Consider the following 56718-nt stretch of genomic DNA (forward strand, 5'->3'; position numbering starts at 1 on the left):
GTGGTGACCGGCGTCACCGGGGTATTGACCGGCAACAATGGCAATAACGCCACCGGCAGCGGCAAGAATGCACAGGCCCCGGCGGCCGGCGCCAAGGCCTCCAAGTCGGCCAAGGCCGCCGCCAAGGACAAGGGCGCGAAACAAGCGCCGACCGTGCTGACCCAGGCCGGCGCGCCGCAGCTGACCGCTGAACAGATCGTCGCCAACAGCGATGCCAACATCGAACGGATCAAGAAGGAGCTCAACCTGACGCCGGAGCAGGAGAAGAATTGGGCCGGCTTCAACAGTGCGATGCACTATCTCGGCCACAACGGCGCCGACCGACTCAACCTGCGCATCGCGCGGGCGCAGCGCGATCCGCCTGATGACATCATCGAGCAGATGCGCAACGAGGCCCAGTTCCTCAATGACCGGGCGGTCGATCAGCGCGGCGTCGCCGACGCTGCAGAGCCGCTGTTCGCCAGCCTCGACGACAAGCAGAAACAAATCTTCATCAACGAAATGGTCCGCCTGAGCCACGAACGCGGGCTCGACTAGAGCATGATCCGGAAAAGTGCGAAGCGGTTTTCCGAAAAGATCATGCTCAAACAAGGAGCCAAAGAGCGAAGGTCCAAAACTTAGGTCCCGTCGCCGGCCGAGTGGGGACGAATAGCCGGGCCACCATGCCCTGGGGTAGGTTAAAGGCGCAGCACCCGGCTATTCTGCCGCAGCGGCGCGGCCCGGTTAATTCGTCATTCAATGTTGAAGAAAAACGGACCGGATCACGCCCGAGTGATGGCCGAGTCAGGGCCTTGTCGGGAACCATCCACAGCGCAAGCGCGAGCGCGAACGAAGCCATGGATGGCCGACAAAACTTGCCATCGCGATCCGGGAGCGGCGGTGCTCAGCTCTTCGGGAAGTTCAGCTCCACGCCGACGCCGTCTGGATCGTAGAGGAATATCTGGGTGTCGCCGGTGCGCGGCACGATCTGTTCACGGAAGGTGACGTTCTTCGACTGCAGGCGCTTGCGCACGGCCTCGACGTCGCTGGCGGCAAAGGCGATATGGTCGAGGCGGCCGGTGTCCTCATATTTCTTCTCGGTGCCGCGCACCACGATGCCGTCGCGCGGCTTGCGGGTGCCCATTAGATGGACTGTGGCCTGGCCGCCGGAATAGAGCCAGTAGCCGGGGAAATCGAGCGGCGGCCGTTCGCCGTTCTCGAGCCCGAGCACGTCGCAATAGAACTCCTTGGTCTTCTCCAGATCCTGCGGCTCGATGGTGTAATGCTGTAGTCCACCCCATGGCATGGTTCTTCTCCTTGAGAAATCGGGTTAAACGAAGCTGAGGTCGGCCTCGACACCCAGCATCCAGGCGCCGACCGTCTCGAAGTGACTGAAGCGGCCCTGCAATTGCTGGGTCACGGTGTGGATGTCGCGGAAGCGCCGCTCCAGCGGATGACCGTCGAAGATCGCGGTGGCGCCGGCGGCGTTGTAGGCGAAATCGACGGCTTCCCGCGCCTTGTGGATAGCGTGCGTGGCCGCCATCCGGATCGTCATGCGCTGCGCGACCGTGATGCTGTGGCCAACCACCAGATCCTTCCAGATGTCGGCCATCGACTGCAGCAGGAAGGCGCGGGCGGCGCGCAGATTGACCTCGGCCTGGGCGAGGCCGGACTGCACCACCGCATTGTCGCGCAGCGTCTTCTTCATGCCGCGCGGCACCTTGTTGCGGGCGACATCGACGAAATTGTCGAGCGCGCTGCGCGCAATGCCGCAGGCGACCCCGGCAAAGCCGATCTGATAGCAGGTGTGGTTGCTCATCCGGTACAGCGGGCCATCCTCGCGGCACTCGCGGTCGAATTCGCGGGTGATCGAATGGTCCGCGCGGACGAAGAAGTCGTCGAGCGCGAACTGGTCGCTGGCGGTGCCGCGCAATCCGACCGTGTTCCAGATGTCGGTCCATGCGACGTCCTCGGTCCGCACCAGCATGGTGCGCTCGATCTGCTCGCCATTGGCATCCCGGCGCGGCGAGCCGTCCGCGGCATAGACCGGGCAGTGCGCGCCGAGCCAGGTGGCGTGCCGCCCGCCCGAGGCAAACGACCAGACCCCGGTGACGCGGTAGCCCCCCTCGCACTCGATCGCCCTGACCTTCGGGCCGGGCCCCCAGGCCAGCACGGCACGCGGGTCGGCAAACACCTCCTGCGCAACCGGCAGGTCGAGATAGGCCGCCGACATCGCGCAGCCGCCGGCCTGGCTCAGGCACCACGCCGTCGAGGCATCCGCCTTGGCGATGGTCTCGATGGCATGGAAGAAGGTGACGGGATCGGTTTCGATCCCGTTGGTTGAACGCGGCAGCAGCAGGCGGAACAGCCGCGCCTCATGCAGCCGGTCGAGCAGGTCGGGCGGCAGGCGGCGCGTCGTTTCGATATCGTTGGAGGCGGCCGCCACCGCGTCCCTGATCGCCTCGGCGCGGGCGATCACGTCGCGATCACCGGTAAGGTCGGCAGAAGTCACATTCATGTTCGCCTCCCTCAGGCGCGCCGGATCGTTGCCGAGGCCGCGACGTCGGCCGTCGCGTTGAGCTCCTTGTCGATCTGCTCGATCGATTTGCCCCGGGTCTCGAGCCCGAAGAACAAATAGACGGCACCCGCCATCAGGAACCAGCAGCCGAGATAGACGAAGGCGGTCGGGATCTGGGTCAGTGGCACGTCGGGCTTGAGGTAGTTGTTCGAACCGACGATCAGCGCAAGCCCGACCGGCCCGATGATCTTGCCGATGCCGCCGAAGCCATAGGCCGACCCCATCCCCGTGGTGCGCAGATGCGACGGCCAGACCTCCGCCGCATAGGGTCCGACGATCGCAAAGCCGCCATCGGCGAAGAAGAAGGCGGCGGCCAGCAGCAGCCAGAACGCCGACATGCCGAACAAAGTCGCGTCGTAGTGGTAGCCGGCAATGATCGTCAGCGCGCCGGCGCCGAAGCCGAGCAGGCCGCCGGCAACGCGCCGCCCGAGCAACTCCGAGAAATAGGAGAACGAGATGCGGCCGAGGAAGCCGGTGACGCTGAGCAGGATCATCATCTTGGCGGCTTCCTGCGGCGTCACCTTCAGCAGCAGCACGAACAGCGCGGGCGCCCATAGCGTGATGCCGTAGACGCCGGTCTGCGCGCCGGCATTGCCGAGCCAGGAGACGATCAGGCTGCGCGGATATTTGAACAGGTCGAACCAGCTCGTCGTGACGATCGGACCGGCGTCGGCAGCGCTCGGCAACGGCAGTTCGGAGGGCTGAACCTGCAGCGCCCAGGCCAGCGACTTGCGGGCTTCGTCATAGCGTCCTTGCCGGCACAGCCAGCGCGGCGACTCCGGGACCCAGATCCGAACCAGCAGCACCAGGACCGACGGCAGCACGCCGATCGCAAACAACAGCCGCCACTGATCGGTTCCCATGACGGCTCCCAGCACCGCGCCGAGGCCGACGCCGAGCGGGATCACGCAGGTGACGAGGCCCCCGACCCAGCCGCGCTTGTGCGAGGGCATGAACTCCTGCACCAGCGGCAGGTCGACACAATAAAGACCGCCGACGCCCGTGCCGACGAAGAAGCGCAGGATCGCCAGATAGACCCAGCCATTGTCGGGCGTGAAATAGAGCAGGCCGGTCGCGATCGAGAAGTTCAGCACCGTACCGATGAAGACGATACGCCGCCCGACCCGGTCGGCGAGCCAGCCCCAGAGATAGGCGCCGAGGATGGCGCCGATGCCGGAGCTCATCAGCACGGTGGCCGACTGGCCGAAGGTGAGTTTCCAGGGCCCGATCAGGAACGCGAGCACGAAGCCGATCAGGAAGTAGTCGAAGAATTCCAGCGCATCGCCGATGATGGCCGCCGCAAGGATCTTGATCTGGTTGGCGGTCAGAGTCGTCCGGCGATCGAGAATCTCGAACATGGCGCGTCTCCCCATGGCGCCTGTTCATTATTGTTCGGAGCGTGCGTCGCGCCAGCGCATCGCCCATAGGATAAGGCTATCCTCGCGCCAGCGCGAACGACAAGCCGCGCCGACGCGGGGCTCATCTGCATTGGCGCGATAAGCGGTCCGGCTTACTGCTGCGCACAAATGGTGGTGCGAAAGCCCGATGTGAGCCGCCGGAGCCGTTGACTTCTGCAATGCCGATCGCTCACGTTTGCGTGGAGGAAGCGGGGAGCAGCCGGGTGGACGAAAAGCGCAAGCATCCGCGAACCGAAGTCAATGAACCCGGCTATGTCTCGTCGGGCGGTTCGGTCATGCATTGCACGATCGTGAACATCTCGCCGGAGGGAGCAGCCATTGAAGTGGAGAATCCGGCCTTCGTCCCGCACAGATTCCGGCTGGTGATGGCCCGCGACGCCTCGGTCGTGTATGAGTGCCAGGTGATTTGGAGCAAGAAGACGCGAATTGGAGTGAGTTTCGTGGCGACCGCCTGAGCGCGGCAATCTCGATTGGGAACGCCCATGAACCAGCATGCCAAGGGGCCCCGGGTTTCATGGCTGGAACAGCAGGTGATCCGCCGATGACGCCGGAACCTGCAACGATCTGCCTTGGCTGCTGGCAAAACCTGCATATGCCGATCCCGTTGCGCGGCCCCTTGTCGGCGCCGTTCCGTCTGTTCGGCGTCCGGCCGAGCCGCATGAACCCGAACACATGCACGATCTGCGAGATGGCCTTCTCGAAAATCATGAAGGCGCGCGCCGTGACCATCGACGCCACCATCCTGTTCGCCGATCTGCGCGGCTACACCACGCTGACGCAGACCATCGCGCAGGACGGGCTGACCTCGCTGCTCGACGCGTTCTACGACGACTGCGCCGCCGCGATCTGGCGCTATGACGGCATCCTCAACAAGACCATCGGCGACGCCGTGTTCGCGATCTTCAATTTCCCGGTGCGGCGCGACGATCATGCCGTGCAGGCCTTGCTCGCGGCACGCCAGATCCAGCGCAGTTTTCGCGACAGGCACGACGCGCTGGTGCGGGCGATCGGAGCCGGCGACATCGAGATCGGCATCGGAATCGGGATGGATAGCGGTGACACCAATTTCGGTGAGTTCGGCCAGGCCCACCGCGACCTGACGGCAGTCGGCACGGTGGTCAATCGCGCGGCGCGCGCGCAGGCGGCCGCCAAATCAGGCGAGATTCTTGTGACGACGGCCGTGCGGAATCGAACCCGCGACATGATCACGGCAGCCAGTGCCGATTACACCCTGAAGGGCTTCGACCAGCCCGTCACATTGTTTCCTGCGTGAATGGGCCTTCGCGTGAATTGACGCGGAGCAAAAAAGACGGCTCCAGCGTACAACTGCGCGCCGAAGCCGTCGGGGATGGTCGTTTGCCGATTACGAACGTCGCCTCAACGCGGGCTAGTCACGTTCGTTCCAGGCCCCGTCAAGAATCGTTCCGCCATTAGCGCCACATGCCGCGCATCCGGGCGCCGATGTCGATCGGCGGCGCGCGGTTGGCCTGGGATGCCTGCGCGGCCGCGGCGCGCGGCCAAGTGGTCCGCTCGAACATCGGCAGCAGTCGCTCCGGGATGAAGCGGGTGCGCGAGGCGTACATGTGGCGGTCGCCCTTGGCGGCCTGGCCGTGAACGAAGAAGCGCTGCGGGACCAGCAGATGCAGATCGTCCTTGGCGCGGGTCATCGCGACATAGAGCAGGCGGCGCTCCTCCTCGAGTTCGGCCGACGTGCCGGCGCCGAGGTCGGAGGGCATACAGCCGTCGACGACATTGAGCACATAGACGGACTTCCATTCCTGCCCCTTGGCGGAATGGATCGTCGACAGGATCAGATAATCCTCATCGAGCAGCGGCACGCCAGCCTGGTCGCTGGTCGCATCGGGAGGATCGAGCGTGAGTTCGGTGAGAAAACGTTCGCGTGACGGGTAGCCGGCGGCGATCTGCTCCAGCTGAATGAGATCGGCGCGGCGCACCTCGCTGTCCTCGTGGATGCGATCGAGATGCGGTTCGTACCAGAGGCGGGCGCGTTCGATGTCGACGGGCCATTCCGAGTAGCGGAGGTTCTCGATGGCCTCCACGAACAGCCGCCAGTCCGCACCGGCGCGAGGCGGAGCGGGCAGCACGACGAGCGCAGCAATCGGATCGGCGGCCTCGGTCATGCGGTCGAGCACCCGCTGCGCCGAGGCCGGGCCGATGCCGGGCAACAGATGCAGGATGCGAAAACCTGCGACCCGGTCGCGTGGATTGGCGGCGAAACGCAGCAGCGCCAGCATGTCCTTGACATGCGCGGTGTCGAGGAATTTGAGCCCGCCGAATTTCACGAACGGAATGTTGTGGCGGGTCAGTTCGACCTCCAGCGGCCCGCTATGCGAGGAGGTGCGGAACAGCACCGCCTGGTGCTTCAGCAAGGCGCCTTCCTCGCGATTGGCCAGCACCTGCTCGACGATGTAACGGGCCTGATCGGCCTCGTCGCGGATCGTGACGAGCAGCGGCTTGTGCGTCGAGGTCCGGTCGGTCCACAGGTTCTTGGTGAAGCGTTCCTTGGCGAGCGAGATCACACCATTGGCGGCCGACAGGATCGGCTGCGTCGAGCGATAGTTGCGGTCGAGCGTGACGATCTCGGCGGCCGGGCTGAACTGGTCCGGGAAGTCGAGGATGTTGCGCACGGTGGCGGCGCGGAACGAATAGATCGACTGCGCGTCGTCGCCGACCACGGTGAGCCCGCGTCCCGCGGGCTTGAGCGCGAGCAGGATCGAGGACTGCAGGCGGTTGGTGTCCTGATATTCGTCGACCATCACATGGTCGAAGCGGCCGCCGATCTCCTCGGCCAGCGCGGCGTCCGTCACCATCTGCGCCCAGTAGAGCAGGAGGTCGTCGTAATCGAGCACGTTCTGCCGCTGCTTGGCTTCGACATAGGCGCCGAACAGCTGTTTCAATTCACTGGCCCAACCGGAGCACCACGGGAAGAACTGGCCGAGCACGGCCTCGATCGGCATCTCCGCGTTCACGCAGCGCGAGTAAATTGCAAGGCAGGTGCCCTTGGTGGGGAACCGGCTTTCGGTACGGGAGAAACCGAGATCGTGGCGGACCAGGTTGATCAGGTCGGCGGAATCCTCACGGTCATGGATCGTGAAGGCCGGGTCGAGGCCGATACGTTCGGCGAATTCGCGCAGCAGCCGCGCGCCGATGCCGTGGAACGTGCCGGCCCAGCTCAGCGCATCGGTCATGACCGAGGCGCGATCGCCGAGCACGCGGCGCGCAATGCGCTCGACGCGGCCGGCCATCTCGGCAGCGGCGCGCCGCGAAAAGGTCATCAACAGGATACGGCGCGGATCGGCGCCGGCGACGATCAGATGCGCGACGCGATGGGCGAGCGTGTTGGTCTTGCCGGACCCCGCGCCCGCGATCACCAACAGCGGCGCGCCGACGATGCAATCCTTGCCGACCCCGTGCTCGACAGCACGGCGCTGCTCGGCATTGAGCGCATCGAGATAGGCTGTGTTGGCAAGATCAGTCACGAATCACCCCCACGAAACGCTAACAGACATTGCGATTCATTGGGGCCGACGCACCGAGGCGGACGCAGAGAAATTAGATTGACATTAACGCAGCGCGGCGCACAACCCCGCCATGGGTGACGTATCCAAATCCGACACGCCGCTGAAGGCGACGTTCAAGGTGCGGCTGAACGGCGAGACGGTGACGCTCGCGACCGTCGGCCAGGCCTATCGCTTCATCAGCAATCTCAGCGCCGTCGAATGGATGGAGTTCCGCTCGCTGCATGACGAGGCGCTGGTTGCGCTCGAGAGAGCGGCCGGGAACGCCATGCTGACGGTGCAAGCGACCAACGCGTTGCGGATGCTGTTCGTCCGCGCAAAATTGCTTTGAAAAGAAATGGGCCGCCCTGGTGTTCCCTTGGCCCTCCAAGGCGGCCCGAGAGTACGGCTGAAGTGCATTGCGCGCCCGGCCGTCGCGTGTACCGCCGTTACCTTGTTTGCGGCCATAACGAACAGTGCCTTACGCAACATCAGTCGATTCGGCTGTAGCCGCCGCACCACAATCAGGAGCCAACGTCGTCGACCAGGCGGTCATACACGAGCGCGGACCGGAGGTTCATGGTTGCGATCTTCAGATAACCCGGCTCGCGCATGGCGTTGTTGAACATCATGATCGCCGTCTTCCAGTAGCTGCGCTCACGCTGATCCAGGTTCAGCGCGGACAGGTAGTCCGCAGCGTCGCCAACCGTCGCGAGCGTTCGCCCGTCCTTCAGCGTAATCGGGAACGCAAGCGGCGACCGCTTCTCCAGCTCCAGCACGTCAGGCTCCCCCAGGACCAAGCAGCAATAGGACAACGCAGCAATAACCGGAACAGACCTAGCTGCGCCGCTATATCAAAGCCTTAAGGGGATGTCCGGCCTGGTTGGCGTGGACGGTTCAGAAAGAATCCGCCAGCGCGATCTCCGCCTTCAGCGCATCGATGCGCCGTTCGGCTTCCTCGGACGTCAGGTCGCGCGCGTACTGGTTCGGCTGATAGGCCTCCTCGGCAAGGCTCCTCAACCGCAGCGCCTGGGCGCGGGTCATCAGCCCGCCAAGGCGCTCCGCAACCCCACCATATCTTACCGCTGCCACGCTCATTGCTTGCCTCGTTTGCTGGATCGTGACTTGACAATATGTTCTATTTTTGTTCTAGTAAATCATGGATAACAAAATCAATGAAATTCGGCGCAAGATCAGCATGTTGCGAGCTGAGATGACCCTGATCGAGGCGTCGATCCGGGATCAGGTCAACCGCGACCTCGATTGCAGTGAAGCGTCGTACCGGCTGATGGCGATGCGAGCCGAAGTGGCCGAGCTCATCGTCCGGTGGAAGGCCGCCGGCGGCGGCGAGCGTCTCCCCACGGTACGCGAGCGGCTGAGCCGGAGCTTCGAGGATCGCGCCGGTGCGAAGGTCAAGGTGGACAAGGCGAAGAAGCCCGGGGCCAGTCACAGCAACGCGCGGGTGTGATCGGGCCGTTCGACCAAAGAAGGGAGCCTCGAACACCGGCTCAGGCCCAAATCAGGTTTCAAGGCTGGAACCCGAGCCGCAGGATCTGCATTTTCTTGTGGTGAGAGCCAACACGATAGCATCGCCCAGCGCCATGATCGCCGATCCGACCGCGCCACCGCGGGCATCGATGAATGACGATCGCAGTCCGCTGCTGACGCTGATCTCCTGCATCAGCTGCATCAGGACGATGCGGCTCGAGAGCAGCCATCCGGGCAGTGAGGGCAGGGATATTCTTCAGTACCGCTGCGAGCAATGCAGCCGCATCGAGCGGGTGCAATTGGTGCGGCGAAGCTGGCCGGCGGAACGCTAAAGCGCGATGAGATCAGGTTGAATCATCATCGCGCTTTAGCTCCTGTTTGAGCATGATCTCCGCGCAAACGCGTCCCGGGTTTGTCACGAGGGAAAACCGCTTCGCACTTTTCCGGATCATGCTTTAGCCTTTCCATTTGAACTAGGAGCGGGCTTTCGCCTTTGGTCTGGCCGCAACGTCACGCGCGATGGCATCGAACTCGCCCGAAGCGTCGGCGGACTGGCTGCTCGTCGCGCTGTCGACCCCATGCCCTGTCAACTTCGCGAGTTCGCGGCTGAGGTCGTGGATGTGGTACGGCTTGCGCAGCACCGGAAAGTCGGACCTCACGTCGCGCGCGCTCTCGCTGTAGCCTGTCGTCAGCAGGATCGGCAGTTCGGGCTTTCTGTCCCGGATCGCGCGCGCCAGCTTCAGTCCGTCGATCCTGCCGGGCATGACGATGTCGCTAAACACCACGTCGATCCCGTTGGCGTCGATTTCCGACAAGGCGGCCTCTGCATTCGACACCCAACGCACGGTGTAACCGAGCTGTTCGAGCAGGCCCGTGCTCGCGTCGGCGACGGCGGGATTGTCCTCGATCAGCAGGATCGTGGCCGAGCCGGGCACGCTGCGCCCCGTAGCCGTGCGCTTTGCGGCCGCAGTCCCCCGCGGCAGATAGATGCTGACCGTCGTGCCCTTGCCGAGCGCGCTTGTAATCTCGACCCGGCCATCCGCCTGGTGCGCGAAACCGTGAACCTGGGACAACCCAAGGCCGGTCCCTTTGCCGACCGGCTTGGTGGTGAAGAAGGGATCAAAGACCCTGTTCATGACATCGTCGGGAATGCCTTCGCCGGTGTCGGTAACGCTGACGACCACCTGGGCGGCTTCCGGGACATTGCGCGCCGCGATGGTCAGCGTGCCGCCGCCGGCCATCGCATCCCGCGCATTGACCACGAGGTTGATCAGCGCGGTCTCGAATTCGGTCGGATCGACGAAGATCGGCCAGAGATCCGCTCTGATCTCCATGTTCAGCTTGATCGCGCCGCCAAGCGCGCTGGTCAGGACCTCGCGCACCGCGGCGATCCTGTCAGCGACATTGATGGTCTGCGGATTGACGCTCTGCCGACGCGCGAAGGTGAGGAGCTGCCTGGTCAGGGACGCGGCACGCTCGGATGCGGTTTCGATCGCGCCGAGTGCGAGCTTGCCCCGTTCGCTCGTCACCTCGCGCTTGATCCGGTGCAGATTGCCGGAGATGATCATCAGCAGGTTGTTGAAGTCGTGCGCGACGCCGCCCGTCAACTGACCCAGCGCGTCCATCTTCTGCGATTCCGCAAGCTGACGCTGCACCTGTTCGAGCTTCTGATGCGCGTCGCGCCGCTCGGAAATGTCCCGTGTGATCTTGGCAAAGCCGACCAGGCTGCCGTCGCTGTCGCGGATCGGATCGATCACGACGCTCGCCCAGAAGAACGAACCGTCCTTGCGGACCCGCCAGCCTTCTTCCTCATAATGCCCGGTCTCTTGCGCGATCTTGAGCGCGCGGGCCGGCTTGCCGGCGGCCTGGTCGGCCGGCGTATAGAACCGCGAGAAGTGCTGGCCGATGATCTCGTCGGGCGAATAGCCCTTGATGCGTTCGCCGCCGGCGTTCCAATTGGCGACGATGCCGGCCGGCGTCAGCATGTAGAGCGCATAGTCGGTGACATTGCTCACCAGCAGGCGAAACTGGCTTTCGCTGGCCTCGAGGTCCGCGCGCGCCTGATGCTGCTCGGCGATGTCGCGGATGACCATCACGTAGCCGACGAGCTTGCGCTTCTCATGGATCGGATCGATGACCACAGTGGCGTAGAATTGCGATCCGTCCTTGCGGAGACACCAGCCTTCGGCCGCTGAGTGCTTTTCCTTCCGCGCCATCTGCAGCGATTTCGCCGGAACGCCGGATGCGCGGTCTTCGGCAGAATAGAAGACCGAGAAGTGCTTGCCGAGGATCGCCTTGGCCGGATAGCCGGTGATGCGCTCAGCGCCCTTGTTCCAGTTGATGATCCGACCATCGGGCGCGAGCATGCAAATGGCGTAGTCGACCACGCCGCCAGCCGGCGGCCGAAAATCGCGCCGACTCGCAACGATTCCCCGTTCGAGCTGTTCTGATTTCTTAACCATCACCGATCCTGCCCCCGCCGAAACGCGCGGGGGAAGCCAATGTTCCATGCGGACACGAGGATCGCGGGGTAATCCGGCCGGCTGGGTCGGCCTTCAGAAAAGTCCCGCCGGCGGTTGGAACTTTTGGTTCCAGTCGCGATTAAGGTACTCGGTTTGCGTCAGAAATTGCGGCTTTGGCGTTTTCCCGCTTGAATAGATCAAGGGCAGTCATTCTTATGGTCGCACTGGCCTTTCCGAGTCTCTGGATTCGCGGCCAGCGCGTAGGGGAAATTACATGACCGATCTCGGTTCGCCGCCTCGTCCCCGTGCTGATACACGCCGCGCCCAATCATCCAACGGAAGCCTCGATTCCTCGCACGACCTGCTGCAGTCGCTGCAGGCGATGCGTGCCGGCGACTTCTCGGTTCGGATGCGTGGCGACTATCTCGGCATCGACGGCAAGATCGCGGACGCCTTCAACGAAATCGCAGCCGCCAACGAGCGCATGGCGCAGCAATTGGCGCGCGTCGGCCAGGTCGTCGGCCGCGAGGGGCAGACCCGCCAGCGCGTCAATTTCGGCCTCGCCAGCGGCGCCTGGGCCGATATGGAGAGCTCGGTCAACACGCTGATCGACGATCTGCTGTGGCCGACCCGCGAGGTCACCCGCGCTGTCGCCGCGGTGGCGCAGGGCGACCTGCTGCAGACCGTGCAGCTCGACGTCGAGGGCCGGCCGCTGCGCGGCGAATTCCTGCAGTCGGCGAACATCGTCAACACGATGATCAAGCAGCTCTCGGTGTTCACCTCGGAGGTCACGCGCGTGGCACGCGAAGTCGGCACCGAGGGCAAGCTCGGCGGCCAGGCCCAGGTGCCGGAAGTGACCGGCGTCTGGAAGGACCTGACCGAGAGCGTCAACTCGATGGCCAACAACCTGACCGGCCAGGTCCGCAACATCGCCGAGGTGACGATCGCGGTCGCCAACGGCGACCTGTCCAAGAAGATCACGGTCGACGTTCGCGGCGAGATCTTGCAGCTGAAGGAAGCCATCAACACGATGGTCGATCAGCTGCGTTCGTTCGCATCGGAAGTGACGCGCGTGGCGCGCGAGGTCGGCACCGACGGCAAGCTCGGCGGCCAGGCGATCGTGCCCGGCGTCGCCGGTACCTGGAAGGACCTCACCGACTCCGTAAACGCGATGTGCGGCAACCTGACCGCCCAGGTGCGCAACATCGCCAACGTGACCACGGCCGTGGCGCGCGGCGACCTGTCGCGCAAGATCACGGTCGACGTCAGCGGCGAGATTTTGGAGCTGAAGGACACCATCAACACGATGGTGGACCAGCTCAACTCGTTCGCGTCGGAAGTGACGCGCGTGGCGCGCGAGGTCGGCACCGAAGGCAAGCTCGGCGGCCAGGCCCAGGTGCCCGGCGTTGCCGGCACCTGGAAGGACTTGACCGACAACGTCAACTTCATGGCGTCGAACCTGACCGCGCAGGTCCGCAACATCGCCGACGTCGCGACCGCGATCGCCGGCGGCGACCTCTCGAAGAAGATCACGGTCAACGTGTCGGGCGAGATCCTTCAGCTGAAGGAAACGCTCAACACCATGGTCGACCAGCTCAACGCCTTCGCGTCGGAAGTGACGCGCGTGGCGCGCGAGGTCGGCACCGAAGGCAAGCTCGGCGGCCAGGCCAACGTGCTCGGGGTCGCCGGCACCTGGAAGGATCTGACCGACAACGTCAACTTCATGGCGTCGAACCTGACTGCGCAGGTCCGCAACATCGCCGCCGTGACGACGGCGGTCGCGGGCGGCGACCTCTCCAAGAAGATCACGGTGGACGTGCGCGGCGAAATCCTCGAGCTGAAGGACACTATCAACACGATGGTGGACCAGCTCAACGCCTTCGCGGGCGAGGTGACGCGCGTGGCGCGCGAGGTCGGCACCGAAGGCAAGCTTGGCGGCCAGGCCGAGGTGCGCGGCGTCGCCGGCACCTGGAAGGATCTCACCGACAGCGTCAACTCGATGGCCTCGAACCTGACCGCGCAGGTCCGCAACATCGCCGAGGTCGCGACCGCGGTGGCGAAGGGCGACCTGTCGAAGAAGATCACGGTGAACGTGTCGGGCGAAATCCTTCAGCTGAAGGAAACGCTGAATACGATGGTGGACCAGCTCAACGCCTTCGCCGGTGAGGTGACGCGCGTGGCGCGCGAGGTCGGTACCGATGGCAAACTCGGCGGCCAGGCCGAGGTGCCCGGCGTCGCCGGCACCTGGAAGGACCTCACCGACAGCGTCAACTCGATGGCCGGCAATCTCACGGCGCAGGTCCGTAACATCGCCGAGGTCGCGACCGCGATCGCCGGCGGCGACCTGTCGCGCAAGATCACGGTCGACGTCCGCGGCGAGATCCTTCAGCTGAAGCAGACGCTGAATACGATGGTCGACCAGCTCAACCGCTTCGCCGGCGAGGTGACGCGCGTGGCGCGCGAGGTCGGCACCGACGGCAGCCTCGGCGGCCAGGCCAACGTGCCCGGCGTCGCCGGCACCTGGAAAGACTTGACCGACAACGTCAACTCGATGGCCGGCAACTTGACCGCGCAGGTCCGCAACATCGCCGAGGTGACCACTGCCGTGGCGCGCGGCGACCTGTCGCGCAAGATCACCGTCGACGTGAAGGGCGAAATCCTCGAGCTCAAGAACACCATCAACACGATGGTGGACCAGCTCAATGCGTTTGCGGGCGAGGTGACGCGCGTGGCGCGCGAGGTCGGCACCGAGGGCAAGCTCGGCGGCCAGGCCGAAGTGCCCGGCGTCGCCGGCACCTGGAAGGATTTGACCGACAACGTCAACTTCATGGCGTCGAACCTGACGGCGCAGGTCCGCAACATCGCCGAAGTCGCGAGCGCGATCGCCGGCGGCGACCTCTCGAAGAAGATCACGGTGGACGTGCGCGGTGAGATCCTGCTGCTCAAGGACACCCTGAACACGATGGTCGAGCAGCTGCGCTCGTTCGCCGCCGAAGTGACGCGCGTGGCGCGCGAGGTCGGCACCGAGGGACGACTCGGCGGCCAGGCCGTGGTGCCCGGCGTCGGCGGCACCTGGAAGGACCTCACCGACAACGTCAACCTGCTGGCCGCGAACCTGACCACCCAGGTGCGCAACATCGCCGAAGTCACCACCGCGGTGGCGCGCGGCGACCTCTCGCGCAAGATCACGGTCGACGTGAAGGGCGAAATCCTCGAGCTCAAGAACACCATCAACACCATGGTCGACCAGCTCAACGCCTTCGCCGGCGAGGTGACGCGCGTGGCGCGCGAGGTCGGCACCGAAGGCAAGCTTGGCGGCCAGGCCGAGGTGCGCGGCGTTGCCGGCACCTGGAAGGACCTCACCGACACCGTCAACGTCATGGCGGTCAACCTGACCGAGCAGGTGCGCGGCATCGTCAAGGTGGTGACCGCGGTCGCCAATGGCGATCTGAAGCAGAACCTGACGGTGAAGTCGAAGGGCGAGGTGGCCGCGCTCGCCGACACCATCAACAACATGACCGAGACGCTCGCGACCTTCGCCGAACAGGTCACCAGCGTGGCGCGCGAGGTCGGCGTCGAGGGACGGCTCGGCGGTCAGGCCAACGTGCCTGGCGCGGCCGGCACCTGGAAGGATCTCACCGGCAACGTCAACCTGCTCGCGGCCAACCTGACCTCGCAGGTGCGCGCGATCGCGGAAGTGGCCACCGCCGTGACCAAGGGCGACCTGACGCGCTCGATCCAGGTCGACGTCCGCGGCGAAGTCGCGGAGCTGAAGGACAACATCAACACGATGATCGGCAACCTCCGTCTCACCACGGAGCGCAACACCGAACAGGACTGGCTGAAGACCAATCTGGCGCGCTTCACCAACATGCTGCAGGGCCAGCGCGATCTTGCGACCGTCGGCCGGCTGCTGCTGACCGAGCTTGCGCCGCTGATCAACGCGCATATGGGCGTGATCTACCAGGTCGACAATCCAGAGACCGCGCAGTTGCGCCTGTTGTCGGCCTATGCCAGCGACAGCAGCAATCCGCATCCGCAGATCGTCCAGTTCGGCGAGGGACTGATCGGCCAATGCGCGCTCGACAAGCGCCAGCGCCTCGTCTCCGAGATTCCCGGCGATGCGGTGCCGATCAATTCGGCCTTGATGCGGATCATGCCGAAGAACCTCGTCGTGTTTCCGGTGCAGTTCGAGAACCAGGTCAAGGCAGTGATCGAGCTGTCCTCGATCTCCTCGTTCACGACCTCGCAGATCACCTTCCTCGAGCAGTTGACCGACAGCATCGGCATCGTGCTTAACAGCATCGAGGCGACGATGCAGACCGAGGCGCTGCTCAAGCAGTCGCAACAGCTCGCCGGCGAGTTGCAGACCCAGCAGAAGGAGTTGCAGCAGACCAACGATCAACTGGAGCAGAAGGCCCAGCAGCTTGCCGAACGCAATGTCGACGTCGAGCGCAAGAACCAGGAAATCGAGCAGGCGCGGCGCGCGCTGGAAGAGAAGGCGACCGAGCTGTCGCTGACTTCGAAGTACAAATCCGAATTCCTCGCCAACATGTCGCACGAGTTGCGGACGCCGCTGAACTCGATCCTGATCCTGGGCCAGCAGCTCACCGAAAATCCCGACGGCAATCTGACCGGCAAGCAGGTCGAGTTTGCCCGCACCATTCACGGCGCCGGCACCGACCTGTTGAACCTGATCAGCGACATCCTCGATCTCTCCAAGATCGAGTCCGGAACGGTGACGGTCGAGGCCGAGGAAATTCTGACATCGAGCCTGCTCGAAACCGTCGGACGGCCGTTCCGGCACGAGGCGGAGAACCGGCATCTCTCGTTCAGCATCGATGTCGACGCCAATCTGGCGCGCAGCATGGTTACCGACTCCAAGCGACTGCAGCAGGTGCTCAAGAACCTGCTGTCGAATGCGTTCAAGTTTACCGCGGAAGGCGGCGTCAGCCTGACCGTGTCGGCCGCGCTCGGCGGCTGGAGTGTGGAGCACCCGATCCTCAATGCGGCGCCCGCGGTCGTTGCGTTCGAGGTGTCGGATACCGGCATCGGCATTCCACAGGACAAGCAGAAGCTGATCTTCGAGGCGTTCCAGCAAGCCGACGCCGGCACCAGCCGCAAATATGGCGGCACTGGTCTTGGACTGGCGATCAGCCGTGAGCTCGCGGGCCTGCTCGGCGGCGAGATCCATCTGCGCAGCGCGCCGGGCAAGGGCTCGACCTTCACGCTCTATCTGCCGCTGAAATATGCCGGACCGTCGGTGGCGCTGCGTCAGCAGGCCCAGCCGCTCCCGATGCCGCACACGCCGGCACCGGCGCTGCAGGCGTCCGGCGCGCAAGAGCGTGTGATCGAGCAGCTTCCGGACGACCGGCTCGATCTCGAGCCCGGCGACACCATCCTGCTGATCGTCGAGGACGATCCGCATTACGCGCGGGTGCTGATCGATCTGGCCCGCGACAAGGGCTTCAAGGTGCTGGTCGCAAGCCGCGGCGCCGAAGCGCTGGATCTTGCCAAGCAGTTCCAGCCGAGCGCGGTGTCGCTCGACGTCTTCCTGCCCGACATGCTGGGCTGGACGGTGCTGAGCCAGCTCAAGCACAATCCGCTGACCCGTCACATTCCGGTTCAGATCATCACGCTCGACGAGGACCGACAGCACGCGCTGGCGCGCGGCGCCTTCTCCTTCGTCAACAAGCCGACGACGACGGAAGGCGTCAGCGCGGCGCTGACGCAGATCAAGGAATACGCCAGGCCACGCCGCAAGCGCCTGCTGATTGTGGAGGACAATGCGGCGGAGCAGCTCAGTATTACCGAACTGCTCGGGCACGAGGATATCGAGATCGTGACCACCGGCACCGGGGCAGGGGCACTCTCGACATTGCGCGAAAATCCGTGCGACTGCGTCGTGCTCGACCTGCGCCTGCCCGACATGAGCGGTTTCGAAGTGCTGGATCAGATCCGCAAGGACGAGACGCTCTCCAATATTCCCGTTGTCGTGTTTACGGGCCGGGAACTTTCAGCGGAAGAAGACGCGGAACTGCACACGATGGCGCGCAGCATCGTCGTCAAGGGCGTGGAATCGCCGGAGCGTCTGCTCGACGAAACGTCACTGTTCCTGCATCGTGTGATCACGGAATTGCCCGTCGAAAAACAGAGGATGCTGGAGAAGCTCAATAGTTCCGACGAAGATCTCATTGGCAAGACCGCACTGCTGGTCGACGACGATGCCCGCAACATCTTCGCGCTCTCGAGCGTGTTGGAGCGGCGAGGTATGAAGGTGTTGACTGCGACAACCGGTCACGAGGCCATCTCGCTGGTCGAATCCAATCCCAAGATTGCGATCGTGCTGATGGACATCATGATGCCGCAGATGGACGGTTACCAGACCATCGGCGCCATCCGGCAAAACCCCGCCTTCGCGCGGCTGCCGATCATCGCGCTGACCGCGAAGGCGATGAAAGGCGATCGAGAGAAATGCCTGGAGGCAGGCGCGTCCGACTATCTGGCGAAACCCGTGAACACCGAGCAACTGCTGCTGGCGATCCGCATGTGGCTGCACCGCTGATCGGCGATCGAACATGATGGACCACGAAAAGGTAAACATCCTTCTGGTCGATGACCAGCCGGCGAAGCTGCTGGCCTATGAGGTCATCCTGAAGGAGCTCGGCGAGACGCTCGTCGCCGCGTCGTCGGGCCGCGAGGCGCTGGAGTTCCTGCTCAAGAACGAAGTCGCGGTCATCCTGGTCGACGTCTGTATGCCAGAGCTCGACGGCTTCGAGCTCGCGGCGATGATCCGCGAACATCCGCGATTCCAGAAGACCGCGATGATCTTCATCTCGGCAATCCAGGTCAGCGATATCGACCGGCTTCGCGGCTACGAGATGGGCGCGGTCGATTACGTGCCGGTGCCTGTCGTGCCCGAGGTGCTGCGGGCAAAGATCCGCGTATTCGCCGAGCTCTACCGCAAGACACGGCAGCTCGAACGCCTCAACGCGGAGCTCGAGGACCGCGTGCGCGCGCGCACCGCCGAGCTCGAGCAGTCGACCACGCGGCTTGTCGAGAGCGAGGCGCGCCGCAGCATGGCGATTGCCGCCGGCAAGATGGGTTCGTGGGACTGGGATTGGGTCAACGGCGACTGGATGTGGGACGAGGGGCAATACAAGATCTTCGGCGTTGACCCGAAGTCCTTCAAGCTCACCTCCGACAATATACAGGCGCTGTTTCATCCCGACGATGTCGAGCACCTCCGGCAAGCCTGGACCGGCTTCGGCAAGGGCCAGACGTCCTACGAAACCGAATTCCGCATCATGCGGCCGGACGGCGAGGTGCGCTGGTGCGTCGGCACGGCCGCGGCCACCAGCGATCGCAACGGCAAGGTGGTCCGGGTGAGCGGCGTCACCGTCGACATCACCGACCGCAAGAAGGCCGAGGAGCGGCAGAGCCTGTTGACCCGCGAGGTCGACCATCGCGCCAAGAACGCGCTCGCGCTGGCGCAATCGATCGTACGGCTGACGCGCGCGCAGAACGTGACCGCCTATGTGCGGGCGGTCGAGGGCCGCATCACGGCGCTGGCACGCGTTCACACCGTGCTGTCGCTGTCGAGCTGGCAGGGCGCTGAAATCCGGCGGCTGGTTACCGAGGAGATCGCGCCGTATTCGGAAGCCGGGCAGATCCAGATCGATGGCGCGGAGGTGCAGTTGCAGCCCGCGACCGCGCAGACGCTGGCACTGGCGCTGCATGAGCTCGTCACCAACTCCGCCAAATATGGCAGCCTGTCGGTGCTGGCGGGCCGGCTCGCGATCACCTGGGAACTGCACGACGACACACTGATCCTGGTCTGGGTGGAATCCGGCGGACCTCCCGTGACCAAGCCGAAGCAGAAAGGTTTCGGCACCCGAAGCGTGATCGCCAGTATCGAAACCCAGCTCGGCGGGCGCGCCGACTTCGATTGGCGCGCCGAGGGCCTGGTGTGCCGGCTCACGGTTCCGCTCAAGCCGATTGTCGGGGAGACGCCGGCGTTCCGCGAACCGTCGGCAGCCGAACGTAAGCCCTTGGTCAGTTCCAGAGCCGTGTAGCGCCTCGGGCCGGACAGGAACCAAGCGCCGGACGCTGCGGTTAACGGGGCTTGATCGCTCCATTCGTGGCTTGAGGTGCTGCCGTGGATGCCCAAACCCGAGAGCGCGGGCCGTCCGGGGAGAAGCCGCGGCAGCCCAAGCGCAATCCCGAGCAAGGATCGCCACCCCACAGCGCATCCTCGCCACAGCAGGAAACCGGGCGCAAGCCATCAATGCGCGACCGGCTGCGCGAGCACTGGCTGCTCGCCACAGTCGGCGCCTGTCTGCTCCTGCTCGCGATCATCGGTGGTGTGAGCTATTGGCTCAACGTGCGTCACTATGAATCGACCGACGACGCGTTCGTGGCCGCACGCAGCTTTGCGGTGGCGGCAAAGGTGGGCGGCTACGTCGTCGAGGTCCCCGTCACCGACAACCAGCACGTCAATGCCGGCGACCTCCTCGCGAGGATCGACGAGCGCGACTACAAGATCGCCGTCGATCAGGCCGGCGCGCAGGTCGCGGTCGCAGAGGCTAATGTCGCCAATGTCGATGCCCAGATCGACAGCCAGCAGGAGCAGATCAAGGAAGCCAAGGCGCAGCAGCAGCAGGCCGAGGCGCAATTGAAGTTCGCGCGGGAGGAGGCGGAGCGCGCCCAGAACCTCGTCGAGAAGGGGGCGGGCACGGTGCAGCGGCAGCAGCAGACCCGCTCGGATCTCGACGCCCAGCAGGCCAATGCCAGCCGCGCCAGGACGGCAGTGACTGCGGCCGAGCTCGGCGTCAAGACGCTCGAGGCTCAGCTCAAGAGCAGCAAGGCATCGCTGGAGCAGGCGCAGGCACAGCTCGATCAGGCCAAATTGAACCTGCAATATACAAGCATCGTCGCGGCGCAATCCGGACGCGTCGTCAAGCTGAGCGGCGCGGTCGGCACCTATGTGGCGCCGGCCCAGAGCATCATGATGTTCGTTCCTGACGAGGTCTGGATCACCGCCAACTACAAGGAAACGCAGCTGGCGGATATGCGCCCCGGCCAGCCGGTCGAGATCAGGATCGATGCGTATCCGGGGCGCAAGCTCACCGGCCGCGTGGCTTCGGTTCAGCCGGGCTCGGGCACTGCGTTCAGCCTGCTGCCGGCGGAGAACGCGACCGGCAATTTCGTCAAGGTCGTGCAGCGCGTTCCCGTGAAGATCCTGATCGACAATTGGCCGAATGACGTTCCGATCGGGCCGGGCATGTCCGTCGTGCCCTGGACCAGGGTGCGATGAGCGACGTTGCGGCAGGCGGCGGCGCGGCCTGGTCGCCGGAGCGTTCGGCTGCCGGCGGACATAATCCCTATCTGATCGCCTTCGTCGTCTCGATCGCGACGTTCATGGAGGTGCTGGACACCACGATCGCCAATGTGGCCTTGCGCCATATCGCTGGCGGCCTGGCGGTCGGCATCGACGAGAGCACCTATGTCATCACCAGCTATCTGGTCGCCAACGCGATCGTGCTGTCGATCTCGGGCTGGCTCTCGACCGTGATCGGTCGCAAGCGCTTCTACATGATCTGCGTCGGCACCTTCGCATTCGCGTCCCTGCTGTGCGGGCTTGCCTGGAGCCTGGAGGCGCTGGTTCTGTTCCGGATCATCCAGGGCCTCGGCGGCGGCGGGATGGCGACGAGCGAGCAGGCGATCCTCGCCGACTCCTTTCCGCCGGCCAAGCGTGGCCAGGCGTTCGCGATCTACGGCGTCGCAGTGGTCGTTGCTCCCGTGGTCGGGCCGACGCTCGGCGGCTGGATCACCGATACCTACAGCTGGCACTGGATCTTTCTGATCAACGTGCCGATGGGCTTGCTCTCGCTAATCCTGGTCGGGACGCTGGTCAAGGAGCCGTCCGGCGCCGAGGAGGAGCGCAAGGACCTGCTCAAGGACGGCCTGCGCGTCGACTATATCGGCTTCGTGCTGGTCGCGATCGGGCTCGGTTCGCTCGAATTCGTGCTCGACGAAGGCCAGCGCAAGGACTGGTTCGCGTCCGACATGATCGTCGGTTTCGCGCTGGCCTCGGCGATTTGTCTGATCGCGCTGATCCCGTGGGAGCTGACGCGCAAGGACCCGATCGTCGATCTCCGCCTGCTGGGACGCCGCCAGTTCGGATCGTGTTTCCTGGTGATGCTGTGCACCGGCGCGGTCCTGATCTCGTCGACGCAGCTCCTGCCGCAGCTGTTGCAGACCGAGCTGAACTATACCGCGCTGCTGGCAGGGCTCGCACTGTCGCCCGGCGGCGTCGTCACGCTGATCTTGATGCCGGTGGTCGGCAACCTCGTCAGCCGCGTCCAGCCGAAATATCTGATCGCCGTCGGCGGCTGCATCGTCGCGTTCTCGATGTGGCATCTGACGGGACTGAACGGCGACATCACCTATGGCTACGCCGCGCTCGCACGCATCTTCCTCTCCGCCGGGCTTCCGTTCCTGTTCTTGCCAGTCACGACGGCCTCATATGACGGCGTGCCGCCGGACAAGACCAACCAGGCCTCGGCCCTGATCAATGTCGCGCGCAATATCGGCGGGTCGATGGGCGTCGCACTGGCCCAGACCGCGCTGGCGCAACGCCAGCAATTCCACCAGAGCCGACTGGTCGAGCATGCCGCGCCATCGGATATCGGGTATCAGCAGACCATCGACACGATGACGCGTTTCTTTCAGGCACAGGGGTCGAATGCATCGGATGCCGCGTCCCAGGCGGTCGCCTGGGTCGGCCAGACCTTGCAGCGGCAGGTGGACCTGCTCGCCTATATCGACGTGTTCTGGATGCTCTCGATCATCGGGCTCGTGATGATTCCGCTGGCGCTGATTATCAAACCGCTCGATCTGACGGCGCCGCCCAAGGGGCATTAAAGCAGACGACATTGTGAACGCGGGAGCGGCCGAACCGCGCTATGACGGGCGTGACCGAAGGGAAATCGCGCGAGGAGCATATGCCCAGGAGGAATCTTGCCGGTGCGGGTTTGTCGGTCGTTTTCCTCGCGGCGGTCAGCATCACGCGGTCGGGCGCCGAGCCCGTGCTGAAAGGCGCGGAAGCCTTCGGCGATTGGCAACGCGATAAGCCGGGCACGGTGCGCCTGATCACACCGCAGGACTTACCCAAGCCCGGGGCAACGGCGTCGAGCAGCAAGTTTCCGCGCGTCATGCCGAGACCTGCATCGGTCACGCCGCAGGTGCCGGCAGGGTTCAAGGTCGAACTGTTCGCGAGCGGGCTCAGCGGCCCACGAATCATCCGGACCGCGCCCAATGGCGATATCTTCGTCGTGGAAACCGGCTCGGGCCGCATTCGTATTCTGCGCAGCGCCGATGGTGCTGCCAGGCCTGCGACCAATGAAGTCTACGCAACCGGATTGAACCAGCCGTTCGGCATCGCATTCTTCCCGAGCGGTGACGCTCCGCAATGGCTCTATGTCGCCAACACCGACAGCGTCGTGCGCTTTGCCTACCGTAACGGCGATCTCAAGGCGTCGGGAAAGCCCGAGACGATCGTCGCCCGGCTGCCGCACGGCTACGGCCATTCCACGCGTGATATCGTGTTCACGCCGGACGACAAGCGGATGCTGGTGTCGGTCGGCTCCGCCGGCAATGCAGGCGAGGGGCTGGGCCGCCCGCCGAAGGGCATCGAGGCCTGGAGCCGAGACCAAGCACTCGGCGCGGCCTGGGGCGACGAGACCGACCGCGCCGCCGTGCTCGCCTTCGATCCCGACGGCAAGAACCAGAAGCTGTTTGCCACGGGGATCCGCAACTGCGTCGGACTTGCGGTCCAGCCCGGAAGCGGTACGCCGTGGTGTTCGACCAACGAGCGCGACGGCCGCGGCGACAATCTTGTGCCCGACTATGTGACACGGGTCCGCGAAGGCGCGTTCTACGGCTGGCCTTGGTACTACATCGGCGGCAACGAAGACCCCGCGCATGCCGGCGCGCGGCCCGACCTGAAGGACAAGGTGACAGTCCCCGACGTGCTGTTGCAGGCCCACTCGGCGTCGCTTGGCCTGACCTTCTACACCGGCAGCAGTTTTCCGCCGGAATATCGCGGCGATGCTTTTGCCGCCGAACACGGCTCGTGGAATCGGTCGAAGCGCACCGGCTACAAGGTCATCCGCATCAGGCTGAAGGACGGCGTGCCGACCGGCGAATACGAGGATTTCGTCACCGGCTTCGTCATCGGCGACAATGAGGTTTGGGGCCGTCCGGTCGGCGTGACGGTCGCGCGCGACGGTGCACTGCTGGTCTCCGAAGACGGCAACGGCACGATCTGGCGCGTCAGCCGCGACTAGAGCATTTTCGGTTCTGATTGAATCAGAACCGAAGCTCTAGATTCTTGTTTTGACGCGTTTTCTTCACGCGAACCGGTGTCCACTTCGCTCGAAAACGCTCTAGTGGCTGATCATCCAGGGCCGCGCGGTCGGAAAGCCCTTGGCGCCGCTCTTGGTCTTGGTCATCAGCCGTGCCGGCTTCTTCTTTCCGGTGGAGCAGCAGCCGCAGCCCGGGCCGTGCGCCGCCTTGTATTGATCGAGCGTCTTCGGCGCATGCCGGCTCTGCTCGTTGGTGGCGTGCGCCTTGCGCTTGTCCGAGGGCATGCAGAAGAACGCCGGCGCAGTGAGGATCACGCGCGGCGACGTCGCCTCGCATTGCGGGCAATCCTGCGGCAGGTCGCATTCCGACATCGGCCGCATGTCGGTGAACGGGCCGCAGTCGTTGCAGAGATATTCGTAGATCGGCATTTTCGTATCCTTGCGCAGTCGTGTGAAGCCCGGCGATGGATGCGGGGCGGCCAATACGCAGCCGTCCCGCACCCTTCGCGCAGGGATCACTCAGAGGATCATTTGTCGGGCGAGATCGGCATCTGCACGTCACCCTTGATGTGCTTGATCGGTCCCGCCGACGACGGCATGACGTCGAAGTCGAAGATCTCCGTCGGTAGCCACAACGTGGCGCAGGCATTCGGCACGTCGACCACGCCGGAGATGTGGCCCTGGCACGGCGCGGTGCCGAGGATCGAATAGGCTTGGGCGCCGGAGTAGCCGAACTTCTTCAGATATTCGATCGCGTTCAGGCAGGCCTGGCGATAGGCGATGTGGACGTCGAGATAATGCTGCTTGCCGGCCTCGTCGACCGAGATGCCCTCGAAGATCAGATAGTCCTTGTAGTTCGGCGTGATCGGGGACGGCTTGAACACGGGATTCTTGATGCCGTATTTCGAGACGCCGTCCTTGATGAGATCGACCTTGATGTGCAGCCAGCCGGCCATTTCGATGGCGCCGCAGAAGGTGATCTCGCCGTCGCCCTGGCTGAAATGCAGATCGCCCATCGACAGCCCGCCGCCCGGCACATAGACCGGGAAGTAGATCTTCGAGCCGCGCGACAGATCCTTGATGTCGCAATTGCCGCCATGCTCGCGCGGCGGCACCGTGCGGGCGCCCTCGAGGCCGATCTTGGCCTTGACGTCCCCCTTTGCCTGGCCGGCATGCGCGGTCGGCGCGAACGGCGGATTGGCGAGGCCCGGCACGCGGGTCGGGTTGGTCGCGATCAGCTCGGCTTCGCGCGCATTCCACGCTGCCAGCATCTTGGCATCGGGCAGACAGCCGATCAGGCCGGGATGGATCAGGCCCGCGAAGTTCACGCCGGGGACGTGGCGCGATGAGGTGTAGAGGCCCTTGATGTCCCAGATCGACTTCTGCGCCAGCGGGAAGTGGTCGGTGAGGAAGCCGCCGCCGTTCTGCTTGGAGAAGAAGCCGTTGAAGCCCCACAGGCTTTCCTTCAACGGACCGACGTCGAGCAGGTCGACGACGAGGAGATCGCCGGGCTCGGCGCCCTTGACGCCGATCGGACCGGACAGGAAATGCACGATCGACAGATCGATGTCGCGCACATCGTCGGCGGAATCGTTGTTCTTGATGAAGCCGCCGGTCCAGTCGACGGTCTCGATGATGAAGTCGTCGCCGGGGCTGACCCACTCGACGATCGGAACCTCCGGATGCCAGCGGTTGTGGATCTTGTCGTTTTCATAGGCCGACTTGCTGAGATCGACCTTGATCAGTGTATCTGGCATCGAGATGCTCCCCTTGGGTTACACAGTTGAAAGTTTGAGCGTGATCTTGTCGGAAAACCGCTTCATGCTCTTCCGGATCACGCTCTGTTAGACGGACAAATATTTCGAGATCTGTGCGGCATCGACGCTGGCGCGCGGATCGTCGCGGACGATCTCGCCGTTCTCGATGACGAGGACGCGGTCGGCGATGTCGAGCGCGAAGCTGAGAACCTGTTCGGAGACGACGATCGACAATCCCCGCTCATCGCGGATCCGCTTCAATGTGCGCGCCATGTCCTTGATGATCGACGGCTGGATTCCTTCGGTCGGCTCGTCAAGCAGCAGCACCTTGGGCTTGGTCGCCAGCGCGCGGGCGATCGCGAGCTGCTGCTGTTGTCCGCCCGAGAGATTGCCGCCGCGGCGGCCCTTCATCTCGAGCAGCACCGGGAACAATTCGTAGATGTCGCCGGGCACCTCGGAACCGCCTGACACCACGAGCCCGGTCTCGATGTTCTCCTTCACCGTCATGGTGGAGAAGATCATGCGGCCTTGAGGGACGTAGGCGAGCCCCTTCGCCACCCGCTCATAGCTCTTCATCGTACCGAGCTCGGTGCCGTCCATGGTCACCTTGCCGCTCTTGGCCGGCAGGATACCCATCAGCGATTTCATCAGCGTCGTCTTGCCCATGCCGTTGCGGCCCATGATCGCGACGATCTCGTTGGGCGCGACCGAGACGTTGAGGCCATGCAGCACCTCGCTCTGGCCATAGGCAACGTGAAGATCATTGATTGCCAGCATCGACGGTCTCCTACAGAGGGAAGCTTCTCTTCACCTCTCCCCGGCGGGGAGAGGTGAACCGAGAGTTCGCGGTTCGATCTGTCGTAAGCATGCGTCAATGCCCCAAATAGACTTCAATGACCTTCGGATCGTTCTTGACGTGCTCCATCGTTCCCTCGGACAGGATCTGTCCCTGGTGCAGCACCGTGACCTTGTGCGCGATGTCCTCGACAAACTTCATGTCGTGCTCGATCACCAGGACCGAACGATCCTTGATGATGCGGTTGAGCAGCTCGGCCGTCTTGGCGCGCTCGGAGACGCTCATGCCGGCGACCGGTTCGTCGAGCATCAAGAGGTCCGGATCCTGGATCAGCAGCATGCCGATCTCGAGCCACTGCTTCTGGCCGTGGCTCAGCTGGTCGGCATAGGTGTTGAGCTTGTCCTTCAGGAAGATCATCTTGGCGACCTCCTCGACCCGCTGCCTGACCGTGTCGTCGCGCTGAAAGGTGAGCGAGCCGAACACGGTGCGGCCGCGCGGGAAGGAGATCTCGAGGTTCTCGAACACGGTGAGATCCTCGAACACCGACGGCGTCTGGAACTTGCGTCCCACCCCGGCCTGCACGATCTCGTTCTCGCGCAACCTGGTCAGCTCCTGGCCGCGGAACTGGATCGAGCCTGACGTCGCCCTTGTCTTGCCGCAGATCAGGTCGAGCACCGTGGTCTTGCCGGCGCCGTTTGGGCCGATGATGACGCGGATCTCGTTCTCCTCGACATAGAAGGAGAGATCGTTGACGGCCTTGAAGCCGTCAAAGGACACGGTGAGACCGGAGACCGCGAGCAGGAAGTCCTTGGGCTGATGGCCGACGAGCATGATGATCCCTCCTCACTCGGCCGGTGCGCCGTCGGCGATCAGGCCAGCCGCCGATTTCGATTTGCGCGATGCCAACAGGCGATCGATGCGCGGCTGGACGTGGTCCGCCCAGATGCCGGAGAGGCCGTTCGGGAACGCGAGCACGACCGCGATGAACAGCGCGCCGAGGCCGAACAGCCAGAGCTGCGGGAAGGACTCCGAGAGACTGGTCTTGGCGAAGTTGACCAGCAGCGCGCCCCAGACTGCGCCGAAGATCGACATCCGGCCGCCGACTGCGGTGTAGATCACCATCTCGATCGACGGCACGATGCCGACGAAGGACGGCGACATGAAGCCGACCTCGAGTGTGAACATGGCGCCGCCGATCGCAGCGAACACGGCCGCGGCGCAGAACGCGAAGATCTTGAAGTTGGCGACGCTGTAACCGGAGAAACGCACGCGATCCTCCTGCTCTCTCATCGCCACCAGGATGCGCCCGAGTTTTGTCAGGCGGATGAACTGCGCGGCGCAGATGCAGCCGAACAACAATACCACCTCCACGAAATAGAGGATGTACTTGGCGTGATCGGTTCGGATATCCCAGCCATGCAGCGTTCGCAGGTCGGTGATCCCGTTGATGCCGCCGGTGTAGCCCTGCTGGCCCACGATCAGGATGGTCATGATCGCCGCGATCGCCTGGGTGATGATCGCAAAGTAGACGCCGCCGACCCGGCGCTTGAACATCGCAGCGCCGATGATGAAGGAGAAGATCGCCGGCACCAGGATGATCGCGATCAGCGCTACCGGGAAGCTGTGGAACGGCTTCCAGAAGAAGGGCAGCGAGGTGAGCTGGTTCCAATCCATGAAATCGGGGATGCCCGGCGTCGACTGGATCTTGGTGTTCGCGACCGAAGACGCCTCGAGCTTGAGGTACATCGCCATGCAGTAGCCGCCGAGGCCGAAGAACACGCCCTGCCCCAGGCTCAGGATGCCGCCATAGCCCCAGCACAGCACGAGGCCGATCCCGACGAAGGCATAGGTCAAATATTTGGCGACCAGGTTGAGGCGGAAGATATCGAGCGACAGCGGCAGGACGAGAAACAGCAGCACCGCGAGCGCAAGGAAGCCGAGCAGTTCGGAGCGATTGAAAAAGCGCGAGTTGATGATCATGACCAGCCTGCTTGTTCTTATTTGCGGACCTTGAGCGCGAAGAGCCCCTGAGGACGCACCATCAGGATCGCGACGATCGTCAGCAGCGTGATCACCTTGGCCATCGATCCCGACAGGAAGAATTCCAGCGTCGATTGGGTCTGCGAGATCGAGAAGGCGGAGGCGATGGTGCCGAACAGCGAAGCGGCGCCGCCAAACACGACGACCAGGAAGGTGTCGACGATGTAGAGCTGGCCGGCGGTCGGTCCGGTCGAGCCGATCATGGTGAAGGCCGAGCCCGCGATGCCGGCGATGCCGCAGCCGAGGCCAAAGGTGTAACGATCGACCTTCTCGGTATTGATGCCGACGGCGCCCGCCATCACGCGGTTCTGCACCACGGCGCGCACCTGCTTGCCCCAGCTTGACCAGAACAGCACATAGGCGACCGCGATCGTGATCAGGATGGTCAATCCCATCACGAACATGCCGTTGATCGGGATCTGAATGGAGTCGGTCGCCTGCCAGGAGCCCATCATCCATTCCGGCAGTTCGACGCCGACCTCGCGCGCGCCGAAGATCGAGCGATAGGCCTGTTGCAGGATCAGGCTGAGACCCCAGGTCGCCAGCAGCGTGTCGAGCGGACGCTTGTAGAGATGGCGTATCAGCGCCCACTCGACCAGCATGCCGAGCGCGCCGGAGGCGATGAACGCCAGGATCATTGCGATGAAGAAGTAGCCGGGGAACAGCCAGGGCGCGACGTGCTGCACGGCGTTCGACGTCATCCAGGTGACGTAGGCCCCCAGGATCATGAACTCGCCATGGGCCATGTTGATGACGCCCATCTGGCCGAAGATGATGGCAAGCCCGAGCGCCATCAGCACGTAGACGGAGAACAGGATGAGCCCGGCAAATCCCTGCATCGCAAGGATGGCGCCGAGATCGCTGATCGAATAGTCGCCGAACATGATGTCCTCCAGTCCAAGGGGCACGCGCCGCCGGTCAAGCGACGCTGGTTCCGTGGCGTGGACGGTGACGTCCACGCCACGATACATTGGAAGCTCCGTAGCCCGGGTGAGCGGCAGCGATACCCGGTGCGATCCCGCATATCGCTCCGCTCATGCGGGCTACTGGCTCACTGGTAGCCCTTGGGGAACGGATCCGGCTCGACGAGATCGGCGGTCTCGTAGATCAGCTCGTATTGGCCGTCGGCCTTGGCGCGCCCGACGCGGGTCTTCGACCAGAGGTGATGGTTCTCGTGGATCCGGACGTAACCTTCCGGCGCGCCCTTGAACTCGACGCCGGGCGACGCCGCCGCCACCTTGTCGATGTCGAAGGAGCCGGCCTTCTCCACCGTCAACTTCCACAGCCACGGACCGAGATAGGCAGCCTGCGTGACGTCGCCGATCACGGTCTTCTCGCCCCACATTTTCTTGAAGGCGGGCACGAAAGCCTTGTTGTTCGGATTGTCGAGCGACTGGAAGTACTTCATGCAGGCATAGGCGCCGGCGATGTTCTCGCCGCCGATACCGTCGATCTCGTCCTCGGTGACCGAGATCGTGAGCAGCGTCTGCTTGGACAGGTCGATGCCGGCCGCTTTCAGCTGCTTGTAGAATGCGACGTTCGAGCCGCCGACGATGATCGCGTAGATCACGTCCGGCTTGGTCAGCTTGATCTTGTTGATGACCGAGTTGAACTGGGTCGAGCCGAGCGGGAAGTATTCCTCGCCGACCACCTTGCAGCCTTGCAGATGGTTCTCGATGTGCTTGCGCGCGATCTTGTTCGAGGTGCGCGGCCAGATGTAGTCCGAGCCGAGCAGGTAGAAGCTCTTGGCGCCCTTGGTTTTGTTGACCCAGTCGAGGCCGGCGATGATCTGCTGCGTCGCCTCCTGGCCGGTGTAGATGACGTTCTTGGACTGCTCGAGGCCTTCATAGAACGTCGGGTAGTACAGCATGCCGTTGTACTGCTCGAACACCGGCAGCACCGCCTTGCGCGAGGCCGAGGTCCAGCAGCCCATCACGGCCGCGCATTTGTCGTTGACCAGCAGTTTCTTGGCCTTTTCCGCGAAGGTCGGCCAGTCGCTGGCGCCGTCCTCCTGGATGAACTTGATCTTGCGGCCGAGCACGCCGCCGGCGGCGTTGATCTGCTCGATCGCGAGCTTCTCGGCCTCGACCGACCCGGTCTCGGAGATCGCCATGGTGCCGGTCACGGAATGCAGGATGCCGACCGTGACTTCGCTATCAGTGACTGCAAGACCGGTGGTGTTGACCGCAGAGGTTGCAGGAACGTCGGCAAATGCCGGACGGCCCAGCATCGACATGGCCGGCAAAGCGGCCATTCCCATCAAGAGCTTGCGGCGGAGCGGAGACGGCAGTCCTGGTTTTGTATCGTCTGACATGAGCACCCCATTGGTTCGAGAACGCTTATTGATGAGGCTAGGATTGCTCACTTTTGTGCAGCGCACTGATACGTGAGATCGCGTATACTGCACCGCAAAATAGCGACGTAGGTTTTTGGTACGGGATTTGCCCGCGATCAGCGCATCGTGGACCAGGAGTTCAAACGAGTGGCAGGGCGGCAGCGGATAGACCGCGTCAGGCGCCAATACAATCAATGGGTCGCCAACCAGACGCTGGAAGACTACGCGCTGCGCTTCACCGCCAAGAGCGCGCGGCGCTGGTCAGCCGCCCGGGTTGCCAACACCGCGCTCGGGGCGATCTCGTTCCTTGCGCTGGAGGCGATCGGCGGCACCATTACGCTGAACTACGGCGCAATGAATGCCTCCGCCGCGATCCTGGTCGTCAGCGTCATCATCTTCCTCTGCGGACTGCCGATCGCCTACCATGCCGCGAAAAGCGGTATCGACATCGATCTGCTCACCCGCGGCGCCGGCTTCGGCTATATCGGCTCGACCATCACCTCGCTGATCTACGCCTCCTTCACCTTCATCTTCTTCGCGATCGAGGCGGTGATCCTCGCCAGCGCGCTCGACATGTGCTTCGGCATCCCGCGGCCGGTCGGCTATTTGATCAGCGCGGTCGTGATCATTCCGCTTGTCATCTACGGCATCACGCTGATCAGCCGCTTCCAGCTCTGGACCCAGCCGCTGTGGATCATCCTGCACATCATGCCGTTCGCGGCGATCGCCTGGGCCAATCCGCATTCGTTCACCGAATGGCGCAAATTCGCCGGCGATCACGGCGATCCCGCAGGGAATCTCGATCTGCTGCTGTTCGGCACCGCAGCCTCCGTGGTATTCGCGCTGGTGGCGCAAATCGGCGAGCAGGTCGACTTCCTGCGCTTTCTGCCGCGCGACCGCCGCACCTCGCGTAAGGCCTGGTGGATCGCGCTGCTGAGCGCCGGTCCGGGCTGGATCGTGCTCGGCGCGCTCAAGCTGCTGGCCGGCTCGTTCCTCGCCTTCTTCGCGCTCAGCCACGGCGTCTCGGCCGAGCACGCGGCGGAGCCCGCCAACATGTACCTCGAGGCGTTCCGCTATGTGCTGTCGCAGCCGGATCTGGCGATGGCGCTGACCGGGACGTTCGTGATCCTGTCGCAGGTCAAGATCAACGTCACCAACGCCTATGCCGGCTCGATCGCTTGGTCGAATTTCTTCTCCCGCCTCACCCACTCGCATCCCGGCCGCGTGGTGTGGCTGGTGTTCAACGTCGTCGTCGCGCTGCTGCTGATGGAGATCGGCGTCTACAAGGCGCTGGAGCAGACGCTCGCGCTCTACTCCAACGTCGCGATCGCGTGGGTCGGCGCGCTGGTGGCCGATCTCGTCATCAACAAGCCGCTCGGCTTGCGGCCGCAGCACATCGAGTTCAAGCGCGCTCATCTCTGCGATATCAATCCGGTCGGCGTCGGCGCGATGACGATCGCGACCGTGGTCTCGATCAGCGCGTTCTACGGCCTGTTCGGCCCGACCGCGAAGGCGCTGTCAGCCTTCGTGGCGCTTGCGGTCGCATTCGTCACGGCTCCCCTGATCGCCTGGGCCACCGACGGCAAGTACTACATCGCCCGCAAGCCGAAGCGGAGCTGGCAGAACATCGAGTCGATCCAGTGCTGTATCTGCGAGCATGCGTTCGAGCCCGAGGACATGGCTTCCTGCCCCGCCTATGCCGGCCCGATCTGCTCGCTGTGCTGCTCGCTCGACGCACGCTGCCATGACCTCTGCAAGCCGCATGGCCGGATCGGTGCGCAGGTGTCGGATGCGTTGGGCAAAGTGATGCCGCAGCCGATCTATGCCCGCATCAACTCGCAGCTCGGGCATTATCTCGGCGTGTTCGCGGTCTCCGCCGGCCTCGTGGCGTTGGTGCTCGGCCTGATCTACCTGCAGACTACGGCGGGCGTGCATGCCAACGAATTATTGGCCGACGTGCTCTGGAAGGTGTTCTTTGCGCTGACCCTCATCATCGGCGTCGTCGCCTGGCTGTTCGTGCTGGCGCAACAGAGCCGGCGCGCCGCGGAAGCGGAAACACGCCGGCAGACCACGCTGCTGATCCAGGAAATCGACGCCCACAAGCGCACCGATGCCGAACTGCAGCGCGCCAAGGAGGTCGCGGAGTCAGCCAATCTCGCCAAGAGCCGGTACGTCGTGGGCCTCAGTCACGAACTTCGTTCGCCGCTGAATGCGATCTCCGGCTACGCGCAGCTATTGGAGCAGGACGACAGCCTGCAGGTGCGGCCGCGCGAGCAGGTGCGCGTGGTCCGCCGCAGCGCCGATCATCTCTCGGGCCTGATCGACGGCATCCTCGATATCTCCAAGATCGAGGCCGGCCGTCTCTACCTGTCGCGCGACGAGGTTCGGCTGAACGATTTCCTCGAGCAGCTGGTCGGCATGTTCCGCCTGCAGGCGGCAGCCAAGGGCATCGACTTCGTGTTCAAACGGCCGGCTGTGCTGCCGGTCGTGGTCTATGCCGACGAGAAGCGGCTGCGGCAGATCCTGATCAACCTGCTGTCGAATGCGATCAAGTTCACGCAATCCGGCCAGGTGCAGTTCGTGGTGCATTACCGCAGCCCGGTCGCAGAGTTCGAGGTGATCGATACCGGACCGGGCATCCAGCCCGACGATCTCGAACGGATCTTCGCCCCGTTCGAGCGTGGCGCGCTTGGCGTCACCCAGCCGCAGACCGGCACCGGACTCGGGCTCACCATCAGCCGCCTGCTCGCGGGTGTGATGGGCGGCGACATCAAGGTTTTGAGCACGGTCGGCACCGGCAGCACGTTCCGCGTCAAGCTGCTGCTGTCGGAGGTCACCAATCCACGCCGCGATGCGCCGGTCGATGCTCCCGTGTACGGCTATCACGGTCCGCGCAAGACCATCCTGATCACCGACGACGACCCGACCCACCGCGACCTGTTGCGCGAGATCCTGACGCCGCTCGGCTTCATCCTGCTCAGCGCGCCGGACGGGCCAGGCTGTCTTGCCCTCGCGCAGCATTGCCGGCCGGACCTGTTCCTGCTCGATATCTCGATGGCTGGCATGGACGGCTGGACGGTCGCCGAAACCTTGCGCTCCGAAGGCCATCACCAGGCACGCATCCTGATGATCTCGGCCAGCGCGCTGGAGGCCCATGGCGCGCCGCTGGCGCAACCGTTCCACGACGGCTACCTGATGAAGCCGATCGACATTCCGCGGCTGCTCGAGACCATCCGCCAATTGCTCAAGATCGAGTGGCAGTATGAAGCCGAGCCGGCCCCGCCTCCGCAATGGAAGCCCGAGAGTGGTTCGCGGCCGCCGGTGAAATATGTCGAAGAGCTGATCAGCCTCGGCCAGCTCGGCTATGTCAGGGCGATTCAGCTCAAGCTCGACGAGATCGGCAATGAGTGTCCCGAACATGCCGATTTCGTCAGCCAGATGCGCACGCTGATCGACCGGTTCGATCTCGATCAATATATGGCGACGTTGAAGACATTGCACAGCTATGACCATTGAACAGAAGAAGCGCGACGTTGCGCTCGTCGTCGACGACTCGCCCGAGACGTTGCGCCTGCTGACCGACGCGCTCGACGGCGCCGGCATGACCGTGATGGTGGCGCTCGACGGCGCCTCGGCGATGCGCATCGTCGACCAGATCACGCCCGATATCGTGCTGCTCGATGCCGTGATGCCCGGCATGGACGGTTTCGAGACCTGCCGGCGGCTGAAGCGCGACGCAGGGCTCGACGGCGTGCCGATCATCTTCATGACGGGCCTCGCCGAAACCGAGCATATCGTGCGCGGGCTGGAGGCCGGCGGCGTCGATTATGTGACCAAGCCGATCGTGGTCGAGGAGATGCTGGCGCGCATCCGGGTCCATCTCGCCAATGCGCGGATGACGCAGAGTGCCCGCGCGGCGCTCGACGTCTCCGGCCGCTATCTGCTCGCCGTGAACAGCGCCGGCGCGCTGTTGTGGGCGACGCCGCAGGCACAGCGACTGCTGTCGGATACGCTCGCCGACGCCGCCGACAATTTCGCGCTGCCGGATCCGATGCCGCAATGGCTCGAGCAGGCGCAGAAGGGCGGCACAGGAAAGAAGACAGCGACCGTGGCGTCATTCCCCGGCAACGAGCAGCTTCGGCTGCAATATATGGGCAAGCTCGGGCCCAATGAATTCCTATTGCGGCTTGCGAAGGACACCAGCGGCGACTTGCCGGCCGAGTTCTCCAGCGAGCTCGGCCTGACCACCCGCGAGGGCGAGGTGCTGTCCTGGCTCTCCAAGGGCAAGACCAACCGCGACATCGCGCAGATCCTCGGCCTCAGCCCGCGCACCGTCGACAAGCACCTCGAGCAGATCTACGCCAAGCTCGGCGTCGAGAACCGCACCGCCGCCGCCGCGATCGCGGTCAACGCAAGGCATCGCAAGTCTTGATCGAACGCACGCTGCGCCCCACGCACCGAAACGTGCGCAAGGCGCGGGGACGCTACGCACCCACTGCCGACGAACTGCCATTCCGATCAGCCGGTGCAGCAGATTCCAGCGACACCTCCTGTTCCGGCGGCCGCGCCTTTCGCCACTGCGCCGGCGTCACGCCCATGTGGCTCTTGAAGGCGCGCTGAAAGGCGGCCTCGGACTGGTAGCCGGCCATCTCCGCAACGGCGCCGGTCGACAGCGATGATTTCTTCAACTCGTTCGCCGCAAGCGTCATCCTGATATCGGTGAGCAGATCGCTGGGCGATCGTCCGAGCTTCTCCTGAAACTGCCGTGCCAGCGTGGCGCGTGACATGTTGCAAAGACGCGCAAGCTCCGGCAGCGACCATGCGCGCGCGGGCTGGTTGAACATGGCCGCCACCGCCGGTGCAAGGCGGGGATCGCCGACCAGCGCGAGCAGACCGCGAGAGCCGTCATCGCTCTCGCTCGCGAGCCGCAGCACGAGCGCAAACATCGCCGTGGACAGCGCGTCCAGCATGGCGCGGCCGCCCAGATGATCGTCGGCCGTTTCGCTGCGCATCAGCGACACCAGTCCGGCGAGTTGCGCCGCCGTCCCCTTTCCCGTACGCGCGCCGGCATGCACGACAAGACGCGGCGGAAGGTAACTGCGCAACAGACGGTCGTGCGGGGATGCGATCGCGAAGTGCCCGCACAACAGGTCAAGCCGCTCGTCCGACCCGAGGTTTTCGCTGATCGTGAAATTCTGTGCCGCCCGGTTGCGTGGCGGCAGCGGTGCCGCCCCGCTGCCGTCATGCATCACGTGTCGCGGGTTGCCGGGCAGCAGAAGGATGTCGCCGGTTTTCAGCAGCAATGGGCGGCCGCCCGCGGGATCGTCCAGGATCGCCGAGCCGGCAAGCACCGCATGATAGGGGATCTCGTTGGTCACGCCCGGACCCTGCTCGATGCGCCAGGGGACACTGTAGCTGCAGCGAATATCGAGCCGCCCGCGCACCGGCATCATCTCGAATAGCCGGCTGAGCCAATCCATGGCCAATCCCCCGAGGCGTAGCTTATGAGACGATTGAGCATATAATCGAGCAATATGAACATTCAATGTCTCAAATCTCAATCCTATTGTCACTCCGCAATCGTTCACCACCCCAACAAGGAGTGCCACCATGTCTCGTCTTTCAGTCCCCAATCTCGAAACCGACACCGGCCCGTCGGGCCAAGCCTACGCCCAGATCAAGAAGGCAGCCGGCAGCGTCCCCAACGCCTATGCGGCGATCGCCGCCCACGGCCCGGCCGCGCTCAAGTCGATGCTCGCCGCCGATGCCGTGCTCGCCGGCGGCAGTCTGTCCAAGCGCGATCGGGAGATCATCAAGCTCGTGATCAGCGCCGCAGGCGGCTGCGACTACTGTGTCGCCGCGCATTCTCATCTCGCCAAGCTCGCCGGCGTGAAGACCGACGCACTGAAGCAGATCCGCGACGGCGCGCTGACCGGTGATGCCAGGCAAGACACGCTGATCCATTTCGTCCGCAAGCTCGCGCAGTCGAGCGGCACCGTCAGCGACGAGGACTTCGCCGCGATCAAGGCCGCCGGCTACAGCGACGCCCAATTGGTCGAGATCAGCCTGGCGTTCGCGACCATCGTCTTCACCAACGTTTTCAACCGTATCAACGACACCGACATCGACTTCCCTGCCGTCGCGTGAAGCGACCGAAGTCAGTCGATTGGAAGGATGACGACCATGACTGCGCTTTCCAACACCGCTCAGTTTTCCGACACGACGCAAAATCCGGTCGTTCGCGCGCTTCATCGATCCGGCCTGCTCGCCGACGATCTCGACTACCACGTCGTCAGGGCCGCGATGGTGATCATGTTCCTGTTCTTCGGCTACCAGAAGTGGTTTCCGTACGAATTCGAACGGCTGGTCCCGTTCATCAGCAACGGGCCGCTGATCTGGTGGCTGTATCCGGCCTTCGGCCATGCCGGCGCCAGCTACTTCCTCGGCGCCTCGGAGTGGACGTTCGGCTCGCTGCTGTTGGCAGGGTTCTGGGACAAGCGGCTCGGCGTACTCGGCGCCCTCGGCTCGACCGGCACCTTTATCGCAACCGTCACCATCATCCCGTTCATGCCTGATGGCTGGGACGTTGCGGCCGGAGGCTTCCCGGCAATGACCGGAAACGTACCCTTCCTGATGAAGGATGTCGTCCTGCTCGCCGTCTCGCTCTACCTGCTGAGGCAGGACGTGGTTCGTTTGATCAGGCAATAGATGGCTTCAGCCGATCGCGACTGATCGCCGGTGGGCTCCATGCGCACCGGCGGTCGCGCATGGGACTGAGCAGACGCAGCATCTCTCGAACACAGCGACATGGTGGTCATTGCCGTTGCGCAGATCCGGCAGCCCTTGCTCTTTAAGGCCGAGCCATAACCTATTGCCGAACTTGCACAATGCGTTGGAATCGGCCACCCGCTCCGCGCGTTCGGCTGCGCTGCCGTCCGCTAGACGACGACGCAATGCCGCTTCCATGCGTGCATGAATGATCCCTGGCTCTCCGGCCATGAACATAGTTCCGCCGCGCGGTCTGCGCTAAGAAGGAACGCCGGTGTTGTTCTGGGGTGAGTTGATGAAGAAGGACGACGTCACATGCCCGCGCTGCGGGGCCGGATTCCGACGCCTTGAGCTGGCGTCCGGATCTGGAAGCAAGGGCGAGTATCGCTGCCCGGTCTGCGAGACGACCCTCGAGCAGTTCGATGGCGACAGGCTCGTCGCCTACCGCCTGACCATCCAACCTTCGATTCGCGGATTGAAGACCTAGCTGCCGCCTGCATGGAATGCCGGAGCAAAGTCTGGATCACAATCTCCGCTTCAGGACATAGCTGTCCATGATCCAGCCGTGCCGCTCACGTGCCTCCCGTCGCGCGGCGACGATGCGAGGGCCGACCTCCGCCAGCTCCCCCGCCATGGTGATCTGATCGGGCATGCCGAGATAGGCGCCCCACCAGATTTGCAGCCCGGCAGCATCCAGGGTCTGGAAGGCGGCGCCGCCGTCGAGCATCACGACCACGGTGTCGACGCCGGGCGGCCAGCCAGCCTCGCGCAGCCGTCGGCCGGTCGTCACGAGGAACGGTTCGCCGATCTCATTGAGCGGCAGCGCATGCGCCGCGCACAGCGCCTGGATCGACGTGATGCCCGGGATCACTTCGATCGATGGCAACGGATCGAGCCGGCGCGCAATCCGCAGGCTCGAATCGTAGAGCGAGGGATCGCCCCAGATCAGCAGGGCGACCCGTCCCTCCCCGCCGAGGTTGCGCGCGATTTCCTGCGACCAGGACGCGGCGATCGCATCATGCCAATCGTCCACACCCTTGCGATAATCCTCTTCGCCGGCGTCACGCACCGGCAGGTCGAATTCGGCAATGCGTGTGCGGGCATTGCTCAACGCGTCCGCGCAGATCGTGCGACGCAGTTCGGCGAGATCCGACTTCGCCGTCCCCTTGCGCGGGATCAAGATCAGGTCGGCGGCATTGATCGCGGCGCTCGCAGCCAAAGTGAGCTGCCGGGGATCACCACAACCGATACCGATCAGGGACAGCGTCAACATGGCCGCGTCACCCTCGTTCCGGCGCCAGCGCGCCGAACAGGATCACAGCAGCCGCCGTGGCCGCGCCGGCATGCGCGAGCTGTTCGGCGAGCGCCGCGATCGTGGTGCGAAGCAGCCGCTCATCGGCGTGGCCGAGCGATTCCGCCAGCAGCGCGGGCGTGTCGGGCGCGAGGCCGTCCGCGATCAGCTTTGCGGCCAATGCCGGGAAGGTCCGCCGCCCCATATAGACGACGGTGGTCGCTTCCGGATCGGCCAGCGCCGCCCAGTTCAGGTCCGCGGGCAATTCGCCCGTCACATCGGCGCCGGTCACGAACTGGACCCGGCGCGAGGTCAGCCGGCGCGTCAGCGGAATGCCGGCCTGCGCGGCGGCAACCGAGGCCGAGGTCACGCCGGGAATGATCTCGTAGCCGATGCCGGCCGCGCGCAGCGCTTCGATCTCCTCCTCGAGCCGTCCAAAAATGCCGGCGTCGCCGGATTTCAGCCGCACGACCCGCACGCCGGCGGCAGCGTAATCGGCCAGCAGGCGGCTGACATGGTGCTGCTTCGCCGACAGGCGGCCGGCGCGCTTGCCGACCGCGACGAGATTGGCGCCGGCGCGCGCGAGATCGAGAATCGCGCCCGAGGCAAGATCGTCATAGAGCACCACATCGGCCTCGCGCAGCCGCGCGGCGCCTTTCACCGTCAGGAGTTCGGGATCGCCCGGACCGGCCGAGACGAAGGATACGAATCCGCTCACCGGTCCTCCGCGATCAGATGGAAGAATGTACCCGTCGCACAGCCGCGCCGCGATCCGGTTTCCGCAACGATCGCGCCGGTCGCATCTCGCACCACCGCGAGCGGCGTGTCGGGCTGCGCGATGATCGTCGAATAGTGAAACTCGTGGCCGCGCAGCCGTGCGCCCGCGCCGTGGCCGGGCATCGGTGCGGCAAGCTCGGCGAGCCGGTAGCCCAGATGCATGCGGCGCTTGGCATAGCTCGTCTCGAGGCCGAGCAAGCCTGCCATCTCATGGCGCACGCCGTCGGCATCGGTCAACGCGGCGCCCAGCACCATGTACCCCCCGCATTCGCCATGCACCGGCCGCGTTTCCGTGAAGGCGCGGAGCTGCGCATGAAATCGTCTGTTGGCTGCAAGCCGGCCGGCATGCAGTTCGGGATAGCCGCCGGGCAGCCAGCACGCATCGGCGTCCGGATCGGGGCCTTCGTCGGCAAGCGGCGAGAACGGCACGATCTCAGCGCCGGCCGCGCGCCAGGCTTCCAGCATATGCGGGTAGACAAAGGAGAACGCCGCGTCGCGCGCGAGCGCGATGCGCTGGCCGGGCGGCGTGATGTCCATGCCGCGCACGGCGGATTGCGGCGCCCAAACGCGCGCCGATCGCAGCACGGCGTCGAGATCGACATGCTCGACGACGAAGCGGGCGGCTTCGTCAATCAGACCGTCGATTTGAGCCTGCTCTTCGGCCTGTACCAGGCCGAGGTGACGCTTCGGCAAGGCGATCTCGGCGTGGCGCGGCAGCGCTCCCAATACCGGAATGCCCGCGCCTGCCATGGCATTGCGCACCAGGGCTTCATGCCGCGCGCTCGCGACGCGATTGAGGACGACGCCGGCAAGCCGTACGCCGCCGCGAAAATCACGCAATCCCGCCGCGACCGCCGCCGCCGTCTGCGCCTGACCGGAGGGATCGATCACCAGCAGCACCGGCCACGCCATCATCTCGGCGATGTCGGCGGTGGCGCCGGTCCCCGAGACGCCACGCGCGGCGACGCCGTCGAACAGTCCCATCGAGCCTTCCGCCAGCACGAGATCGGCGTCCGCGCCGCGGCCTGCCAAATGCGCGATCGCTTCGCGCGCCATCGCCCAGCTATCGATGTTGACCGACGCGCGTCCCGTGGCGACCGCGTGAAAGGCTGGATCGATGTAATCAGGACCGCTCTTGAGGCATTGCACCCTCACACCGCGATTGCGATAGGCGCGCGCCAACGCCAGTGTTAGCGTCGTCTTGCCGACACCGGATGCCGGCGCAGAGATGACGAGCCCCGCGGTCATTGCGATGATTCCGGCGACGATTCCGGAAAACGCGGCGCCGCCCCGACTGGACGGTAGCGGCGGTCGTAGTCGGCTGCATAGAGACGGCTCTCGGCGAATTCGTCCGCGCCGAGCGTCTTGCCGACCAGAATGAGCGCAGTGCGTTCGAGCTTGGGGCCGACGGCACTATCGAGCGTCGCGAGCGTGGCGCGCACGATGCGCTGGTCCGGCCAGCTCGCGCGCCAGACGATCGCAACCGGGCAATCCGTGCCGTAGTGCGGCGTGAGCTCGGCCATGACCTTGTCGAGCAGATGGATCGAAAGATGGATCGCCAGCACCGCGCCGGTCGCGGCAAACGCTGCGAGCGTCTCGCCATCAGGCATCGCGCTCGCCCGGCCCGGCGTGCGCGTCAGCACCACCGATTGCGCAAGGGCCGGCAGCGTAAGCTCGGCCTCCAGCGCCGCCGCGGCCGCCGAGAAGGCCGGCACCCCGGGCGTGACCGAATACGGAATCTGCAATGCTCGCAATCGGCGCAGTTGCTCGCCCATCGCCGACCAGATCGAGAGATCGCCCGAATGCAGCCGCGCGACGTCCTTGCCGTCCGCATGCGCGGCAGCGATCTCGGCGATGATCTCGTCGAGCGAGAGCGGCGCGGTGTTGACGATGCGCGCATCCGGCGGGCAATGCGCCAACACACCTGCTGGCACCAGCGATCCGGCATAGAGACAAACCGGGCAAGAGGCGATCAGATCGCGCCCGCGCAGGGTCAGGAGATCGGCAGCACCGGGACCTGCGCCGATGAAATGCACCGTCATTCGCCGTCTCCTTCCGCGATCGCCGCAATGGCCATCCGATCCTGTGACGCGGCCCTGGCCGAGATCAGGCGCGCACCGCGCCCCGCCGCAGCTATCGCCGCAGCTTCGGCGACCGAGCCCGTTCCGAATCTCGACTTGATGAGCTCGGATTGCGTTGCAGTCTTTATCTCAGCCAGGATCCCGGCGGGAATGCTCCGGACCGGCAACCCCAGTTCCCGCGCCAAATCTCTCAATGCCGCCGCATCGGCCTTGTCACTCACCGTTGCAATTGCCGCAAGGCCGTCGGAACCGCCGGCCGCGTCGAGTGCGTCACGCAAGGATGCGACGCCGGCATCGCGCCTGAATCCGAGACCCGCGACCTTCATCGGAGCGCGCTCCACTGCACGATCGGCCGCGCGGCCTTCCAGGCGCGATAGCGGCCCAATGGCTCGGCCTGCGCGATTTCGAGGCGCATCAATTCGCCGCCATGACGCTGGTGCAGATCGGAGAGCAGCGCCTCGGTTTCCAGGGTTACCGCATGCGCAACCAACCGCGTTCCTGGCGCTATCCGCGACCAGATCGCACCGAACATTGCGGTATCGAGGCCGCCACCGATGAACACGGCATCGGGTGCTTCGAGACCCGATAGAATGCCGGGCGCCTCGCCCTCGATGACGGAGATGCGGTGAGTCAAGCCGAAGCTCGCCGCATTGCTTCGGATGTTGGCGGCGCGTTCGCTGCGGGTTTCGACGGCCATCGCCGTCCCACCACGCAGCGCCCATTCGACCGAGATCGAGCCCGAGCCCGAGCCGACATCCCACAGCCGCTCACCGGGCCGCGGCGCAAGCGCCGACAGCGCAAGCGCGCGGACCGGCCGCTTTGTCAGTTGCCCGTCATGCACAAAGAGAGCATCGGCAAGACCCGAGCTGCGTGCGATCCCTTGTCCTCCCTTCGCCTCCAGCGCAACCGTGACGAGGCTGTCGCCCGACTCCTCCAAATAATTGTCGGCGCGATGCTGCGTGATCGATTCACGCGGTCCGCCAAGAGCCGCAAGCGTCCACATTGCCGACGCCCCCCAACCACGCTCCGTCAGCCAGCGCGCGAGATCGGACGCCGCCTTGCCGTCGCGCACTAGGCAGATGATCCGTGCATCGCGCGCCAGATGCGGTAACAGCCGTTCGAACGGTGCGGCATGAAGACCGAGACAGACAGCATGCTCGATACGCCAGCCCAAACGAGCGGCAGCCAGTGAGAACGTCGACGGTGCGGAGTACGCGACCCATTCGCCGGGCCGTAGCTTCTCGACAAGGGTTCCGCCGACGCCATGCCAGAACGGATCGCCGGACGCGAGCACCACCGTCGGACGACCCCGGCCTTCAAGCACGATGTTGGCATCGAACGGCACCGGCCAGGCACGGCCGCGGTCGGCGATGCCGGCGAGCGCGAGGTGCCGCTCGCCGCCGAAAACCGCTTCGGCTTCGGAAAGCGCCTTTCGGCTTGCGTCGGAGAGGCCGGCAAGGCCATCTTCGCCGATACCGATGATAGTCAACCAGGGATTACCCATGATGCGCGCCCTGATCCTGGGCGGAACGGCCGACGCCAATTTGCTTGCCGTTGCGATCGCGCGCGCGGGCATCGACGCGGTCTATTCCTATGGCGGCCGCACCCGCGCGCCGGCCGACCAGCCATTGCCGGTCCGCAGCGGTGGTTTCGGCGGCGCCAGCGGTCTTGCCGAATATCTGCGTCGCGAAGCCATCACGCATGTGATCGACGCGACGCATCCTTTCGCGGCCGAGATGAGCCGCAACGCGATCGCTGCCTGTGCGCAAACCACAACGCCGCTGATCGCGCTTGAGCGCGCGCCCTGGGACAAAATTTCCGGCGATCGCTGGATCGAGGTCGCGGATGTCGTATCCGCGGCCACGGCCTTGCCGGACAGCCCCGCCCGCGTGTTCCTCGCGATCGGCCGCCAGCACATCGCGCCGTTCGGCAACTGGCCGCAACATGCCTATACGTTGCGTTTCGTCGACCCTCCCGACGAAACGCTGTCCTTGCCCGACGCGGACGTCATCGTGTCGCGCGGCCCCTTCACGCTCGAGGGCGAGCTCGCGATGATGCGCGTGCGTGGCATCGAGTGGATCGTCGCCCGCAACTCCGGCGGAACCGGCGCGCGCGCCAAGATCGACGCCGCCCGCGCGCTCGGCCTTCCCGTCATCATGATCACGCGACCGCCGCTGCCCGACAGGCCGCGGGTGGAGAGCGTGCGCGAGGTGATGCAATGGCTCGGTCATCGGACCTGCCTCGGCGCATAGACCCAGCGGCCGACCCGCCGTGTCGCCGAATTGCCGACGATCACGAGCGTCCGCATGTCGGCCATCTCCGGCCGCGCGTCGCGCAGTTCGACCGTCACGATCCGCTGCTCGGGCGTGCTGACGGCGCGCGCGAACACCACGATCCGCTCGTCACAGCCCGCCTCGCGCAAGATCTCGAGCGCGCGACCAAAACCTTCCGGCCGGCTGGCCGAGCGCGGATTGTACATCGCGATCGCGAAGTCGGCTTCGGCCGCAAGCCGCAGGCGTTTCTCGATCAGCGGCCATGGCTTGAGATTGTCGGAGAGGTTGATCGCGCAGAAATCATGACCGAGCGGCGCGCCGGCGCTTGCCGCCGCCGCCAGCATCGCCGTCACGCCGGGCAGAACGCGGATCGGCAGGTCGCGCCATTGCGGCGCATCCTCGAGCGCTTCGAACACGGCTGATGCCATCGCGAACACGCCGGGATCGCCCGAGGACACCACGACGACGTGGCCCCCTTCCGACGCAAGCCGCAACGCGTCAGCGGCGCGCTGCAACTCCACGCGATTGTCCGAGGGGTGCAGCGTGAGCCCGGCCCGCGGCGGCACGCGCGTCACATAGGGCGCATAGCCGACGATGTCGGTCGCAGCCGCGAGCGCAGCAGAGACCTCCGGCGTGATCAGCGCCTCATCGCCCGGTCCGAGCCCCGCGATGGTCAGCGTGCCGGTCATTGCGCAGCCTCCCTGCGCCGCCCCTGCCCGTGCACCAGCACGATCGCAAAATACGGACAATCGGCCTCGCCGATATCCGCAAGCCGGGCGACGCGCTGATCCGGCATGGTGCCGCGTTCGACGAGCCACGCATCATCGAGGCGCCCCGCGGATGCCAGCGCGCGGCGGATCTTCGGAAGATTGCGACCGGTCTTCATCACGACCAGCGCGTCGGAGCTGCGCATCCGGTCGGCGAGTTCCGGCTCCGGCAGCGTCCCCATCAGAACGGTCGTCACATCGTCAGCCAGCGCAATCGGCCGGCCCACCGAATTCCAGCAGCCGACCATGCCGGGAATGCCGGCGATCACCTCGAGCTCGACACGCCCCTGCAGCCGCGCATGCAGATGCATGAACGAGCCATAGAAATAGGGATCGCCCTCGCAGAGCACGACGATGTCGATCGCGCGCGCAAATCGCGCCAGGCGCTCGGCCCATTCGTCATAGAAGTCAGCCAGCAGCCGCGCGTAGTCCGGACTGTCGAACGCGATTTCCGTGGTAACCGGATATTCCATCGGATATTCGCTGACGTCAGCGGCGAGCAAGCCTTCGACGATGCGGCGCGCCTGCCCCGGCTGCCCCTTTTTGCGGAAATAGGCGACATGCTTCGCGGCACGCACCATGCGGTCGGCGCGCACGCTCATCAGGTCCGGATCGCCTGGGCCGAGCCCGCAGCAGATGATACGCCCCATCGCTATTCGCTCCGGCTCGCCAGCGCATTGACGGCGGCAACCGTGATCGCCGAACCACCGAGCCGTCCCTCGACCGTCAGCGCCGGCACCGGGGGCTCAGCCATCAATGCCGCCTTGGATTCCGCCGCGCCGACAAAGCCGACCGGACAGCCGATGATCGCCGCCGGCCTTGGGCAATCGGCGTCCTCCAGCATGTTGAGCAGATGAAACAGCGCCGTCGGCGCATTGCCGATCGCGACAATGGCGCCGCCCAGATGCGGCCGCCACAGCTCGAGCGCCGCCGCGGAGCGCGTGTTGCGCATCGATTGCGCGAGTGCCGGTACCTTGATATCACCAAGCGTGCAGATGACGGCATTGCCGGCCGGCAGCCGCGCGCGCGTAATTCCTTCCGACACCATGCGCGCGTCGCAGAGGATCGGCGCGCCATCCTGCAAGGCGGCTCGCGCGCGCGCAGCCATGCCTGGTGTGAAGCGCACATGTGTTTCCAGGCCCACCATGCCGGCGGCATGGATCATGCGCACGACCACCGGCTCTTCGTCCGGCGTGAAGCGGGCGAGGTCGGCCTCGGAGCGAATGGTGGCAAAGGACTGGCGATAGATCGTCGCACCGTCGGTCTCGTAGACGTGCGGCATCAATGGCCTCCCGTCAGCACGGAGGGATTTACGACGAGGTATGAACTGGTCAGCCCTCGGATGACCGGCGCATCCCGCGTCGTGCCACGGCGGATCAGATCAAAGCCGTCGTCTGTTCCAACGAGGGTAACATCCGCAGAACCGGAATGGGCGCAGCCCTTGGCGCAGCCGGAGACGTGAAGCCGCGCATCGGGTGGGATATGCCGCGCGAGCGCCGATGCCAGCATACGCGTATCCGCATGCGCCTCGCCGCAGCGCGGTGCGCCGCTGCAGGCGACCACGCGCAGCCTGGGATCACCGGCTTCAGTCACGAGTTCCGACCCACGGCGCATCTCGCGCATCCCCTCCACCAGCATCATCCGCCACGGCGTCATGCGAAGAGCCTGCGCACACCCGGCAAGATCGCCGAGCGTCTGGTGCGGCATCTGCCCGAAGACGACGCCAACCATCGCGCCCGCCGGATAGAGGCCAGGCGCAGGGTCCGCCGATCGGACCAGGGGCTCGGCATCGCCGCGAAGTGTCTCGGGAACGCTCGCGCCGCCGGCGAGATGAGCCGCCATCCGCCGTTTCTCACCCCTGGCTCCGCCGGAGGCGACGAACCACTCGGCCAGTGCCAGCGCCGCCTGCACAACCTCGCTCCGCCTGACCGAAAGCCCGCGCTGTGCGCCATCGGCACGTACCAGCAGTTCGCCGCTGCGATCGCGCTCGATCCTGATATCGGCGGATGCACCCGCCAGCATCCGCGCATTGCCGTCATCGATTGCGAAGCCGAACTTGGTTGGAAGATCAAGCGAAGCACTGGCAAGCCCCTGCTCAAGCTCGGTCGCAAGCGAGCGCGTCTCGTCGGCGGCAGTCCAGAACGGCGTCACCAGAATGTTGCGCTGCGCCTCGGCAGTCGAGTCTGCGTCCAGCAACCCGAGCTCAGCGAGCCCATCGACCAGGGGCGGATAACCTTCATCGCTGACGCCGCGGATCTGGAGATTGGCGCGGCTGGTCAGGTCGATCAGGCCGTTGCCGTATCGCGCCGCCAGCTCGGCGATTCCCGCACCCTGCGCCGCATCCAGCCGTCCGGCGCGCGGGCGAATGCGCACCACGAGGCCGTCGCCCGATAGCATCGGCCGCAGCGCGCCGGGACACCAACCCTTGACCGCAACCGCGCTCATGAGGCCTCCTGCAACGCAGCCGCAATCGAATTGCGCCGCGTCTGCCACAGCGAGGCTTCATGCAATCTCGTGAAGCAGGTCTCGATCGCCGCCAGTGCCGCCGGATTCTCGCGCGCCATGAAGCCGCGAACCTCGTCATTGCCGAGCGTCGCATCGTAGTAGAGATCGAAGAGATGCGGCGGCACCGCGCCGGCGAGATGGGCGAACGCCGCCATGTGCTCCAGCGTCGCCGAGATCTCGGCGGCGCCACGGAAGCCATGGCGCATCATGCCCGCTATCCAGGCAGGGTTGGCGGCGCGCGCCCGCACCACGCGCGAGACTTCTTCGGTCAACGCGCGGGCATGCGGCCGATCCGGCCGCGTCGCGTCGAGGTGATAGAGCGCCGGGACTTTTGTGCCGAGGCGCCGGGCCGCCGCCGCGACGCCGGCCTCGTGCGCGGCATAGTCCGCAGCCAGCAGCAGATCGGTCTCCGGCAGATCCTGGGTGTGAACAAAACTGTCCGCGGCCGCGAGCCGCGCCTCGATGCCGGCGCGATCGGGCCGCATCTCGCCGTCGGATGCGAGAGCCCATGACGATGCCGACAGCCAGGCTTCGCCGGCCGCCTCGCGCGCCTCCGCCGTGAAGACATCCGGCATCGATGCAATGCCAACGCCATAATATCCGGGGCGAGGACCGAACACGCGCGAGATGCGCTGCCGGTAAGGGTTCTCGTCCGCCTCATCACAGCGTTCGGACAACGCCTCCGCCGCGGCTTCGAACAACTGGGCCAGCCCTGAGAAGACGTCGCGGAACAGCCCCGACACGCGCAACGTGACGTCGATGCGCGGCCGGCCGAGCTCCGCCGGCGCGATGATGTCGTAGCCCGCCACCCGTCCCGATCCATGATCCCAGCGCGGCGCGATGCCCGCGAGGTGCAGAGCCATCGCAAAATCCTCGCCGGCGGTGCGCATCGTCGACGAGCCCCAGAGGTCGACCACGAGTCCCTTCGGCCAGTCGCCGTGATCCTGCAAATGACGGCGCAGCAGTTCCTCGGCAAGTTTCACACCCTGCGCATGTGCCGACGGCGTCGGCACCGCGCGCGGATCGACCGCAAACAGATTGCGTCCGGTCGGCAGCACATCGCCCCGTCCACGCCAGGGCGAGCCCGACGGCCCCGGCGCCACGCGCCGCCCCGCGAGCGCATCGCGCAGCGCCGCCCTCTCCGCCTCGCCGCAGGCGCCCTGCCCGAATATATGCAGGCCGTCGCCGAACTGGCTTTCCTTGAGATCGCAGACGAAACGATCGATCTGCGGAATGGCCTCGGCCGCGGAGACCGACGCGGCGAGACCGAGATCGTCTTCCAGCCCGGCGAGGCGCGCTTCGTCGCGGATCGCGGCGATCAGGCGCTGCCGCCGCGCCGGATCGAGACCATCGGCAGTCGAATACTCATCGAGCAAGCGCTCGAGACGGCGCAGGCCTTCCGGCACCACGGCCTGTGCCAGTGGCGGCGGCAGGTGGCCGATCGTCACGGCACCGATCCGGCGTTTGGCCTGAGCCGCCTCGCCGGGATCGTTGACGATGAAGGGATACACAACAGGCAGATCGCCGATCAGCGCCTCCGGCCAGCATGCGGATGACAGCGCAACCGACTTCCCCGGCAGCCATTCCAGCGTGCCATGCGCGCCGATGTGGACGACGGCATCGATGGCCCGCTGCCTGAGCCACAGATAGAACGCGACATAGGCGTGACGGGGCGTGCGCGCCAGATCGTGATAGTCGGCGTCGCGCTGCCCCACCTCACCACGCTCCGGCTGGACGGCGACGACCGATTTGCCGCAGCAGATCGCCGCGAAATGAAATGCGCCGTTACGGCAATCGGGATCGTCTTCCGGCGCGCCCCATGCGCGGCTGAGATCGTCCTGCAGTTCTTGCGGAAGGCCGGAAAGCGCCGCGCGATAGTCGGCGACGTTCCACGTCAGTTTCCGGCGCAACAGCACGTCGCCCAGCGACTCCACCGGCTCAACATCAAATCCCGCGGCCGCGAGATCCGTCAGCAACACCTCGACCGAAGCCGGCGCATCGAGGCCGACGGCATGCGCGATCTGATGCGGACGGCCAGGATAGTTCGAGAGCACCAGCGCAAGCTGCTTCTCTTGCGCCGGCTTGCTGGCGAGCCGATGCCAGGCTGCGACGCGCGCGGCAATTGCCGCGACACGCTCGGCGTCCGGTCGATGCGCAAGATGCGCGAATTGCAGCTCGGGATCGCGCTCACCAGGCGACTTGAAGCTCACGACGCCCGCGAACAGGCGGCCGTCGACCTCCGGCAGCACCACATGCATCGCGAGATCGCCGGGCGAGAGCCCGCGGAGCGACAAGGCCCAGTCCTCGCGCCGCGCCGTCGACAAAGCGACCTGGAACACCGGGCACGATGCAGCGTCGAACGGCGTCGTGCCGTCGTCACCGGCCGCAGAGAACGCGGTCGCATTGACGATGGCCGCTGGAACGCATTGCGCGAACTGGACACGCAGCCAATCGGCCACGCCCGCCGCCTTCAGCGAGGTGACGAACACGCCGTGCGCATCGAAACCCCTCTCGCGCAGTGCATCGATCAAGGCATCGACCGGCGCCGTGTCGCCGGCCGCGAGATAAGAACGATAAAACGTCACCAGCACGCGCGGCCGGCCATCCGGTGCCGGCAATGCCGCGATGGCACCGCGCCGCGAATCGTAGGCGCCGATCTCGGGAAGATCGATCTCGCCGACCACAGGCCCGGCATAAAGTCCGGACGCCAGGGCCAGTTGCGCGATCACGGCCTGCGCGGCAACGGGGCCGCCCTTGTCGCACAGCACCTTGAGACGGCGCAGCGTCGAGACCGGCAAGGTCGAGAATTCATCCAGCCGCAGATCGTCGCGGCCATCGGCCGGCAGCACCACCAGGGCAATGCCGCGCTCCTTCGCCAGTCGATGCACCGCGGCCAGCCCGTATGACCAATAGGGCTCGCCGCCGATCAGCCGAACCAGGATGCCGCGGGCGTGCGACAGCGTCCGCTCGATATAGGTATCCACCGACAGCGGATGGCGCAGCTCCGCGAGATTGGCAAGCCGCAGCGACGGCAACGCAGCGCGGCCGCGCCGCCAGCCGGCCGCGAAGGCAGCAATATCGCTGTCGGAAAACGACAACACCACGAGATCGGCCGGATCCTGGCCGAGGTCCCTTGGCGTCGCGGTCTCCTCAAGGCCGCGGCTCTCGCGGAAGACGACGTGCATCAGACACCAAGCCGTGCCCTGATCGCGGCTTCATCGATGTCGGCATGTTCGCCGATCACGACGAGCTTCGACTGCCGCGCCCGGGCGCCCCAGGGCATGTCGAACTGATGCCGCACCCGCTCGCCGACCGATTGCACCAGCAGCCGCATCGGCTTGCCCTCGACCGCGATGTAGCCCTTGGCGCGCAGCACATTCTGCTCGCGCGCCAGTCCCTTGATCGAGGCGACCAGCGCGTCGACATCCGAAACTTCCGGAAGATCGATCACGACGGAATTGAAATCGTCGTGCTCGTGTTCCTCCTCGCCATCGTGATGCGACGGCCGCGCCGCGAGATCGTTTTCCGCCGCCGCCTCGAGGCCGAGGATCACGCGCGCGTCGATCGTGCCGTCGACGACGGGCAGCATCGGCACCTCGCGCGGCATCTCGGCCGCGATCACCGCTTTCGCTGCCTTGATCCCCTCCGCCCCGGCGAGATCGGCCTTGGTCAGCAGCACGAGATCGGCACAGGCGATCTGGTCCTCGAACACTTCGGACAGCGGCGTCTCGTGGTCGAGATTGTCGTCCGCTGCGCGCTGCGCGTCCACCGCGGCCGGATCAGGCGCAAACCGGCCGGCGGCGACAGCCTCGGCATCGGCCAGCGCGATCACGCCGTCGACCGTGATCCGCGAGCGGATCTCCGGCCAGTCGAACGCTTTCAGCAGCGGCTTCGGCAGCGCGAGCCCCGAGGTCTCGATCACGATGTGATCGGGCTTCACGTTCCGCGCCAGCAACTGCTCCATCGCCGGGATGAAATCATCGGCGACGGTGCAGCAGATGCAGCCATTGGCGAGCTCGACGATGTTCTCGGCCGGACAATTGGCGTCGGCGCACGACTTCAGGATGTCGCCGTCGACGCCTTCGCTGCCGAACTCGTTGACCAGCACCGCGAGCTTCTTGCCGTTGGCATTGCGGATCAGATGCTGGATCAGCGTCGTCTTGCCGGAGCCGAGAAAGCCGGTCACGACCGTGACCGGAATTTTGGCGAGCGTGGTCATTCTGCGGCCTCCGGCACGACGGCGATGGGTGGAATGCGGGCGAGCGATTGCTTGCGGAAGATTTCCGGACGGCTGCGCCACGGCACGATGCCGTCAGGCGCCGCCGCATAGGCGGAGGCACCGGCGATCACATCCGCGGCATTATCAGCGGATAAGCGGCCGTAGACATAGGACCACCGCCCCGGCGCGCTGAGCGCGACCGAGCAACCCTGGCTGCAGGCCGACAGGCATGCGACGGGAACCAGATTGACGTCATCGGGCACGCCGGCCTCGACGAGCGCGGCATGCAGGCGCGCACCGGGCGCGAGCTCACCTTCCGCCGGCGTCTGGCCGGCGCGGCAGGTGATGCAGACATGAAGTGTAACGCTCATCGCCCTTCCTGGATTGACAGCGGGAGCGATGAGGCACACGAACCGATTTTGGACAGGTTCGTTCCCCGTCGCGGAACACCCCGTCCGCCGGTCTCACAACATGCTGCGTTGGCAGGTCTCCCGGCTTGCGGAGCAGGTTTTACCCTTCGATGCCCACCTTCCCGACTCCATATGGAATCAGTGGCTTGGGTATCTCTCCGGTCACGGTCGCGGGGGCGGCTGCGCTTCGGGCGAACCTTGCGGTCATCGCCCTATCGCATTCCCTCTTCGCCTGTCGTAGGACAGGAACCAACGCAGGACCACCATTCGTCCAAGCCTCGCACTTGTCAAGCCGAAGGAACGTGATGACTTCAGATGGAAACGACGCTGCGGACGGCGCCGTCGGCACCGATTCTTCACTGGATGCGCGGCACGCGGACAAGATGGCGAAAAAGAAGGCCGCCCGCGACCGCATCATGGCGACCAAGAGCGGTGAAAAGGGCCTGATCATCGTTCATACCGGCGCCGGCAAAGGAAAATCCTCCTCCGCGTTCGGCATGATCGTGCGCTGTGTGGCGCACGGCTTTCCCTGCGCAGTGGTGCAGTTCATCAAGGGCGCCTGGGATACCGGCGAGCGCCGCCTGCTCACCGGGCATTTCGGCGATCTCTGTCAATTCCATGCGATGGGCGAAGGCTTTACCTGGGAGACGCAGGATCGCGCCCGCGACATCGCGGCAGCGCAAGCCGGCTGGGAAAAGGCCAAGCAGCTGATCGCAGATCCGAGCCTGCGCATGGTCGTGCTCGACGAGATCAACATCGCGCTACGCTACGATTATCTCGCGATTGCCGATGTCGTCGACTTCCTGACGACGTCGAAGCCGCCGATGACCCATGTCGTGCTCACCGGGCGCAACGCCAAGGAGGAGCTGATCGAGATCGCCGATCTCGTCACCGAGATGACGCTGGTGAAGCATCCGTTCCGCTCCGGCATCAAGGCCCAGCCGGGCGTCGAGTTCTGACAGACATCACCATGGCGCGCGCATTGATGATCCAGGGAGCAGGTTCCGACGTGGGCAAATCGCTCATCGTCGCCGGCCTTGCGCGCGCCGCCCGACGGCGCGGCCTGCGCGTGCTGCCGTTCAAGCCGCAGAACATGTCGAACAACGCGGCGGTGACCGTCGACGGCGGCGAGATCGGCCGCGCGCAGGCCTTGCAGGCGCTCGCCGCCGGCGTCGAGCCGCACACCGACATGAACCCGGTGCTGCTCAAGCCCGAGAGCGATGTCGGCGCCCAGATCATCGTGCACGGCAAACGGATCGCCACCGCACGCGCGCGCGAATATGCCGGCATGAAACCGTCGCTGATGGCCGCGGTGCTGGAGAGTTTTGCGCGCCTGAAGGCGCGCGCCGATCTGGTGCTGGTCGAGGGCGCCGGCAGCCCCGCCGAGATTAATTTACGCAAAGCCGATATCGCCAATATGGGCTTTGCACGTCGGGCTGACGTGCCCGTGGTGCTGGTCGGCGACATCGACCGCGGCGGCGTGATCGCGCAGCTCGTCGGCATCAAGACGGTGATCGATCCCGACGATGCCGCGATGATCCAGGGCTTTGTCATCAACAAATTCCGCGGCGATCCGACATTGTTCGATGATGGCTACCGCCTGATCGAAGAGCGCACCACCTGGCACGGCTTTGGCGTGCTGCCCTGGTTCGTCCGCGCCGGCGAGCTTCCGGCCGAAGATGCGCTCGGGCTCGGCGAGGCGCGCAAGCCGGGCCAGCGCAAGATCGCATTCCTTGCGCTGTCGCGGATCGCCAATTTCGACGACCTCGATCCGCTCAAGCTCGAGCCTGGCGTCGATCTCGTGATGGTACGTCCGGGCGAAGCCATCCCGGGTGATGCGAAGCTCGTCATCCTGCCTGGCTCGAAATCGACCCGCGGCGATCTCGCCTTCCTGCGCACGCAGGGCTGGGACATCGATCTCTTGGCCCATCATCGCCGCGGCGGCCATGTCCTCGGCCTGTGCGGAGGCTACCAGATGCTCGGGCAGAGCGTCGCCGACCCCGATGGGATCGAGGGTCCTGCCGGCGAAACGCGCGGCCTCGGGCTGCTCGATGTCACGACTGTCATGAGCGAGCAGAAGACCCTGACCCGCGTCAGCGCAGTGCATGCTGCGACCGATCAACCGATCAGCGCCTACGAAATCCACATCGGACGTACCGACGGCCCGGATCGCAGCCGGCCCTTCGCATCGCTCGACGGCGCAGCCGAAGGTGCCGTTTCCAGCGACGGGCGCGTTCACGGCAGCTATCTGCACGGCCTGTTCGCCTCGGACGAATTTCGCAAGGCTTTCCTCGCGCAACTCGACATCGCGGCGGCTGATCAGCCCTACGGCGCCAGGGTCGAGAACGCGCTCGATGCGCTTGCCGAGCACATCGAGACCCATCTCGATGTCGAAGGCCTGCTCGCGCTGGCGCGTTAAACGGACAGCACGGCGGAAAGACGCGACCATTCGGCCTCGCTGCCCGGCAAGCCCAGCCGCAACCACCCCGGCTTCTGCCGGAAAACCCGCGACCAGATCTGGCCGCGGGCAAGCTTCTCCTGCGCGGCCAGCGCATCGCCGACTTCATAAAGACGAAACAGCGGCGTGCCGCCGAGCAGCGTCCAGCCCTGCGCTCGCGTCGCCGCGTCGAGCCTGACGCAGTCGTCCGCGAGCCGCGCGGTTGTCGCCTTTGCCCAGTCGCGATCGAGCAACGCGCGTCGTCCGATCGCAATCGCGGCGCCCGAAACCGGCCATGGGCCCGCCATTGCGGCAAGCGCGGCGATGTCCGCCTCGCTGCCGATCGCGAAGCCGAGGCGCAGGCCGGCAAGTCCGTAAAACTTGCCGAATGAGCGCAGGATCAGGAGCCCCGCGCGTCCTGCTTCCGGTGCAAGAGACAGGTCAGGAACGGCGTCCGCAAAGCTCTCGTCGATGACGAGCCGGCCAACGCGCGGCAACAGGGCCAGCAACTCCTGCCGATCGTGGCGTTGTCCATCGGGATTGTTCGGATTGACGACGACGGCAATGTCCGCTCCCGCGAGCGCGGCGAGATCGGACATCTCGGCGACGTCCCAGCCGGCGGCCGACAACACCGCGGCATACTCATTGTAGGTCGGCGCCAGGATCCGCGCCCGGCCGCGAGACGCCAGATGCGGCAGCAACTGAATGGTGGCCTGCGCACCGCCCATCGCCACCATCGGCGCGTCGGTGGCATAGGCCTGCCGCGCGGCGTCGTGCAGCGATTCAAGATCGGATCGCGACGGCAACGCGCTCCAATGCCGCGGCTCGACATCGACCAGGGGATACGGCACCCGATTGATCCCGGTCGACAGGTCGATCCATTCGTCCGCGGCGCCGCCGAAGCGCTGCTGGGCGACATCCAGATTCCCGCCGTGCTCACGCATGCGCCGCTCCTTCACGCCAGCGCCACGAACGCCGCAGCCAACAGCATCATGGCGTAACGATAGAGTTTCAGCCCGGTGAGGACGTCAGCACCAGCCGGATCGCGCGCCCCCTCGTTCAGCCAGGGTTCATCGGCGATGCGACCGTGATAGATGCGGGGACCGCTGAGCCGCACGCCGAGCGCGCCGGCCATCGCGGCTTCCGGCCAGCCGGCATTCGGCGAACGATGCCGATGCGCATCGCGCAACATGCATGACCACGCCTGCGAACGGTTCGGCGCGAGCAGCACGAACAGCAGCCCGGTCAGCCGTGCCGGAACGAGATTGGCGAGATCGTCGATCCGTGCGGCTGCCCAGCCAAAGGCTTCGTGCCGCTCGGTGCGGTGGCCAATCATCGAGTCCAGCGTGTTGATCGCCTTGTAGCCAAGGATTCCCGGCAGGCCGAACAGCGCGCCCCAGAACACCGGCGCCACGATGCCGTCGGATGCATTCTCAGCGAGGCTCTCGATGGCGGCGCGCGCAATGCCGGCATCGTCGAGCGTTGCCGGATCACGTCCGACAATCTGCGCGACCGCCGAACGCGCGGCCGTGATGTCGCCGGATAGAAGAGGACTTGCCACCGCGGCGACATGGTCATGCAGCGAGCGCACGGCAACCAGCGGCCACGCCAGGACACCGACAAGGACAACGCGAACCCATCCGGATGCAAGCACGGACTGAACGGCCCAACCGAGCGCAACCATCAGCGCGATCACCGAGATCGCGGCCGCGACGCCAGCCACGCACCGGAACGCCGGCGGGTCGGAGGCACGGTTCCAGGCGCTATCGACAACATTGATCAGCCGGCCGAGCCAGGTCACGGGATGGCCGATACGTGCAAACAGCCACGTCGGCCAGCCGATCAAGGCATCCACCGCCATCGCCACCGCCATCGCTCCCGCAAAACCCACGCTACCCTCTCCTCGCCGCGATCCCCCTGATGCGCAAGACATCGGCCGAGCGCAAGCCCTCCGTAACGGATTTCGGCTTTGTCTTTCTCCGCGATTGGTGGTTAGAGCGTTTCCGAACGACGTGCGTACCGGTCGCACAGGAGATGATATGGCCGTCATTCTGATCACGGGGGGAGCCCGGTCCGGCAAGAGCCGGCGCGCCGAACTTCGTGCGCGCAGCTTTCCGGGACAGCCGGTCTATATCGCGACCGCCGAGGCGCTCGACGCGGAAATGGAGGAGCGGATCGCCAAGCATCGCACGCGGCGCGGCAGCGACTGGATCGAGCGCGAGGTGCCGCTCGATCTCGTTGACGTGCTGTCCGAGACCGATGGCGGCGGCGCGAGGCTGGTCGATTGTCTGACGCTCTGGCTATCCAATTTGCTGCATGCCGGGCGCGACTGGTCGCAGGACGTGACGCGGCTGGCGGGTGCGCTGTCGCGCCAGCACAGCCCGGTCGTGCTGGTCACCAACGAGGTCGGTCTCGGCATCGTGCCGGACAATGCATTGGCGCGGACTTTCC

General features: G+C 65.2%; 50 protein-coding genes and 1 riboswitch (1 of these 51 only partly in view). Of the genes, 19 read left to right on the plus strand and 31 right to left on the minus strand.

Features of this window, described 5'->3' with window-relative positions; translation table 11 throughout:
* A partial coding sequence (locus E2I15_RS15465) for a Spy/CpxP family protein refolding chaperone (RefSeq protein ID WP_155262416.1) occupies positions 1–537 on the plus strand: 537 nt, incomplete at its 5' end.
* Positions 538–883: 346 nt separating this feature from the next.
* Here the strand turns inward: E2I15_RS15465 and E2I15_RS15470 are convergent.
* From E2I15_RS15470 to E2I15_RS15480, 3 genes are read right to left on the minus strand one after another with little or no spacing between them, the layout of a single operon-like run.
* On the minus strand, positions 884–1285 hold the full coding sequence (locus tag E2I15_RS15470; protein ID WP_137480671.1) for a VOC family protein: 402 nt from the start codon (positions 1283–1285) through the stop codon (positions 884–886).
* A 24-nt stretch (positions 1286–1309) separates the two neighbouring features.
* Positions 1310–2497, minus strand: a complete 1188-nt coding sequence (locus E2I15_RS15475; RefSeq protein WP_137480669.1) for an acyl-CoA dehydrogenase family protein — start codon at positions 2495–2497, stop codon at positions 1310–1312.
* Positions 2498–2508: 11 nt separating this feature from the next.
* Positions 2509–3915, minus strand: a complete 1407-nt coding sequence (locus E2I15_RS15480) for an MFS transporter (RefSeq protein ID WP_137480667.1) — start codon at positions 3913–3915, stop codon at positions 2509–2511.
* A 263-nt stretch (positions 3916–4178) separates the two neighbouring features.
* Here E2I15_RS15480 and E2I15_RS15485 point away from each other — a divergent pair, with 263 nt between their 5' ends.
* Positions 4179–4430: a PilZ domain-containing protein gene (locus E2I15_RS15485; protein WP_016845781.1), complete on the plus strand. Its 252-nt coding sequence runs from the start codon at positions 4179–4181 to the stop codon at positions 4428–4430.
* An 86-nt stretch (positions 4431–4516) separates the two neighbouring features.
* Positions 4517–5248 carry an adenylate/guanylate cyclase domain-containing protein gene (locus E2I15_RS15490; RefSeq protein WP_137480665.1) on the plus strand — a complete coding sequence of 244 codons (732 nt, stop codon included), beginning with the start codon at positions 4517–4519 and terminating at the stop codon, positions 5246–5248.
* 157 nt (positions 5249–5405) lie between these two features.
* Here E2I15_RS15490 and E2I15_RS15495 read toward each other — a convergent pair whose 3' ends face one another.
* The gene (locus E2I15_RS15495; protein ID WP_137480663.1) at positions 5406–7475 is read right to left on the minus strand and encodes an ATP-dependent helicase; all 2070 of its coding nucleotides are present in this window, start codon (positions 7473–7475) and stop codon (positions 5406–5408) included.
* A gap of 112 nt (positions 7476–7587) precedes the next feature.
* Between E2I15_RS15495 and E2I15_RS15500 the strand changes: the two genes are divergently transcribed.
* On the plus strand, positions 7588–7845 hold the full coding sequence (locus E2I15_RS15500; protein WP_018271640.1) for a hypothetical protein: 258 nt from the start codon (positions 7588–7590) through the stop codon (positions 7843–7845).
* A 172-nt stretch (positions 7846–8017) separates the two neighbouring features.
* Here the strand turns inward: E2I15_RS15500 and E2I15_RS15505 are convergent, their stop codons facing one another.
* The gene (locus E2I15_RS15505) at positions 8018–8272 is read right to left on the minus strand and encodes a hypothetical protein (protein WP_137480661.1); all 255 of its coding nucleotides are present in this window, start codon (positions 8270–8272) and stop codon (positions 8018–8020) included.
* Between the two features lie 118 nt (positions 8273–8390).
* On the minus strand, positions 8391–8591 hold the full coding sequence (locus E2I15_RS15510) for a DUF3072 domain-containing protein (protein ID WP_026192767.1): 201 nt from the start codon (positions 8589–8591) through the stop codon (positions 8391–8393).
* 61 nt (positions 8592–8652) lie between these two features.
* Here E2I15_RS15510 and E2I15_RS15515 point away from each other — a divergent pair, with 61 nt between their 5' ends.
* On the plus strand, positions 8653–8961 hold the full coding sequence (locus E2I15_RS15515; protein ID WP_137480658.1) for a hypothetical protein: 309 nt from the start codon (positions 8653–8655) through the stop codon (positions 8959–8961).
* Between the two features lie 51 nt (positions 8962–9012).
* On the opposite strand, the gene E2I15_RS15520 is transcribed toward E2I15_RS15515, so the two are convergent.
* Complete coding sequence (locus tag E2I15_RS15520) at positions 9013–9183, minus strand: hypothetical protein (protein ID WP_155262249.1); 171 nt, start codon at positions 9181–9183, stop codon at positions 9013–9015.
* Between the two features lie 271 nt (positions 9184–9454).
* A complete protein-coding gene (locus E2I15_RS15525; protein WP_137480656.1) occupies positions 9455–11443 on the minus strand; it encodes a hybrid sensor histidine kinase/response regulator in 1989 nt (662 codons plus the stop codon).
* A gap of 274 nt (positions 11444–11717) precedes the next feature.
* On the opposite strand from E2I15_RS15525, the gene E2I15_RS15530 reads away from it, so the two are divergent.
* The 5 genes from E2I15_RS15530 to E2I15_RS15550 all read left to right on the plus strand — a co-directional run bounded on the left by E2I15_RS15530 (position 11718) and on the right by E2I15_RS15550 (position 23793).
* Complete coding sequence (locus E2I15_RS15530) at positions 11718–18008, plus strand: HAMP domain-containing protein (protein WP_422109862.1); 6291 nt, start codon at positions 11718–11720, stop codon at positions 18006–18008.
* A gap of 16 nt (positions 18009–18024) precedes the next feature.
* On the plus strand, positions 18025–19518 hold the full coding sequence (locus E2I15_RS15535) for a sensor histidine kinase (protein ID WP_137480949.1): 1494 nt from the start codon (positions 18025–18027) through the stop codon (positions 19516–19518).
* A gap of 83 nt (positions 19519–19601) precedes the next feature.
* Positions 19602–20759: an HlyD family secretion protein gene (locus E2I15_RS15540; protein WP_137480654.1), complete on the plus strand. Its 1158-nt coding sequence runs from the start codon at positions 19602–19604 to the stop codon at positions 20757–20759.
* Entirely contained in the window at positions 20756–22369 is a 1614-nt protein-coding gene (locus E2I15_RS15545; protein ID WP_137480652.1) for a DHA2 family efflux MFS transporter permease subunit, read from the plus strand. Before E2I15_RS15540 ends, E2I15_RS15545 begins: the two co-directional genes overlap by 4 nt.
* An 80-nt stretch (positions 22370–22449) precedes the next feature.
* Complete coding sequence (locus tag E2I15_RS15550; RefSeq protein WP_137480650.1) at positions 22450–23793, plus strand: PQQ-dependent sugar dehydrogenase; 1344 nt, start codon at positions 22450–22452, stop codon at positions 23791–23793.
* A 99-nt stretch (positions 23794–23892) separates the two neighbouring features.
* On the opposite strand, the gene E2I15_RS15555 is transcribed toward E2I15_RS15550, so the two are convergent.
* From E2I15_RS15555 to urtA, 7 genes are all read right to left on the minus strand, one after another.
* Positions 23893–24240 carry an FmdB family zinc ribbon protein gene (locus E2I15_RS15555; protein WP_137476278.1) on the minus strand — a complete coding sequence of 116 codons (348 nt, stop codon included), beginning with the start codon at positions 24238–24240 and terminating at the stop codon, positions 23893–23895.
* A 98-nt stretch (positions 24241–24338) separates the two neighbouring features.
* Complete coding sequence (fmdA, locus tag E2I15_RS15560) at positions 24339–25568, minus strand: formamidase (protein WP_137476279.1); 1230 nt, start codon at positions 25566–25568, stop codon at positions 24339–24341.
* Between the two features lie 87 nt (positions 25569–25655).
* Positions 25656–26345 (minus strand): urea ABC transporter ATP-binding subunit UrtE, encoded by a 690-nt coding sequence (urtE, locus tag E2I15_RS15565; protein WP_137476280.1) that lies wholly within the window; start codon positions 26343–26345, stop codon positions 25656–25658.
* 94 nt (positions 26346–26439) lie between these two features.
* Complete coding sequence (gene urtD, locus E2I15_RS15570; protein WP_137476281.1) at positions 26440–27195, minus strand: urea ABC transporter ATP-binding protein UrtD; 756 nt, start codon at positions 27193–27195, stop codon at positions 26440–26442.
* Between the two features lie 12 nt (positions 27196–27207).
* Positions 27208–28344: an urea ABC transporter permease subunit UrtC gene (gene urtC, locus E2I15_RS15575; RefSeq protein WP_016845694.1), complete on the minus strand. Its 1137-nt coding sequence runs from the start codon at positions 28342–28344 to the stop codon at positions 27208–27210.
* A gap of 17 nt (positions 28345–28361) precedes the next feature.
* Positions 28362–29288 carry an urea ABC transporter permease subunit UrtB gene (gene urtB / locus E2I15_RS15580; RefSeq protein ID WP_026192568.1) on the minus strand — a complete coding sequence of 309 codons (927 nt, stop codon included), beginning with the start codon at positions 29286–29288 and terminating at the stop codon, positions 28362–28364.
* A 167-nt stretch (positions 29289–29455) separates the two neighbouring features.
* Entirely contained in the window at positions 29456–30718 is a 1263-nt protein-coding gene (urtA, locus tag E2I15_RS15585) for an urea ABC transporter substrate-binding protein (RefSeq protein ID WP_069278810.1), read from the minus strand.
* A gap of 168 nt (positions 30719–30886) precedes the next feature.
* Between urtA and E2I15_RS15590 the strand changes: the two genes are divergently transcribed.
* Both E2I15_RS15590 and E2I15_RS15595 read left to right on the plus strand, forming a co-directional pair.
* On the plus strand, positions 30887–34255 hold the full coding sequence (locus E2I15_RS15590) for a hybrid sensor histidine kinase/response regulator (protein WP_137476282.1): 3369 nt from the start codon (positions 30887–30889) through the stop codon (positions 34253–34255).
* Positions 34245–35171, plus strand: a complete 927-nt coding sequence (locus tag E2I15_RS15595) for a response regulator transcription factor (RefSeq protein ID WP_137476283.1) — start codon at positions 34245–34247, stop codon at positions 35169–35171. The genes E2I15_RS15590 and E2I15_RS15595 overlap by 11 nt, the downstream gene beginning before the upstream one ends.
* 52 nt (positions 35172–35223) lie before the next feature.
* Here E2I15_RS15595 and E2I15_RS15600 read toward each other — a convergent pair whose 3' ends face one another.
* Positions 35224–36219: an AraC family transcriptional regulator gene (locus E2I15_RS15600; protein WP_137476284.1), complete on the minus strand. Its 996-nt coding sequence runs from the start codon at positions 36217–36219 to the stop codon at positions 35224–35226.
* A 130-nt stretch (positions 36220–36349) separates the two neighbouring features.
* On the opposite strand from E2I15_RS15600, the gene E2I15_RS15605 reads away from it, so the two are divergent.
* The 3 genes from E2I15_RS15605 (at position 36350) to E2I15_RS15615 (ending at position 37994) form a co-directional block, all read left to right on the plus strand.
* Positions 36350–36886 carry a carboxymuconolactone decarboxylase family protein gene (locus E2I15_RS15605; protein WP_137476285.1) on the plus strand — a complete coding sequence of 179 codons (537 nt, stop codon included), beginning with the start codon at positions 36350–36352 and terminating at the stop codon, positions 36884–36886.
* 36 nt (positions 36887–36922) lie between these two features.
* Positions 36923–37447: a YkgB family protein gene (locus tag E2I15_RS15610; protein WP_137476286.1), complete on the plus strand. Its 525-nt coding sequence runs from the start codon at positions 36923–36925 to the stop codon at positions 37445–37447.
* Positions 37448–37802: 355 nt separating this feature from the next.
* Entirely contained in the window at positions 37803–37994 is a 192-nt protein-coding gene (locus E2I15_RS15615) for a hypothetical protein (RefSeq protein WP_038382082.1), read from the plus strand.
* 36 nt (positions 37995–38030) lie between these two features.
* Here E2I15_RS15615 and cobF read toward each other — a convergent pair whose 3' ends face one another.
* The 6 genes from cobF to cbiE are packed head-to-tail and all read right to left on the minus strand — an operon-like array spanning position 38031 to position 43160.
* Entirely contained in the window at positions 38031–38780 is a 750-nt protein-coding gene (gene cobF, locus E2I15_RS15620) for a precorrin-6A synthase (deacetylating) (RefSeq protein ID WP_137476287.1), read from the minus strand.
* Positions 38781–38787: 7 nt separating this feature from the next.
* Positions 38788–39516 (minus strand): uroporphyrinogen-III C-methyltransferase, encoded by a 729-nt coding sequence (gene cobA, locus E2I15_RS15625; protein ID WP_137476288.1) that lies wholly within the window; start codon positions 39514–39516, stop codon positions 38788–38790.
* The gene (locus E2I15_RS15630; protein WP_137476289.1) at positions 39513–40823 is read right to left on the minus strand and encodes a cobyrinic acid a,c-diamide synthase CobB; all 1311 of its coding nucleotides are present in this window, start codon (positions 40821–40823) and stop codon (positions 39513–39515) included. Before E2I15_RS15630 ends, cobA begins: the two co-directional genes overlap by 4 nt.
* Positions 40820–41617 (minus strand): precorrin-4 C(11)-methyltransferase, encoded by a 798-nt coding sequence (cobM, locus tag E2I15_RS15635; protein ID WP_137476290.1) that lies wholly within the window; start codon positions 41615–41617, stop codon positions 40820–40822. The genes E2I15_RS15630 and cobM overlap by 4 nt, the downstream gene beginning before the upstream one ends.
* Entirely contained in the window at positions 41614–41982 is a 369-nt protein-coding gene (locus E2I15_RS15640; RefSeq protein WP_155262418.1) for a cobalamin biosynthesis protein, read from the minus strand. Before E2I15_RS15640 ends, cobM begins: the two co-directional genes overlap by 4 nt.
* The gene (gene cbiE, locus E2I15_RS15645; protein ID WP_137476292.1) at positions 41979–43160 is read right to left on the minus strand and encodes a precorrin-6y C5,15-methyltransferase (decarboxylating) subunit CbiE; all 1182 of its coding nucleotides are present in this window, start codon (positions 43158–43160) and stop codon (positions 41979–41981) included. The genes E2I15_RS15640 and cbiE overlap by 4 nt, the downstream gene beginning before the upstream one ends.
* Between cbiE and E2I15_RS15650 the strand changes: the two genes are divergently transcribed.
* Complete coding sequence (locus E2I15_RS15650) at positions 43159–43908, plus strand: cobalt-precorrin-6A reductase (RefSeq protein WP_137476293.1); 750 nt, start codon at positions 43159–43161, stop codon at positions 43906–43908. The two genes, cbiE and E2I15_RS15650, sit on opposite strands and share 2 nt — an antisense overlap.
* On the opposite strand, the gene cobJ is transcribed toward E2I15_RS15650, so the two are convergent.
* The 7 genes from cobJ to E2I15_RS15685 are packed head-to-tail and all read right to left on the minus strand — an operon-like array spanning position 43884 to position 51791.
* Positions 43884–44618: a precorrin-3B C(17)-methyltransferase gene (gene cobJ / locus E2I15_RS15655; protein WP_137476294.1), complete on the minus strand. Its 735-nt coding sequence runs from the start codon at positions 44616–44618 to the stop codon at positions 43884–43886. The two genes, E2I15_RS15650 and cobJ, sit on opposite strands and share 25 nt — an antisense overlap.
* Positions 44615–45346: a precorrin-2 C(20)-methyltransferase gene (locus E2I15_RS15660; RefSeq protein ID WP_137476295.1), complete on the minus strand. Its 732-nt coding sequence runs from the start codon at positions 45344–45346 to the stop codon at positions 44615–44617. The genes cobJ and E2I15_RS15660 overlap by 4 nt, the downstream gene beginning before the upstream one ends.
* A 2-nt stretch (positions 45347–45348) precedes the next feature.
* Entirely contained in the window at positions 45349–45978 is a 630-nt protein-coding gene (locus E2I15_RS15665) for a precorrin-8X methylmutase (protein WP_137476296.1), read from the minus strand.
* Entirely contained in the window at positions 45978–47141 is a 1164-nt protein-coding gene (cobG, locus tag E2I15_RS15670; protein WP_137476297.1) for a precorrin-3B synthase, read from the minus strand. Before cobG ends, E2I15_RS15665 begins: the two co-directional genes overlap by 1 nt.
* Complete coding sequence (gene cobN, locus E2I15_RS15675; RefSeq protein ID WP_137476298.1) at positions 47138–50386, minus strand: cobaltochelatase subunit CobN; 3249 nt, start codon at positions 50384–50386, stop codon at positions 47138–47140. The genes cobG and cobN overlap by 4 nt, the downstream gene beginning before the upstream one ends.
* Positions 50386–51420, minus strand: coding sequence for a cobalamin biosynthesis protein CobW (cobW, locus tag E2I15_RS15680; protein WP_016845673.1), 1035 nt, complete (start codon positions 51418–51420; stop codon positions 50386–50388). Before cobW ends, cobN begins: the two co-directional genes overlap by 1 nt.
* Positions 51417–51791, minus strand: coding sequence for a DUF1636 family protein (locus E2I15_RS15685; protein WP_137476299.1), 375 nt, complete (start codon positions 51789–51791; stop codon positions 51417–51419). Before E2I15_RS15685 ends, cobW begins: the two co-directional genes overlap by 4 nt.
* Before the next feature lie 93 nt (positions 51792–51884).
* A riboswitch (cobalamin riboswitch) is annotated at positions 51885–52099 on the minus strand.
* Between the two features lie 36 nt (positions 52100–52135).
* Here E2I15_RS15685 and cobO point away from each other — a divergent pair.
* Positions 52136–52789, plus strand: coding sequence for a cob(I)yrinic acid a,c-diamide adenosyltransferase (gene cobO / locus E2I15_RS15690; protein ID WP_038382101.1), 654 nt, complete (start codon positions 52136–52138; stop codon positions 52787–52789).
* 11 nt (positions 52790–52800) lie between these two features.
* Complete coding sequence (locus E2I15_RS15695) at positions 52801–54249, plus strand: cobyric acid synthase (RefSeq protein WP_137476300.1); 1449 nt, start codon at positions 52801–52803, stop codon at positions 54247–54249.
* On the opposite strand, the gene cobD is transcribed toward E2I15_RS15695, so the two are convergent.
* Complete coding sequence (gene cobD / locus E2I15_RS15700) at positions 54246–55211, minus strand: threonine-phosphate decarboxylase CobD (RefSeq protein ID WP_155262419.1); 966 nt, start codon at positions 55209–55211, stop codon at positions 54246–54248. The two genes, E2I15_RS15695 and cobD, sit on opposite strands and share 4 nt — an antisense overlap.
* Before the next feature lie 11 nt (positions 55212–55222).
* The gene (gene cbiB / locus E2I15_RS15705; protein ID WP_170991373.1) at positions 55223–56158 is read right to left on the minus strand and encodes an adenosylcobinamide-phosphate synthase CbiB; all 936 of its coding nucleotides are present in this window, start codon (positions 56156–56158) and stop codon (positions 55223–55225) included.
* Between the two features lie 148 nt (positions 56159–56306).
* On the opposite strand from cbiB, the gene cobU reads away from it, so the two are divergent.
* Positions 56307–56718: the 5' portion of a bifunctional adenosylcobinamide kinase/adenosylcobinamide-phosphate guanylyltransferase gene (cobU, locus tag E2I15_RS15710; protein WP_137476302.1), read on the plus strand. 92 nt of this gene lie beyond the right edge of the window; the window shows 412 of its 504 coding nt (coding positions 1–412); it begins with the start codon at positions 56307–56309; the stop codon falls past the right edge of the window.

This window comes from Bradyrhizobium sp. BR2003, assembly GCF_009720285.1.
GTDB classification, from domain to species: Bacteria; Pseudomonadota; Alphaproteobacteria; order Rhizobiales; family Xanthobacteraceae; genus Bradyrhizobium; species Bradyrhizobium elkanii.

What these genes read in the sequence shown, in the direction of transcription:
- E2I15_RS15685 (WP_137476299.1), bottom strand. Translation starts at nt 51,791, where the DNA reads ATGAGCGTTACACTTCATGTCTGCATCACCTGCCGCGCCGGCCAGACG.
- E2I15_RS15520 (WP_155262249.1), bottom strand. Translation starts at nt 9,183, where the DNA reads ATGCAGCTGATGCAGGAGATCAGCGTCAGCAGCGGACTGCGATCGTCA.
- E2I15_RS15470 (WP_137480671.1), bottom strand. Translation starts at nt 1,285, where the DNA reads ATGCCATGGGGTGGACTACAGCATTACACCATCGAGCCGCAGGATCTG.
- cobW (WP_016845673.1), bottom strand. Translation starts at nt 51,420, where the DNA reads ATGACCACGCTCGCCAAAATTCCGGTCACGGTCGTGACCGGCTTTCTC.
- cobJ (WP_137476294.1), bottom strand. Translation starts at nt 44,618, where the DNA reads ATGACCGGCACGCTGACCATCGCGGGGCTCGGACCGGGCGATGAGGCG.
- cobO (WP_038382101.1), top strand. Translation starts at nt 52,136, where the DNA reads ATGACTTCAGATGGAAACGACGCTGCGGACGGCGCCGTCGGCACCGAT.
- E2I15_RS15615 (WP_038382082.1), top strand. Translation starts at nt 37,803, where the DNA reads ATGAAGAAGGACGACGTCACATGCCCGCGCTGCGGGGCCGGATTCCGA.
- urtD (WP_137476281.1), bottom strand. Translation starts at nt 27,195, where the DNA reads ATGCTCGTCGGCCATCAGCCCAAGGACTTCCTGCTCGCGGTCTCCGGT.
- E2I15_RS15605 (WP_137476285.1), top strand. Translation starts at nt 36,350, where the DNA reads ATGTCTCGTCTTTCAGTCCCCAATCTCGAAACCGACACCGGCCCGTCG.
- E2I15_RS15595 (WP_137476283.1), top strand. Translation starts at nt 34,245, where the DNA reads ATGACCATTGAACAGAAGAAGCGCGACGTTGCGCTCGTCGTCGACGAC.
- E2I15_RS15555 (WP_137476278.1), bottom strand. Translation starts at nt 24,240, where the DNA reads ATGCCGATCTACGAATATCTCTGCAACGACTGCGGCCCGTTCACCGAC.
- E2I15_RS15695 (WP_137476300.1), top strand. Translation starts at nt 52,801, where the DNA reads ATGGCGCGCGCATTGATGATCCAGGGAGCAGGTTCCGACGTGGGCAAA.
- E2I15_RS15545 (WP_137480652.1), top strand. Translation starts at nt 20,756, where the DNA reads ATGAGCGACGTTGCGGCAGGCGGCGGCGCGGCCTGGTCGCCGGAGCGT.
- cobF (WP_137476287.1), bottom strand. Translation starts at nt 38,780, where the DNA reads ATGTTGACGCTGTCCCTGATCGGTATCGGTTGTGGTGATCCCCGGCAG.
- E2I15_RS15500 (WP_018271640.1), top strand. Translation starts at nt 7,588, where the DNA reads ATGGGTGACGTATCCAAATCCGACACGCCGCTGAAGGCGACGTTCAAG.
- E2I15_RS15610 (WP_137476286.1), top strand. Translation starts at nt 36,923, where the DNA reads ATGACTGCGCTTTCCAACACCGCTCAGTTTTCCGACACGACGCAAAAT.
- cbiE (WP_137476292.1), bottom strand. Translation starts at nt 43,160, where the DNA reads ATGGGTAATCCCTGGTTGACTATCATCGGTATCGGCGAAGATGGCCTT.
- E2I15_RS15600 (WP_137476284.1), bottom strand. Translation starts at nt 36,219, where the DNA reads ATGGATTGGCTCAGCCGGCTATTCGAGATGATGCCGGTGCGCGGGCGG.
- E2I15_RS15510 (WP_026192767.1), bottom strand. Translation starts at nt 8,591, where the DNA reads ATGAGCGTGGCAGCGGTAAGATATGGTGGGGTTGCGGAGCGCCTTGGC.
- E2I15_RS15535 (WP_137480949.1), top strand. Translation starts at nt 18,025, where the DNA reads ATGGACCACGAAAAGGTAAACATCCTTCTGGTCGATGACCAGCCGGCG.
- urtC (WP_016845694.1), bottom strand. Translation starts at nt 28,344, where the DNA reads ATGATCATCAACTCGCGCTTTTTCAATCGCTCCGAACTGCTCGGCTTC.
- E2I15_RS15640 (WP_155262418.1), bottom strand. Translation starts at nt 41,982, where the DNA reads ATGAAGGTCGCGGGTCTCGGATTCAGGCGCGATGCCGGCGTCGCATCC.
- E2I15_RS15550 (WP_137480650.1), top strand. Translation starts at nt 22,450, where the DNA reads ATGCCCAGGAGGAATCTTGCCGGTGCGGGTTTGTCGGTCGTTTTCCTC.
- E2I15_RS15665 (WP_137476296.1), bottom strand. Translation starts at nt 45,978, where the DNA reads ATGCCGCACGTCTACGAGACCGACGGTGCGACGATCTATCGCCAGTCC.
- fmdA (WP_137476279.1), bottom strand. Translation starts at nt 25,568, where the DNA reads ATGCCAGATACACTGATCAAGGTCGATCTCAGCAAGTCGGCCTATGAA.
- urtA (WP_069278810.1), bottom strand. Translation starts at nt 30,718, where the DNA reads ATGTCAGACGATACAAAACCAGGACTGCCGTCTCCGCTCCGCCGCAAG.
- cobD (WP_155262419.1), bottom strand. Translation starts at nt 55,211, where the DNA reads ATGCGTGAGCACGGCGGGAATCTGGATGTCGCCCAGCAGCGCTTCGGC.
- E2I15_RS15650 (WP_137476293.1), top strand. Translation starts at nt 43,159, where the DNA reads ATGATGCGCGCCCTGATCCTGGGCGGAACGGCCGACGCCAATTTGCTT.
- E2I15_RS15515 (WP_137480658.1), top strand. Translation starts at nt 8,653, where the DNA reads ATGGATAACAAAATCAATGAAATTCGGCGCAAGATCAGCATGTTGCGA.
- urtB (WP_026192568.1), bottom strand. Translation starts at nt 29,288, where the DNA reads ATGTTCGGCGACTATTCGATCAGCGATCTCGGCGCCATCCTTGCGATG.
- cobN (WP_137476298.1), bottom strand. Translation starts at nt 50,386, where the DNA reads ATGCACGTCGTCTTCCGCGAGAGCCGCGGCCTTGAGGAGACCGCGACG.
- urtE (WP_137476280.1), bottom strand. Translation starts at nt 26,345, where the DNA reads ATGCTGGCAATCAATGATCTTCACGTTGCCTATGGCCAGAGCGAGGTG.
- E2I15_RS15480 (WP_137480667.1), bottom strand. Translation starts at nt 3,915, where the DNA reads ATGTTCGAGATTCTCGATCGCCGGACGACTCTGACCGCCAACCAGATC.
- E2I15_RS15525 (WP_137480656.1), bottom strand. Translation starts at nt 11,443, where the DNA reads ATGGTTAAGAAATCAGAACAGCTCGAACGGGGAATCGTTGCGAGTCGG.
- E2I15_RS15660 (WP_137476295.1), bottom strand. Translation starts at nt 45,346, where the DNA reads ATGGGGCGTATCATCTGCTGCGGGCTCGGCCCAGGCGATCCGGACCTG.
- cobM (WP_137476290.1), bottom strand. Translation starts at nt 41,617, where the DNA reads ATGACGGTGCATTTCATCGGCGCAGGTCCCGGTGCTGCCGATCTCCTG.
- E2I15_RS15490 (WP_137480665.1), top strand. Translation starts at nt 4,517, where the DNA reads ATGACGCCGGAACCTGCAACGATCTGCCTTGGCTGCTGGCAAAACCTG.
- E2I15_RS15475 (WP_137480669.1), bottom strand. Translation starts at nt 2,497, where the DNA reads ATGAATGTGACTTCTGCCGACCTTACCGGTGATCGCGACGTGATCGCC.
- E2I15_RS15630 (WP_137476289.1), bottom strand. Translation starts at nt 40,823, where the DNA reads ATGACCGCGGGGCTCGTCATCTCTGCGCCGGCATCCGGTGTCGGCAAG.
- cobG (WP_137476297.1), bottom strand. Translation starts at nt 47,141, where the DNA reads ATGAGCGCGGTTGCGGTCAAGGGTTGGTGTCCCGGCGCGCTGCGGCCG.
- E2I15_RS15530 (WP_422109862.1), top strand. Translation starts at nt 11,718, where the DNA reads ATGACCGATCTCGGTTCGCCGCCTCGTCCCCGTGCTGATACACGCCGC.